We start from the raw sequence: 57,450 nt of genomic DNA on the forward strand, positions 1-57,450 counted from the left end.
GCGAAACCAGTCGCGCAGTTCAGCTTCGCTCTTCAGCTGGAGATCATGGGGATCGCCGCCGATCTTGAGATAGAACCGCCCGTCCGGATAGCGGATCGGCGGCAGCATGTAGATGGCGTCTTGCGGATCGTGCGGCGCGGTGATCAGTGACGGCATCGCCGCCAGCCGGGCCGCTTCCGCGGCATCCACCTCCATGAAGACGATGGTGCGGGCATAAACCGTCAGATCGACCGGCTGCGGCAAGAGGCTGTCGGCAATCGTGAATCCGCCCGCCGCCGCCAGAACCTTTTCGGCTGTGTAGCGCTCGCCCTCGGCGGTCATCACTTCGATGCCGTCGGCGCCGGGAAGAAGACGCACCGCCGTCTCGCGGATCAGCCGCGCGCCCGCCTTCTCCACCAGCCGCGACTGCGCCGCCACCAGGCGACGCGGGCTGATATGCCCGGCGCCTGCCGGCTCGAATACGCCTTCGCTGCCGGCTTCGACCGAGAAGAACGGAAACCGCTCCTTCAATCCCCCGTCGTCCAGCAGCATGGTCTCGACATCCAGAGACCCGGCGGCGGACAGCACATTGGCGATATAGTCATCGCCGTTCGCCCGCGCCGCACCGGCGACAAGGCAACCGACCTCGGAAAAGAAACCGATGCCGCTCTCCGCCTCGATATCGCGATACCGGGCGATGGAACGGTTGGCCAGCCGCGCCCAGACCGGGTTCGGATCGATGGTGCGGGTAATGCGGCCCTCGTCGTAATGGCTGGCGAAAACGCCGTCATGCGAACGCTTGTCCGCCGGCTCATCCGGACCGATGACGCCGACGCCATCGATCTCGCACGCCAGATATTTCGCCGCCGCGGCCCCCATCAGGCCGCGGCCGATCACCAGAACCTTGAAATCCGTCATCCTGACCTCCTTTCACACCCCGAAGCGCGGCAAGGCGGTGAGCAGCCGGTGCAGCGTGTCGATGGTCGAGACATCGGCGATGCCATCCACGCGCGCGGCGCGGAAGTGGCGTTGGAAGGCTTCGACGCAACCCGCCGTCTTCGCATCGTATTCGCCTGAAATTTCGACGCCGTAGCCATAAAGCGACAGCATGGATTGCAGCGCCTCGACCGGCTGGCCGCTATCGCCCTGCTGGAAGAAGCGCCCGCCGCCAAGCGCTGCCGGCTCCACCCAATGGCCGACGCCCTGCGCCGCCAGCCGATCCCATGGAAACTTTTCGCCCGGATCGACCTTTCGCACCGGCGCGACGTCGGAATGGCCAAGGATGCGCTCCGGTGCGATCCCCCGCCGCACCGCGATATCGCGGCAGAGCGCTATGACCGCAGCGATCTGCGCCTCCGGAAAATCCGGCAGGCCGCCGGGATGCCCGGCATTGGCGATCTCGATGCCGATGGAGAGCGAATTGATATCCACTTCGCCTGCCCAGAAACTCTTGCCGGCATGCCAGGCGCGGCGCGCCTCCGGCACCAACTGCAGCACGCGCCCGTCCTCATGCACGAAATAATGGCTGGAGACCTGGCTTTCGTCGCGACACAGCCAGTCGAGCGCGCCATCCGCCGTGCCCATGCCGGTATAATGGAGAAGGATCATGTCCGGCAGGCGGCCATCCGCCCGCTCGCCATGATTGGGGGACGGCTGCACCATGGTCGCCGCATAATCGGGCAGGAATGCGGATGTCATGCGGCGCGGCGCTCTTTCTCGATAGCCTCATAGGCCGCATTCAGCGTCGCCATGCGATTGTTGGCGATGGCGTGGAATTCCTCCGGCATGCCGCGCGCCGTCAGCATGTCGGGATGGTGCTCGGTGACCAGCACGCGGTATCGCTTGCGGATGGTGGCAAAATCGTCGGAACGATTGACGCCGAGCACCACATAGGGATCGATACCGTCGCGATGTACATGCCGCGCCGTTATCGTCTCGAAATGGCTTTCGCTGATGCCGAAGATTTCAGCGACGCGCCAGATGAAGGCCAGTTCCTTCTCGTGGATCGCACCATCTGCCTTGGCAATGTGGAACAGTCCGTCGACCACATCTTCCAGTACGGGGCAATTGGCCGCGCAGGTGCTGCACAGGCCGGCGAGTTTTTCGGCATAGGCCTCGTATCCCGCCACATCCTGGCGGGCGAGGTTATAGAGTCGGGCGACGTTCTTGGCCTGGTCGGGCGGATAGTCGAAGATCTCGCGGAAGGCATCGACCTCCGCTTCGGACACCACGCCGTCCGCCTTGGCCATCTTGGCCGAGAGCGCGATGACGGCAACCGAGAACGCCACCTTGCGGCGCGTTTCCGGATCGCCCTCGAACACCGTGCGGATTGCTTCGATAACGGCTGACAAGGCATTGCTGGCGGTGTCAGCGACCGCGCCCAGCAGTTTTTCCCAAAATGACATCTTGAGTCCGCGGATACAACAGAAGTGCAAGCTCACCAAAAACCACGCGGAAAAGCAAGTCAGCCTATGGACGCAGACCGTGTCACAGGTCACAGCGTCCCGATCGGCGACGGGATCCCGCGCCTTCCATCCGCAGTTTCGATCATCCTCTGTAGACGAAAATTTCGACGGAAACACGGCCAAGTCGCAGTCCGTGCCGCAGGTTTTCCCCCATGCCGTTTTTGCCGGCCGGCGCACCTGACCCGGTTAGCAGCCGGACGGCGCGCAAACCACGTGAAAAGGTCGAGGATTTCCACAAAACTTCACTTTACACCGAGGTCCGGCTGTCGCATCCATGCCTTGACGGAATGACGGCGCGACAGGCGCCGAAGGAGGAACCGATGGTGAAACACAAAGTTGCAATGCTGACCGCCGGCGGTCTCGCCCCCTGCCTGTCCTCGGCGGTCGGCGGACTGATCGAGCGCTACAGCGACATCGCCCCCGAAATCGACCTGATCGCCTATCGCTCCGGCTACCAGGGCGTGCTGCTCGGCGACAGCATCGCCATCACCCGGCAGATGCGCGAAAAGGCGCCATTGTTGCATCGTTACGGCGGCTCGCCGATCGGAAACAGCCGCGTCAAGCTGACCAATGCCGCCGACTGCGCCAAGCGTGGCCTCGTCAAGGACGGCGAAAACCCGCTGAAGGTGGCCGCCGAGCGGCTGGCCGCCGACGGCGTCACCATTCTCCACACCATCGGCGGTGACGACACCAACACCACCGCCGCCGATCTCGCCGCCTATCTCGGCGCCAACGGCTACGAGCTGACGGTTGTCGGCCTGCCGAAGACGGTCGACAACGACGTCGTGCCGATCCGCCAGTCGCTCGGCGCCTGGACCGCCGCCGAATACGGCGCGGCGTTTTTCGACAATGTTTCCAACGAGCAGAGTGCTGCACCCCGCACCCTCGTCGTGCATGAAGTCATGGGCCGCCATTCCGGCTGGCTGACGGCGGCGACCGCCAGGGCCTATGTCGATCGTATCAGCCACAACGAATACGTCGACGGCATGCTGATGGACCGCACGCTGAAGACCATCCAGGGCGTCTACCTGCCGGAAATGGCCTTCGACCTGCAGGCCGAGGCCGCCCGGCTGAAGGAGAAGATGGACCGCAACGGCTTCGTCTCGATCTTCGTTTCGGAAGGCGCCTGCCTCGACGCCATCGTTTCCGAGCGGGAAGCGGCCGGCGAAACCGTCAAGCGCGATGCTTTCGGCCATGTGAAGATCGACACGATCAATGTCGGCAACTGGTTCTCCAAGCAGTTCGCCGCCCTCCTCGGCGCCGAGCGCGCCATGGTGCAGAAATCCGGCTATTACGCCCGCTCCGCCCCGGCCAATGCCGACGACCTGCGCCTGATCCACAGCATGGTCGATCTCGCCGTCGAAAGCGCGCTCGCTGGCGTTTCCGGCGTGACCGGCCATGACGAGGGACAGGGCGGCAAGCTGCGCTGCATCGAATTCCCGCGCATCAAGGGCGGCAAGCACTTCGATCTCTCGGCGAAATGGTTCGGCGCGCTGATGGATGGAATCGGCCAGAAATATCAGGCCGCCTGATTGACGAAGCGCGGCGGCCGTGGCTTCCTTGAAAGCATGTCCGGAAAGGGTTGAAACCGGTTTTTTCCATTCGGAAATCGGATACACTCTGAAAGGACCACCGGGAGGAATCGATGCCGATTGAATTCTGGGTGATGTTCGCCTTGGGCGCCGCCATTCTCCAGCTTCTGCCGGGGGCGGGAAAACGTTGCCTGCTCTCCTATGCCCGCAGCGGCCGGCCGCTGCGCACGCTCGCCGCTGCCATTGCCGTCACGTTGTCGGCGACGGCGGTCATGGGCGTAATGCTGGTCGTCATCGGTTTCGTCATGTCGTCCTCGGCGCTGCTGGCCGCCGTCATCGGCGGCTTCGGTCTTTCCGTTCTGCTCGTCGGCGCGATGATCGCATGGCGCGTCAAGGGCATGACCGGGCTGATCGCCGACAACGACAACCTCTCCGAAACCAAGCCATTGCAAACATTCGGAAAAATCGCGTTCGACAACGCAACCGACCGTTGGCAGGCCCTGCTTTCGGCAGCCCTTGCCAGCCAGTTTGTATCGTCCAATGGAACGATTTTTTCTCAAGCCCTTGTTTTAACTATGACTTTTTTTGCGATCTCGCTCGCTTTGTCGTTCTTGTACGTTTTGGCGCCAAACTGGATGCTGATGCGGCTACGCCGTCTGGAATCGCGGAAAATCAAAGGCCGCGCGCGGGGTTGTCTGCGCGTTAGCACCGGCATCGTCACCGTCGGCTATCGCCGGCTGGCAGCCTGAGTGGCTTGCTCCAAACTTGCGGCTCGCTCACGAATACGTTAATGGGTGCAAAAAGGCGTTAACAGTGTCCCCTGATTTTTTGCGTGGCGGGCGCCAGAACTCACGAGAGTGACTCTATGGTAGCGATCGGATATTCCACCCTGAAACGCAATTCGGCCTTCGGCGTCGTCATGACGGTCGCACTCGCCGGATGCACCAGCGTCGAATACACTCCGCAGCATCAACTGACCGCCGCGCATGGTGCCGTTCCGGCCGCCAAGCCGCAGGCAACGCAGGTCGGTTACGCTGCATCCCATACCCAGGCCGCCGGTACGGTAGCGACCGCCCAGGCCGCCTCCGGCACCGCCGCGCAGGCCATGCCGACGACGGTGGCGGCTAAGACCTCGCGCGTCGTGCCGCAGGCGGAGACGGCCCAGGCCCGCATGATGCAGACCGCCGAAGGCCAGACGGCGCTTGCCCCCACCACGAACGCCGCCCCGGCGGCAAGTGCGGCCATTGCCGCTGTCGCGCCGCAGAGCGGCGCCCAGGCGATGTCCGTCGCCTATGCGGAAATGCCGCTGACCGACGAAGTCACCGCCATTCAGTCGGTCGTCCCGACCAAGCGCCCGGATCGCCCCTTTGGCGCCGATGCCGGCCCGCAACTCGCCTATGCCGCCATGCCGTCGCGCACGCAGGCGCGCGCCGCCACATCGCTGGCGATGATGGATTTCGACACCCGGCCGATGAGCGAGATCGAAAGCCGCATGGCGCCGACCGATGACGAAGCGGAAGCCCCCAAGGGCGGCCCGCGCGTCAACGACAGCATGATGAAGAAGCTGATTTCCAAATACGCTTCCCTCTACCAGGTGCCGGAAGCGCTGGTTCACCGCGTCGTGCGCCGCGAAAGCACCTACAATCCCCGCGCCTATGCCCATGGCAATTACGGCCTGATGCAGATCCGCTACAACACCGCAAAGTCGATGGGCTACAGCGGCCCGGCCTCCGGCCTGTTCGACGCCGAGACCAACCTGAAATACGCGGTCAAGTACCTGCGCGGCGCCTGGATTACCGCCGACAACAATCATGACAATGCCGTGCGCCTCTATGCCAGCGGTTATTATTACACCGCCAAGCGCAAGGGTCTGCTGAACCAGGTCCAGTAAAAACGCGCAATTCCATACGCAGCACGTCTCCAGGCCGGCCGCAAGCGCCGGCCTTTTTCGTGGGCTGTCGTGCAGGCTGTCACGAAGCCGGCGGGAACGACGCCGGAACCCCTGTTTCCTTGGCTTTCCCGTCATCCCCCGCCGGCGTCATCGCTCTGTAGCAGAAGCAGTTTACAGGCAGGCTGACCTATACGGAGGCCCGATCCCCATGAGCGAATTCGCCCACGATGCCGGTTTCAACACCAATCACCGCCTGAAGGATGCCCTGCTGCAACATCGCACGCTTTCAAGGGAAGGCCTGTCGGAACGGTTGTTCGGACTGCTGTTCTCCGGCCTCGTCTACCCGCAGATCTGGGAGGATCCCGACGTGGACATGGCGGCGATGGAACTCGGTGCCGGCCACCGCATGGTCACCATCGCGTCCGGCGGCTGCAATATGCTCGCCTATCTCAGCCGCCACCCGGCCCGCATCGATGTCGTCGACCTCAATCCGCATCACGTCGCGCTCAACCGGCTAAAACTCGCCGCCTTCCGTTTCCTCCCGACCCACGGCGATGTCGTGCGTCAGTTCGGCATGGAAAACATCGCCAGCAACAGCCGCGCCTATGATACCTTCATCGCGCCGAAGCTCGACGTCGCCACCCGCCGCTACTGGAATGGCCGCACCAACGCCTTCGGCCGTCGCCGCATCGACGTCTTCGACCGCAACATCTACAAGACCGGCCTGCTCGGCCGCTTCATCGGCGCCGGCCATCTCGTCGCCCGCCTCTATGGCGTGCGCCTCTCGGAGATGATCGAGACGCGCTCGCTGCGCGAGCAGCGCCATTTCTTCGAGACCCGTGTCGCGCCGCTGTTCGACAAGCCGGCGATCCGCTGGCTCACCAGCCGCAAGAGCTCGCTGTTCGGTCTTGGTATTCCGCCGCAGCAGTTCGACGAGCTCGCCTCGCTCTCGGATGGCAAATCCCTTGCCCCGGTGCTGAAGGCCCGGCTTGAGAAGCTGAGCTGCCATTTTCCGCTGCGCGACAATTACTTCGCCTGGCAGGCCTATGCGCGGCGCTACCCGACCGGCGCGGAAGGCGCTCTGCCGACCTATCTCAAGCTCGAGCATTACGACGCCATCCGCGCCAATGCCGAGCGCGTCGAGGTGCACCATGCCGGCTTCACCGAGCTTCTGGCGCAAAAGCCTGCCGAGAGCGTCGACCGTTTCGTACTGCTCGACGCCCAGGACTGGATGACGGACGGGCAGATCAACGCCCTGTGGAGCGAGATCAGCCGCGCTGCCGCTCCCGGCGCGCGCGTCATTTTCCGCACCGCCGCCGAAAAGAGCGTCATCGAAGGCCGCCTGTCGCAGGCGCTACGCGAGCGCTGGACCTATCTCGCCGAGCGTTCGGCCGAGCTGAACCTGCGCGACCGCTCCGCCATCTATGGCGGCTTCCATATCTACGAGAAGACCGCCTGATGACGCGCACGGACGCCCATGCGCTGAACATGGACCGGATGTATCGCTACCAGCGCCACATCTACGACCTGACCCGCAAATATTACCTGCTCGGCCGCGACGGCACGATCCGCCGCCTGGCGCCGCCGGCCGGGGGTACGGTGCTGGAAGTCGGCTGCGGCACTGGCCGCAACCTGCTTCTGGCCGCCCGTGCCTTCCCGCAGGCGCGGCTGTTCGGCCTCGATATTTCCGCACAGATGCTGGCGACCGCACGGCGCAATTTTTCCGGCAGCGTAACGACGCCGGACCTGCGTGTCGCGGATGCCTGCGACTTCCGCGCCACAGATTTCGGGCAAGACGGTTTCGACCGGGTGCTGATCTCCTATGCCCTGTCGATGATCCCCGACTGGCCGTCGGCGATCGACTGCGCGCTGGCTGCGCTGAAACCCGGCGGCTCGCTGCATGTGGTCGATTTCGGCCAGCAGGAAGGCCTGCCTGGCTGGTTTGGCGCCGGCCTCAAGGCGTGGCTCAGGCGCTTCCATGTCACGCCGCGGGCCGACCTCAACGCTGTGCTGGCCGAGCGCGCCCGCTGCTGGAACGGCCGGCTGGAAATCGAAAGCATCGGCGGCGGTTACGCCTGGCGGGCCATAATTCGCCTTCCGGCGGCTTATGGGCCTTGCAACTAACCGAATTTTTACGTTGTTATGGTGAAGAAGAGGTTCACGCCTCTGGGGACATCGAATCACGGAACCGTTCAGTGGGCGCCAACCATCATGCCATGCTCTGTGGGATGCTCATGCGACGGCTTGTTCTAGCGTTTTTCCCCCTCGCCCTCCTGCTTGCCGGCTGCACGTCGTCGAGCTACGACCTCATCGAAACAGCGGCGATCTCGCCGAAATTCCAGGACAAGGATCCGCAGGATTTCGGCCCGAAGCATCCTCACAAGCACCCCATACACGGTATCGACGTCTCCAAATGGCAGGGCGATATCGAATGGGAAAAGGTGAAGGCATCGGGCGTCTCCTTCGCCTTCATCAAGGCGACCGAAGGCAAGGACCGGCTCGACCCGAAGTTTCATGAGTACTGGCAGCGCGCAGGCGCTGTCGGCATTCCTTATGCGCCCTATCACTTCTATTATTTCTGTTCCACGGCCGACGAGCAGGCCGACTGGTTCATCCGCAACGTGCCCAAGGCGGCGACGCGCCTGCCGCCGGTGCTGGACGTCGAATGGAACGGCGAGTCCAAGACCTGCACCACCCGTCCCGACCCTTCGACGGTGCGCAGCGAAATCAAGCGCTTCATGGATCGGCTGGAGGCCTATTACGGCAAGCGGCCGATCATCTACACCTCGGTCGACTTCCACCGCGACAATCTCGTCGGTTATTTCAGCGATTATTACTTCTGGGTTCGTTCCGTCGCAGCCCACCCGGAAAAAACCTATGCCGATCGCCGCTGGGCCTTCTGGCAATATACCTCGACGGCGGAGGTGCCCGGAATCAAGGGCAATACCGACATCAACGTCTTCGTCGGCTCGGTGAAGAACTGGAAGAAGTGGCTGGCCTCGGTCACCGCCTCCTGACCGGTTTTCCGTCCGCACCACGTTAAAACACCGCCATCGCCGGCCGGTTTCTTGCTTCCGTCACAATGTTCTGAAAAGCCGGCACACGAAAACAACAAAAGGATTGTCGCATGAATTCTCGTCTCGTCCGCCGTTTCGGTCTCGCGCTCGCTCTCGGAACGCTTCTGGCCTCGACAGCCTCGGCCGAACAATGCGGCGGCGATCTCTCCGCCTTCCTGGCCGGCGTCAAGGCGGAAGCCATCGCCAAGGGCCTGTCCGCCGAAGCCGCCGACAAGGCGCTGGCCGGCGCACAGATCGACCAGAAGGTCTTGTCGCGCGACCGCGCCCAGGGCGTCTTTCGCCAGACCTTCACCGAATTCTCCCAGCGTACAGTCTCCAAGGCGCGCCTTGATCTCGGCGCCAAGAAGATCAAGGAATATGCCTCGGTCTTTAAGCGCGCCGAGGACGAATTCGGCGTACCCGCCGGCGTCATCACCGCCTTCTGGGCGATGGAAACCGATTTCGGCGCCGTGCAGGGCGATTTCAACACCCGCAACGCGCTGGTGACCCTTTCGCATGATTGCCGCCGCCCGGAACTGTTCCGGCCGCAGCTCATCGCCCTGATCGAGATGGTGCAGCGCGGCGACCTCGACCCGCAGACCAATACCGGCGCCTGGGCCGGCGAGATCGGCCAGGTGCAGATGCTGCCCAAGGACATCATCGCCTTCGGCGTCGATGGCGACGGTGACGGCCACGAGAGCCTGAAGACCAGCGCGCCGGACGCGATCATGACCGCCGCCAAGTTCATCCAGCATCTCGGCTTCAAGCGCGGCGAGCCGTGGATCCAGGAAGTGACGCTGCCGAAGGAATTGCCCTTCGAGAAATCCGGCCTCGGCGGCACGATGACCGCAGGCGAATGGTTCGCGCTCGGCGTCAAGCCGCGCGACGGCAATACCCGTTTCTCGTCTCTGGCCGCCTCGCTGGTGCTGCCGCAAGGCCGCAACGGCCCGGCCTTCATCGCCTATCCGAACTTCAACATCTATCTGGAATGGAACAAGTCGTTCATCTACACGACCTCCGCAGCCTATTTCGCCACGCGCCTGATGGGCGCCGAGCCCTATCTCAAGGGAAGCCCGGAGCAGGGCCTCAGCGCCGACGACATGAAGGGCCTACAGACCAAGCTGCAGCAGCGCGGCCATGATGTCGGTGAAATCGACGGAATCCTCGGGTCCGGCACACGCGTCGCCATCCAGAAGGAACAGCAACGCCTCGGCATGGCCGCCGACGGCTGGGCGACACCGGCGCTGCTCAACGCGCTTTGAACGGCGCAGCCGCGTAATCCGAAGTGGGGGCAATCACATTTGCCCTCATCCGGCCTGCCACCTTCTCCTTGGCTGCGGGGCGAAGGGCTATGCTGTGCCGTTCTCACAAATCGGTGACCCATTGCGGGGCAAATCCCGACTGCCCCGCCAAAGCTGGACAAAGCTTTGTCTCCATAACAAGAATCGGGTGGCTCTCCATCGGCCGACATCCTAAGCACGATTCCGTTCAGGAGGAATCGCCATGGCCGCCGTCACCGCCCCCCGCATGAATGCCATGACATGGGGCCTGCTGTTGCTGCTCGGCTTCATCTGGGGCGGCTCGTTCTTTTTCGCCCGAGTGGCCGTTCAGCATATCCCGCCGTTCACGCTTGTCTTCCTGCGCCTGTTTCTCGCCGCTCTTGCCCTGCATGTCTATCTGCACGGCGCCCATGACCTTTATGGCTGCCTGCGCCGCCGCTGGCGCGAATTCGCCATCCTCGGCCTGATCAACAATGCCCTGCCGCATGTGCTGATCTTCACCGGCCAGACACAGATCGGCGCCGGCCTCGCCTCGATCCTCAATGCCACCACGCCGATCTGGACGGTGCTGGTCGCCAATAGCTTTACCTCGGATGAAAAGCTGACAGGCCAGAAGCTTGCCGGCTGTGTGCTGGGCCTGTTGGGCACGGCGGTGCTGATCGGCCCCGGCGCGCTCGCCCGGAGCGACATTCCCTTCTGGGCGCTGGCGCTGCCGGTTCTCGCCGCCATTTCCTATGGCGTCGCCGCGACCTATGGCAAGCGTTTCCGTGGACTGCCCGCCCCGGTCACCGCAACCGGGCAACTGACCTTTTCCTCGTTGATGATGCTGCCAGCCTGCCTCGTCATCGACAGCCCCTGGACCCTGCCGATGCCGCCACTCGACGTCATCATGGCGGTACTTGGCCTGGCGCTGCTTTCCACCGCCTTCGCCTATATCCTGTTCTTCCGCATCATGAGCCTTGCGGGCGCCACCAATGCGTCGCTGGTGACGCTGGTGGTGCCGCCCGGCGCCATCCTCCTCGGCGCCGTCTTCCTCGACGAGCGGCTGGGATGGGGAGACATCGCCGGCATGGCGCTGATCGGCGCCGGCCTGATCGTGCTCGATGGCCGACTCGCCGGTGGGTTGCGCCGCGCCTGAACAAAAAGCTTGCGGCCGCAACTCAGCTCCCAAACATAAGCTTTTGATTCCAATTGAAAATTCAATGCGTCGCCCTGTGGATAACCAGATGATTCAGGGACGTTTCGCCGCCTTCACCAAGTGTAAATCAATCCAAATAAAGCGTGAATTTTTTTCGTCTTAAATTCCATGGACTTACTCGACAATTGCTGCGGGAATCCCGGATTCCTTTCGCAATGCAGCATGGAAAAGGCTTTTCGCCCGACATATTTCAGACATATGTTTTAACGGTCAACGCAAGGAGGCACACAAATGGGACTTACGTACTCTTTCAATGTCCTTCTGGTAGGTGCAGCGATTGCATTCATCGGGGCCATGCTTTTCATCTGAAAGGCCCGCATTGTCGGGTCATGGCTGTCGTTAATGACTTTGGACCCATTCGTACCACTCTAAGCACGACAAACGCATGGCGAACCTCGCCATGCGTTTCACTTTATCAGGCGGCTGCACCGGCAGCAGTGCTGGCCGGGCGCAGGCCGAGCATGCGCAGGGCGCGGTTCGTCAGCGGCGCACGGTTCATCGTATAGATATGGAATTCATGGATGCCGCGGCGATAGAGATCGGCCATCTGCTCGGCCGCCAGTTCCGCGGCCACTGTGGCGCGGGCCGCCGGGTCAGCGTCGAGATGCGCCAGGCGGGCGTCGATTGCAGCGGGAATGCCTGCCCCGCAGGCGCCGGCGAAACGCTTGAGCTGCTGCAGGTTCTGGATCGGCATGATGCCGGGCACCACCGGAATACGGATGCCGGCGGCGCGCACCTTCTCCAGGTAACGCTCGAACTGGTCGTTGTCGAAAAAGAACTGGGTCAGCGCCCGTGTCGCACCGGCATCGACCTTACGCTTCAACATATCGATATCGGCGGCGACATCGGCGCTTTCCGGATGCTTTTCCGGATAGGCAGAGACGGAGATCTCGAAATCGTCGATCGCCCGCAGACCGGCCACCAGCTCTGCGGCATTGGCATAACCGCCGGGATGCGGCCGGTAGGCGGCGCCGGCGCCATCCGGTGGGTCGCCGCGCAGGGCCACGAAATGACGCACGCCGATGCGGCGGAAATCATCCACCACTTGCGCCACCTCCTCGCGCGTCGCGCCGACGCAAGTGAGATGCGAAGCGGTGCTGAGCGACGTGTGACGTAGCAGGCGCTCGACGGTGCTGCGCGTCGGCTCGCGGGTCGAGCCGCCCGCCCCATATGTCACGGAGACGAATTCCGGCTGCCATGCGGCCAGTTCATCGACGGTGGACCACAATTGCCCCGCCATTTCCTCGGATTTCGGCGGAAAGAATTCGAACGACAGTCGAATTCGGGCAGCGTCAGACGAAGAAAGAAGGGGCTGGGACATGTTAGCTCCTGTCAGGACTGGAAGAGACGGAATGCGACGGCCGGCGATCCTGCGCCAGCCAGATGGTGACGGTGAGCCCGCCCTGCCCGCCCGAAGGCAGGTCGACGGCGCGCACCAGGTCGAGACCGGCCCGCTTCAGCCAGTCGGCCATGGTCTGGTGCGAGAAGCCGAGGCGGACATGGGCATGCTCGTCGCGCAGATGGTCGAGCGTGTGCGGCGCGAGGTCGATGATGACAAGCCGGCCACCGGGTTTCAGCATCCGCGCCGCTTCAGCCACCGCCAGTTCGGGCTGATCGAGGAAATGCAGCACCTGATGGACGGTTACCAGGTCGTATTCATTGCCGTCATAGGCGAGATTGAGAATATCGCCATGGCGCACCGCCGCCTTGCTGACGCCGGCACGGTCGAGATTGGCGCGCGCCACCGACAGCATGTCGCGGCTGGTGTCGATGCCGAGCGCCCGGTCGTAATAGGGCTCCAGCAGTTCGAGGATACGGCCCGTGCCGGTGCCGAGATCGAGCAGCGCGCCGACCGGGCGCTTTCCGATCTGTTCGACCAGCGCCGCATCGATGTCGGCGTCGCTGACATGCAGGCGGCGCAGTTCGTCCCATTCGGAGGCGTTGCGGCTGAAATAGGCCTGCGCCCGCTCCGAACGCTGGCGCTTGACCGCCGCCAGTCGCTCGCCGTCCCGTTGCAGCACGCTGTCGTCAGGCGCAGTGGCAGCGAGGATGGTGCGGGCCAGCGCTGCGGCGCTGGCATCGCGGCGGAAGCCGAAATAGGCCCAGGCGCCCTCCTGGTAACGGTCGACGATGCCCGCTTCCGCCAGAAGCTTCAGGTGACGGGAAATGCGCGGCTGCGACTGGCCGAGGATCTCGGTGAGATCGGAGACGGTGAGGTCGCCCTCGGCGAGCAGCGCCAGCAGGCGCAGCCGCGTCGGCTCGGCCGCCGCCTTCAGAATATCCACCAGATTGTCCAGCCCGAAGGTCGTCAGCTTCTTCATCTTTCATCCAATCAAGACATAAAGATATCTTTATGTGATTAATTCACGATGCGCAAGAGGGAATTCCCCCGCCTTGCCATGGTGCCCATAACAAAAAACCCCGGCAAGGCCGGGGTTTCGTTTCGCTGCGCTGCAAGCACCGCTTAGCGGGTCAAGCGCTTGTAGGTGACGCGCTTCGGGTTGACGGCGTCGGGGCCGAGGCGGCGGATCTTGTCCTTTTCATAGTCCTCGAAGTTGCCTTCGAACCATTCGACATGGCTGTCGCCTTCGAAAGCGAGGATATGCGTCGCCAGGCGGTCGAGGAACATGCGATCGTGGCTGATGATGACGGCGCAGCCGGCGAAGTTTTCCAGCGCGTCTTCGAGAGCCGCGAGCGTTTCGGTGTCGAGGTCGTTGGTCGGTTCGTCGAGCAGGAGAACGTTGCCGCCGGCCTTCAGCATCTTGGCGAGATGCACGCGGTTGCGCTGACCGCCCGAGAGGTTGGCGACCTTCTGCTGCTGGTCGCCGCCCTTGAAGTTGAAGGCGCCGCAATAGGCGCGCGAATTCATCTCGTGCTTGCCGAGCTTGATGATGTCGTTGCCGCCGGAGATTTCTTCCCAGACGGTCTTGCTGCCGTCGAGCGAGTCGCGGCTCTGGTCGACATAACCGAGATGCACCGTATCGCCGATGCGGATTTCGCCGCTATCGGGCTTCTCCTGGCCAGTGATCAGGCGGAACAGCGTCGTCTTGCCGGCGCCGTTCGGGCCGATGACGCCGACGATGCCGCCGGGCGGCAGCTTCAGGGTTAGGTCTTCGAACAGCACGCGGTCGCCATAGGACTTGGTGAGGTTTTCGGCCTCGATGACCACTTGGCCGAGGCGTTCGCCGACCGGGATGATGATCTGGGCTTCGCCGGGACGACGATCTTCGGCGGCCTTGACCAGTTCGTCATAGGCGCGGATACGGGCCTTGGACTTGGCCTGGCGCGCCTTCGGGCTGGAGGCGATCCATTCCTGCTCGCGCGACAGCGCCTTCTGGCGGGCGCCCTCTTCGCGGTCTTCCTGCGCCATGCGCTTGGCCTTGGCGGTCAGGTAGGCGGAATAGTTGCCCTCGTAGGGGATGCCGCGGCCACGGTCGAGTTCGAGGATCCAGCCGGTAACGTTGTCGAGGAAGTAGCGGTCGTGGGTGACCATCAGGATGGCGCCCGGATATTCGCGCAGGTGCTTTTCCAGCCAGGCGATTGTCTCGGCGTCGAGATGGTTGGTCGGTTCGTCGAGCAGCAGCAGGTCGGGCTGGCGCAGCAGCAGCTGGCAGAGCGCGACGCGGCGCTTTTCACCGCCGGATAGATTGTCGATGGTCGCATCGCCCGGCGGGCAGCGCAGCGCGTCCATGGCCATTTCGACCTGGCTTTCCAGATCCCACAGGTTCTGGCTGTCGATGATGTCCTGGAGCTTGGCGCCCTCTTCCGCCGTCTCGTCTGAATAGTTCATCATCAGCTCGTTGTAGCGGTCGAGGATCGCCTTCTTGTCGGCCACCCCTTCCATGACGTTGCCGAGCACGTTCAGCGACTCGTCGAGCTGCGGCTCCTGCGCCAGATAGCCAAGGGTGGCGCCATCGGCGAGCCAGGCTTCGCCCGTCCATTCCTTGTCGAGGCCGGCCATGATCTTGAGCACGGTCGACTTACCGGCGCCGTTCGGGCCGAGGATGCCGATCTTGGCATCCGGGTAGAAGGACAGGTGGATGTTTTCGAGGATCTTCTTCGGGCCGTAAGCCTTGTTCAGACCGGCCATGTGATAGATGAACTGGCGTGCCATCGGGACAATCACTCCGCAGGAGGGGAAAAGGGGATTTGCCGCTATGTAGGCGAAATGCGCCACGCGGGCAATCACCAAACGTCCTCGCCCCTATTGGAAACCCGCCGCGTCCACCTCGCCTTCGGGACAACCGAACTTGGTGGTGCCGGCCGCGGCGATCCGTTCGGCAAGCCCGGCATCCCCCTTCAGCTCGCCCCCGAGGCCGATGGTCAGCTCCACCACCAGCCTCCGGCCGCCATCCTCGCGGCAGCTCATGCGCACCCGCTCGCCGGCACCAGCGCCAAACGCCTGCGCGAAGGCAGCCTTCACCTCGGCTTCGCGGACCAGCTTGCCGATCCTGTCCCGGAACAGTTGGCCGACCGCGGAGGCATTCAGCTCCTCCATCAACGAAACGGACAGGCCGAAATAGCTGCTCTGGTCGAGGTTCGAGCAGGTGCCGTGCTTGAGCCATTCATGGCGGTCGAGGCCGGACTGGGCGCCGGGCATCAGCCTGGCCAGTCTTCCGGCGAGCGCCTCCGGCAGGGCGACAGGCGGCAGCGCCAGCCATCCACGTTGCTTGTCGCGCGCCTTGTCCGCTTCGGCCACGCCGCAATAGGATTGCCGCATGCGCCAAAGGCCATGCAGGGAAAAGCGCGAGGCATCGTCGCGGTCCGCCGTCTGCGAGCGGCATTCCGGCAACGTATTGCGCCCTTCGCAGAAAGCCGGTTGCCAGCTTGCTGCGAGGATGAATGTCGTGCGCCCGTCCCTGGCCAGCGAGGAGCGGCAAGACAGGCACAGAAAGGCGATGCCGCAAAGCGCCAGCCATACGATCCGCATGAACATCTCCATGAAGAACAAAACAGGATCAAATAATCACATGGCGCGTCCATGCGCAACCGAAATTCGCGCCTGACGCGAACCATTTCCGCCACATGCCTTGCCTTTGCCGGCAGAATGCTTTTCCCTCGCGCACGGCAAGGGGAGGAAACGCATGTTCGCCGAGACACGCCGCCTATGGCGGCCGGATGGCGCCGCCATCGCCTGGCATCACGAAGCGGCCGCAGGCGCGGCCCGCGGCATCCTCCTCATCTGCCATGGCCTGGCCGAACATGCGCGCCGCTACGCGCGCTTTGCGGCGACGATGGCTGCCGCCGGGTATCATGTCTATGCCCACGACCATCGTGGCCACGGCGAAACCACCGCGCCGGGCGCGCCGCTGGGACGCTTTGCCCAGCATGGCGGCGCGGATATCGTCATCGCCGATGTGCTGGCGATCCGCGAACTGGCATGGGAACGACATGGCGATCTACCGGTCATCCTCTTCGGCCATTCCATGGGTGGATTGATCGCGCTGGATGCCGCGCTGGCCCATCCACATGCATTCGCCGCACTGGCCGTCTGGAATGCGGATGCGCGCGGCGGCTTGCGGGTGCCGGCGGCGACATTCATTCTGAAGCTCGAGCGCATGTTCAAGGGCTCGGATGTCCCCAGCGACATGCTGCCGCGCCTGACCTTCCAGGCCTGGGCAAAGGCGATCGAAAACGCGAAAACGCCCTTCGACTGGCTATCGCGCGACGATGCCGAAGTAGCCGCCTATATCGCCGATCCGCTATGCGGCTTCGATGCCAGCGTCTCGCTGTGGCTCGATATATTCGCCCTGATCGGCCGCCTGCCCGCGCGGCTGCGTGCAGCGCCGCAAGCCCGCGATCTTCCGGTGCATCTGCTCGGCGGCGACGCCGATCCGGCCACCGATGGCGGCGCCAGCATGATCTGGCTCGGGAATCGATTGAAAATGCACGCAATCTCGAATATCAGCTCTCACATCCTGTCCGGCATGCGCCACGAGACGCTGAACGAGATCGGATGGGAGACCGCGGTGTCGGACTTCGCGGCCTGGTGCAATCAGGTCTGCGGCCGACAGGGAGGAAAAGGCGGGACGGAGGCATGACGGTCCAGACGGACACGGAGCGGGCGGCATCGCTGAACGGCGGTGTGATGACCGGCATGGCGCTGATGCTCGCCGGTGTGCTGATCGCACCGCTGATCGACATCTTCTCCAAGCTCGCGACCGCGCATCTGTCGTCGACGGCGGTCGCCTTCGTGCGTTTTGTCCTGCAATCGAGCTTCATGCTGCCTTTCATGCTGTGGCGCGGAAGCTGGCGCGAAATTCGCCTGAGCCAGGCCGGCTTTCACGCCATTCGCGGCGGGGTGCTGGCGCTCTCTATGATTTCCTTCGTCACAACGTTGCGCCATATGGAAGTGGCCGATGCCATCGCCATCTTTTTTGTCGAACCGATGATTTTGACCATCCTTTCCAGTATCTTTCTCGGGGAAACGATCGGCTGGCGGCGGTATACGGCCTGCGGCGTCGGCTTTCTCGGTGCGCTGCTGATCATCCAGCCAAGTTTCGGCGAGGTCGGGCCGGTGGCGCTGCTTCCGGTGGTGACGGCCTTCTGCGTGGCGATCTTCGCGATCATGACGCGATTGCGGGCGCATCGGGAAGACCCCTGGGCAATGCAATTCCAGACCGGCATCTGGGGCGGCCTCTTCTGCGCGCTGGCGCTTCTCGTCCTCGATCCGCAGGGTACGGCCGATATCGCGAACCTGCCGGGCAACATGTCCGCGATCGGGCTCTTGTTCGGCGTCAGCCTCGCCGCCACCACCTCAGGCATTCTTTCGGTCTATGCCTATCGCCACGCGCCGGCCTCGACGCTGGCGCCGCTGCAATATTTCGAAATCGTCTCGGCGACGGTTCTCGGCTGGTATGTGTTTGGCAAATTCCCCGATGCCTTGAAATGGCTCGGCATCGCCATCATCATCGCGTCCGGCCTTTATATTCTCTGGCGCGAGCGCAAGATCATGTCGCTGCTTCCCCCAACCGGCGAGCCGACGCCCAATCCCTGACGAACATCTGGAGTTTTTCCATGCCTGCCATGCCCCTCCGCAAGCCGCCACTTTCTGGCATACGCGTCATCGAGCTGGCCCGCGTGCTGGCCGGCCCCTGGGCGGGGCAGATGCTGGCGGATATGGGCGCCGACGTCATCAAGGTGGAAAATCCGAACGGCGGTGACGATACCCGCGCCTGGGGCCCACCCTTCGTCGAGGGCGCGGATGGCAAAAACCTGTCCGCTGCCTATTACCACTCGACCAATCGCGGCAAGCGCTCCATCGGCGTCGATTTCTCGACGCCAGAGGGGCAGGAAACCATCAAGCGGCTGGTGCGCCACAGCGACGTTCTGATCGAGAACTTCAAGGTCGGCGGCCTCAGGAAATACGGGCTGGATTATGAGAGCCTGCGGGCGATCAACCCGAAGCTTGTGTATTGCTCGATCACCGGCTTCGGCCAGACCGGCCCCTATGCCGGCTTTGCGGGGTACGATTACATCGTGCAGGGCATGTCCGGCTTCATGTCGATCACCGGCGAAGCAGACGGGCAGCCGATGAAGGCGGGCGTCGCCATCGCCGATATCTTCACCGGCATCTATGCGGTTTCGGCCATCGAAGCGGCGCTGATCCATGCGTTGAAGACCGATGAAGGCCAGCATGTCGACATGGCGCTGCTCGACGTCCAGGCCGGCATCCTCGCCAACCAGAACATGAACTACCTGATTTCCGGCAACTCTCCGGCGCGCATGGGCAATGCCCATCCCAATATCGCGCCCTATGAGGTGGTGCCGGCTGCAGACGGCCACCTGATCCTCGCGGTCGGCAATGACGGCCAGTTCCGCAAGCTCTGCGGCATTCTCGGCCTCGATACCCTGCCCGACGACGAGCGTTTTTCGACCAACCGCGCCCGCGTCGCGCACCGCGCCGAATTGCGGCCGCTGGTCATCGGCCAGACGGCGCGCTTTGCCAAACGCGAACTGCTGAACGCCTGCGAGAGCAACGGCGTGCCGGCCGGCGCGATCAACACCATCGGCGAAATGTTCGAGGATCCCCAGGTCAAGGCGCGCGGTTTGCGCATCGATTTGCAGGATCGCGATGGCAACACCATTCCGGGCGTGCGCACGCCGGTGGTGCTGTCGGAAACACCGCTGGTCTACGAACGGCCGAGCCCGCGCGTCGGCGAACATACGGACGAAGTCCTGGCGGAATTGAAGGAGTGGGAAAACCATGCGTGAGACGAAGAAAACCGGCGGCGAGCTGATCGTCGAGGCGCTCAAGGCCAATGGCGTGCGTCGCGTCGCCTGTGTGCCGGGCGAAAGCTACCTGGCGGTGCTGGATGCGCTGCACGATACCGATATCGAGGTGCTGGTTTGCCGCCAGGAAGGCGGCGCGGCGATGATGGCCGATGCCTGGGGCCGGCTGACCGGCGAGCCCGGCATCTGCATGGTCACCCGTGGCCCGGGCGCCACCAATGCCTCCGCCGGCCTGCATGTCGCCATGCAGGATTCCATTCCGATGATCCTGTTCATCGGCCAGGTGCAGCGCGATGCGCGCGAGCGCGAGGCCTTCCAGGAGGTGGAATTCCGCCGGGCCTTCACCGAATTCGCCAAATGGGTCGGCGAGATCGACGATGCCCGGCGCATTCCCGAATTCGTCACCCGCGCCTTCGCCGTCGCCACCTCCGGCCGCCCCGGCCCGGTCGTGCTGACCCTGCCCGAGGACATGCTGCGCGACGAAGTCGAAGCCCCCGACGCCCGCCCGTTCACGCCGGTCGAAAGCCATCCCGGCCCGGCGCCGGTCAAGGCATTCGAGGAACTGCTCGCCAAGGCCGAGCGCCCGCTGGTTATCCTCGGCGGCACGCGCTGGACGGAAAAGGCGGTCGCCGATTTCCAGAGTTTCGCCAGCCGCTACAAGCTGCCGGTCGGCTGCTCCTTCCGCCGCCAGATGCTGTTCGACCACACGCATCCGAACTATGCCGGCGATGTCGGCATCGGCATCAATCCGGCGCTGGCCAAAGAAGTGCGCGAGGCCGACCTGATCGTGCTGCTCGGCGGGCGTTTCTCGGAAATGCCCTCCTCCGGCTATACGCTGATGGATATCCCCTATCCGAAGCAGAAGCTCGTCCATGTCTATCCCGACCCGGACGAACTCGGCCGCGTCTATCGCCCCGATCTGGCCATCGCGGCCGCGCCCGCCGATTTCGTTGCAGCCCTTGCCGGTCTGTCGCCGGTCGGGGAACCCGTCTGGGCCGCGCGCACCGAGGCGATGCATGCCGCTTATCTTGCCTGGTCGACGCCGCCGGCCACCGGTCCCGGCTCGGTGCAGATGGGGCCGATCATGGAATGGCTGGAGGCCAACACCGCCGCCGATGCCATCTTCACCAATGGCGCCGGCAATTACGCCACCTGGGTGCATCGCTTCCACCGCTTCCGCCGTTTCGCCACGCAGGCGGCCCCGGCCTCCGGCTCGATGGGCTACGGCCTGCCGGCGGCGGTCGCGGCCAAGCAGCTTTTCCCGGATCGTGAGGTTATCTGCTTTGCCGGCGACGGCTGCTTTATGATGCATGGGCAGGAATTCGCCACTGCCATCCGCTACAACCTGCCGATCATCACCGTCGTCGTCAACAACGGCATCTACGGCACGATCCGCATGCATCAGGAGCGGGAATATCCCGGCCGCGTCAGCGCCACCGGCCTGACCAACCCGGATTTTGCCCAGCTTGCCCGCGCCTATGGCGGTTATGGCGAGACGGTGGAAAAGACCGAAGATTTCGCCGGCGCCTTCAAACGGGCGCGCGCCAGCGGTAAGCCGGCGATCATCGAGATCAAGCTCGACCCGGAAGCGATCACACCAACCCGCACTTTGTCGCAAATCCGCGATAAAGCCTAAAACCATGAAGGCCGGTGGAGCGATCCACCGGCCTTCATCATTTCGGGTCTGCCGCAGGACTTAGAGAGCGGCGACAACCGTGAACTCGACCTTGTAATCCGGCGTGGCAAGTGCTGCCTGGCTGGTGGCGCGAGCCGGCGTGTTGGCCGGATCGACCCAGGATTCCCAGACGGCGTTCATCTCGCCGAAGGTCGACATATCAGAGAGATAGATCAGCGTTTGCAGGATCTTCGACTTGTCGGTGCCGGCGGCGGCGAGCAGGCGGTCGACTTCGGCCAGCGCCGACTTCGACTGTTCGGTGACGGTTGCACCCTGGCCGACCTGGCCCGAGAGGTAGACGGTGTTGCCGTGAACGACGGCACCGCTCATACGGGGACCGGGCTCGATGCGCTTGATGCTCATGGGTATCTCCTCATGCGGTTGAAAAAGCAAAGGCCGCGCCCCGGAAAGCCAGGGAGCGGCTGGTGAAAAACTGCGCGGCTCTCAGCCGCGGATATGCAGCGTCTGCTGGTAAATCGCGGTCGAGCGTGCGCCGGAGCGGCAATAGCCGAGCATCGGCTTGGGCAAGGTGTCGAGCGCATCCACCATGGCGGTGACGGCGTCCGCCGTGACGCCCATCGGTCCCACTGGAATATGCACCATCTCCAGGCCCAGTTCCTTGGCGCGTGCGGCGATGTCCTCGAAACGCGGCTGGTCCGGGGATTCGAAATCCGGTCGGTTGCAAACCAGCGATTTGTAGCCCAGCGCCTTGATCTCATCGAGATCCCCGGCGGCGATCTGGCCGCTGACTGCGTATTCGTCGTTGATCTCTCGGATATCCATGACGACCCCTCTGTCCATGATGCTGGCAACTCTTAAGCACCCGGCGCGCCGGCGTCAATCAAAGCCATTCCAAACTTCTTATTGGAAAGAGAAACGTAAACCATAGCTTCGCGTCTCACCGGGCGCGATTTCGGTGAGGTCGCCCGCTTGCTTCAATTCGGCGCGGCTGGCGAGGCGATGTGAGCAGGGTTCGATGCCGAGCACATGCGCGGGCGCCGCCTGGTTGCGCCACATCTGCAGGAAGGGCAGCGTATCGGTGCGAAAGGCGACGGTCAGCGACAGTCCGCTGAGCGAGGCCATCGGCCCGAGCCTGATCTCGGCCCACGTCTCCCCGCCTGCGGGAACGCAGAAGACGCCGCCGGGATCCTTGCCGAAGGTCCAGGGAAAACCGCCACCCTCCAGCATCCGGCCGGAAAGACGCACATCACCGTCAAACAGTCGCGCGCCGATGTTCATGTGATACATCAGCATCGGCGCGAACGGCTTGTCGCCGGTGTTGACGAGGCGATCGGAAAGTTCGACCACGCCGCTCTCCGCATCGATATGCCAGCGCCGCTCCAGCCGTGCCGGCGCGCCGTCTGTCATGGTGACGTCGACCAGCGCCGCGCATTCGGCCGCCTCCTCGCCGGTGGTAAAGCTCAGCACCTGCGCCGGATGAGCGGAAAAGGCGCCGTGCAACGGATAACGCCGCCCCTGCGGATCGCCCTCCACCACATCCGGGTGACGAATATGGTCCGGCCCGCAGGTGAACAGAAAGCCTTCGAGCGAATGATCGATTCGTGGATCGCCGTCGTCGGGAATAGCGCGGCCGGGGGCGAGGTTTTCACCATTGACGATGCAGGCGCCGATATCGAGGACCGATGTCGGGTCGAGCATCAGGCGCGGGCCCTTGGCGGCCGAAAATTCGATCATGTCAGTTCCTCCAATATCTTATGGACATAGGCTATCACTTCACGATCTCGTGCTGGACTGTCAACGCCCAAAGTCTTGACGTGGCGGCTGAGAAATTTATGGAACATTCACCACGGATTCATGATTTTCACACTAGCGTCAAATTTGCAGTGTCTGAGAGCGAAAGAACACAGTATTCGGGGAAGTTCAGAGGTGACCAACGTGTTGAAAACCCGCCTTGCCATGACGGCGCTCATATCGGCGATTGCGCTGATGGCGACGCAGGCCGGCGCGCAGCAGGGAATCAGAGGCTATGACGGCCACACCGTGCTGGTGACGCCGGAGGGCGAGGTTCTCGATTACATGCCGGAAACCAGCGAGGTCATCGTGCGCACCGACAGCCGCGGCCGACGTGTGCTGATCGACCATTACGGCAACCTGATCGCCACGGAAATGCCGGCCGATTCCTATTTCGGCCGCAACCAGCAGGCACGCAATTACGACGACCCCTATGCCGCGCAGGATCCTTACGCATCCGAAGATCCCTATCGCGGCGGCTTCGATGCCCGCGATCCCGGCCGCGTGACCGGCACCGTCCGGCGCAACGACGGCATCACCCGCATGCCGCTCGACCCGCAAGACGATCTCGACACCGCCTCGATCGACCCCCGGGGCAATGATTTCCCCCCGGCACCGGCGCCGATGACCGAACCGCAAGGCCAGCCGGCTTCCCCGCGCGACGAGCCGGTCATCCAGCTCAAGAACAAGTCGCAGGCCGAAATCACCGCGCTACAGGTGTTTCTGGATCGCGAAGGCGCATCGCCCGGCGTCATCGACGGCAAGATGGGCTCGAACGTCACCAAGGCGCTGAAGGCCTGGGAGCAGATCTCCGGCGAGACCCTCGATCCCAACGACACCGAATCGGTCCTGGAGCGCCTGCGCATGTCCGGCGGCATGCCGGTCGTCAGCTACACGATCACGCCCGCCGACGCCGCCGGCCCATATGTCGCCGAGATTCCTGAGGATTACGCCCATAAGGCGCTGCTACCGCGCCTGTCTTTCACCTCGACTACCGAAATGCTGGCCGAGCGTTTCCACATGGATGAGGGTTACCTCAAGGCCCTCAATCCCGGTGCCGATTTCACCATTCCCGGCACCATCGTGAAGGTCGTCGATCCCGGCCAGCCGAAGACCGGCGTTGTCGCCCGCATCATCGCCGACAAGGCCCGCAAGCAGGTCTTCGCCTATGGCGCCGACGGCGCGCTGATTTCGGCCTATCCGGCCAGCATCGGCTCTTCCGACACGCCCTCGCCGTCCGGCACGGTGACGGTCGAGCGCGTCGCGCTCGATCCCGGCTATACCTACAATCCGAAGATCAATTTCCAGCAGGGCGCCAACGACAAGGTCCTAGCGATCCCGCCCGGCCCCAACGGCCCGGTCGGCACCGTCTGGATCGCGCTTTCCAAGCCGACCTACGGCATCCATGGCACGCCCGAACCCTCCAAGATCGGCCGCACCCAGAGCCATGGCTGCATCCGCCTGACCAACTGGGACGCCACCGAGCTTGCCAAGATGGTCAAGCCCGGCGTCACCGTCGAATTCATCGACTGACAATATAAAAACCCCGGAAAGCGAACGCCTTCCGGGGTTTTCTACGCGCTACAGAAAAAGATATCAGGCGGCGCGGCGGCGGGCGCCCATACGCAACGGCACGTAGCGCATCATTTCGTCGGCGAACTGGCGGGCGTTTTCCTGCGCCTTGTCGAGATTGGAGACCCGGTGCGGATCCATGCTGTAGAGCGTGCCGCCGCAATCGAAGATATCGCGGAAGGCGGAGCGCTCGACGATCGGCGTTCCCAGCACATGCACCTGCTTTTCGGCGAGCAGCATCTTCACCGAGAGCAGCGCGCGGGTGGTGACCAGCGAATTGACGCGGGTCAGAACCACCGAATGCGGAATGTCGATCTTCGCCTTTTCCGAGAGATATTGCAGAAGTTCCAGCACCTGCGCGCCGCCGCGCGCATCCATGGCGCAGCCCTGGATCGGGATCAGCACATGGTCGGACAGGCCGAGCGCGGTGGCGAGCAGCGGGTTACGGGCGCCGGGCAGGTCGATGATGAAACAGTCGGTGCGGGCGCGGTTTTCCTCGATATGCTGCTGGATCGAGGCCATGGTGACGTAGGAAATCACGGAAATGTTCGGCACGTCGCCGGAAAGTTCGTGCCAGCGCGAAATCCAGTGCTGCGGATCGGCATCGAGAATGGTGATGCGATAGCCCTGGCGGGCCAGTTCGCCCGCAAGGATGAGCACCGCCGTGGTCTTGCCGGCGCCGCCCTTGGTATTGGCAAATGTAATGACAGGCATGGTCTGTTCCTGAAGTGTGGCTGAGCCGTCCATCGCTCGAAAGCCGCACCTTCGAAGAAGCATGGTGCGCGTAGGACCATCCTTTCCAAATATGGTTAACGAAATGGAAATTTTCATCCCAAATTTGTACAGGATTTTGTTGGGTATGCCCTGCCCCGGATAAAAATTCGGCCCGGAAACCAAAGGCTTCCGGGCCGATGTTCCGCAACTGGCGGATGCTGCGCTCAATAGCAGTCGAGCAGCAGCGTCTTCATGCTTTCCAGCGTCATCTTGACCGGATTGCCGCCGGTCGAGGGGTCTTCGAGAGCCGCCGCCGTCAGTTCGTCGATCTGCTCCTTCGGCACGCCCATGGCCGTCAGGTTTTCCGGCACGCCGAGTTCGGCGCGCAGCGTCAGCACGAAATCGAAGAAGCCGTCGAAACCGCCGGCAATGCCGAGATAGGCGGCGGCGCGCTCGATGCGCTCCTCGATGGCTTCCCGGTTGAAGCGCAGCACCGGCGGCATCACCACGGCATTGGTCATGCCGTGATGGGTGTTGAAGACGGCGCCCAGCGGATGCGACAGCGAGTGGATTGCGCCGAGCCCCTTCTGGAAGGCGACGGCGCCCATGGAGGCAGCGGCCATCATGTTGGTGCGCGCCTCGATATCGTTGCCGTCACGGTAAGCGCGCGGCAGATATTCCTTGACCAGGCGCATGCCTTCCAGCGCGATGCCCTGGCTCATCGGATGATAGAAGGGCGAGCAATAGGCTTCCAGGCAATGGGCGAAGGCATCCATGCCGGTACCGGCGGTGATGACCTTGGGCATGCCGACCGTCAGTTCCGGATCGGCGATGACGACGCCGGGCAGGATCTTCGGGTGGAAGATGATCTTCTTCACATGTGTCTGCGAGTTGGTGATGATGCTGGCGCGGCCGACTTCCGAGCCGGTGCCGGCCGTGGTCGGCACGGCGACGATCGGCGCGATGCCGGCCGGGTCGGCGCGTGTCCACCAGTCGCCGATATCCTCGAAATCCCAGACCGGCCGCGTCTGGCCCGACATGAAGGCGACGCATTTGCCGAGGTCGAGGCCAGAGCCGCCGCCGAAGGCGACGACGCCGTCATGGCCGCCGTCGCGATAGGCCTTCAGGCCAGCTTCGAGGTTCTTCTCGTTCGGGTTGGGATCGACCTCGGAAAACATCGCGCGCCCGAGGCCGGCGGCGTCGAGGATGTCGAGCGCGCGCTTGGTGATCTCCATCGAGGCGAGGCCCCTGTCGGTGACCAGCAGCGGCTTGGTCATGCCGAGGCTCTTGCAGGCGTCGGCCAGTTCCTTGATGCGGCCCGCGCCGAGCTTGTAGGCGGTCGGGTAGCTCCAGTTTGCGGAAATCGTCGCGGTCATGCCGTTACTTTCTTCAGGTGATAGGATTTCGGTCGGGTCAGGTTGTGGAAACCGATCACCGACAGCGAGCCGCCGCGGCCGGTATCCTTGCAGCCGGTCCAGACCAGCGCCGGATCGAGATAGTCGGCGCGGTTCATGAACACGGTGCCGGTCTCGATCTCGCGGCCGATGCGGGCGGCGCGCTCGGGATCCTGCGTCCACAGCGAGGCGGTCAGGCCGTATTTGCTGTCGTTCATCAGCGCGAGCGCTTCCTCGTCGGATTTCACCTTCATGATGCCGACGGCCGGGCCAAACGTTTCCTCGCGCATGAATTCCATCGAATGGTCGACATCGACCAGCACCTGCGGGGCGAGATAGGCGCCGCCGTCATCGGTCGGGAACAGTTTAGGGTCGACCAGCGCCTTGGCGCCCTTGGCAACCGCATCGGCGATCTGCTCGCGCACCACCTTGGCGAAACGCTTGTTGGCCATCGGCCCCAGCGTCGTCTGCGGGTCGAGCGGGTTGCCAAGCTTGTAGTTCGACACCCAGGCGACGGATTTTTCGACGAAGGCGTCGTAGAGCTTCTCGTTGACATAGATGCGCTCGATGCCGCAGCAGCACTGCCCGGAATTGAAGGTCGCGCCATCCATCAGCGTGTCGACGGCGGCGTCGAGATCGGCATCCTCCATCACATAGCCCGGATCCTTGCCGCCGAGCTCGAGGCCGAGGCCGGAGAAGGTGCCGGCCGCCGCCCGCTCGATCGAGCGTCCGCCCTCCACCGAGCCGGTGAAGTTGATAAAGTTGAAGTTGCCGGCGGCGATCAGCGCAGAGGTCGTCTGGTGGTCGAGGAACAGGTTGGCGAACACGTCGTCCGGCACGCCGGCCTCGACGAAGGCGCGCACCATGCGCTCGCCGACCAACAGCGTCTGGCTGGCATGCTTGATGATGACGGTATTGCCGGCCATCAGCGCCGGTGCGATCGTGTTGATCGCCGTCATGTAGGGATAGTTCCAGGGTGCGATGACGAAGACGACGCCATGCGGCTCACGCTCGATGCGGCGCTCGAAACGCTCGCTATCCTCGATGCGGATCGGCGCTAGCGCATCGGCGGCAATCGTCGCCACATAGTTGGAGCGCTCGTTGAAGCCACGGAATTCGCCGCCATACTTGATCGGCCGGCCCATCTGCCAGGCGATTTCCGGCACGATCTCATCGGCCATCTCGTTGAGGCGGGCGACGCCCTTGAGCACGAGCTGCACGCGCTCTTCCAGCGGGCGGCGCGCCCAGGCCTTCTGCGCCTTGCGCACCCGGTCGACCACGGCCTGCGCCGCTTCCAGCGACATGGCCTCGCGCTCGGCATAGACCGAGCCGTCGACCGGCGAAATGCATTGGATCATCGTCATGATCTGTTCCTGTTCTTGCATCGGAATGTCGTGCAGGCGCCGGAAAATAGGCTGCGACGCCCCCACGTTCCTCCGCCTTCGGGCGGAGAGAAAAGGTCGGGCGTTCTTACGCCCTTTCGAAACCGCGCGCCACTTCCCAATCGGTGATGCGACGATCATACTCCTCCTGCTCCCATTGGGCTGCCCGGGTGTAGTGATCGATCACGGCATCGCCGAAAGCGGCGCGCAGCATCTTCGATTCGGTCATCGCGGCAGTGGCATCGCGCAGCGTGTGCGGGATTTCACGAATGTCCTTGCCGCCGTAAGCATCGCCCTCGAAGGCCGGTTCCAGCGCCAGCTTGTTTTCGATGCCGTCGATCCCGGCGGCGATCAAAGCGGCCATGGCGAGATAGGGATTGAGATCGGAGCCGCCGACGCGGCATTCGACGCGGATGCCCTTGGAGCCCTCGCCGCACAGGCGATAGCCGGCGGTGCGGTTGTCCATGCTCCACACGGCCTTGGTCGGCGCGAAGGTGCCGGCCATGAAGCGCTTGTAGGAATTGATGTAGGGGGCGAGGAAATAGGTGATCTCGCTGGCATGGGCGAGCAGACCGGCCATGTAATGGCGCATCAGCTCCGACATGCCGTGCTTGGCCTCGCGGTCGTAGAACAGCGGCGTCTTGCCGTCGGCCGACCACAGCGACTGGTGGATATGCGAGGAGCTGCCGGCAGCGGTATAGCTCCACTTGGCGAGAAAGGTGATGGCCTTGCCCTTGAGGAAGGCGATTTCCTTGCAGCCGTTCTTGATGATCGCATGGCGGTCGGCCATGGAAAGCGCATCGGCGTAGCGGACGTTGATTTCCTCCTGGCCGGCGGAAGCCTCGCCCTTGGAGTTCTCGACCGGAATGCCGGCGCCCTGCAGCCCCTTGCGGATCGCCCGCATCACATCCTCTTCCTTGGTGGTCTGGAAGATGTGGTAATCCTCATTATAGGGGCTGGCGAGCTTCATGTCGCGATAACCGGCCTGATGCAGCGCATCATAGCTCTGGTCGAACAGGAAGAATTCCAGCTCGGTGGCCATGAAGGCCTTCATGCCCATGGCTTCCAGCCGCTTGACCTGCTTCTTGAGGATGGCGCGCGGCGAATGCGGCACTTCCTCATGCGTATGATGGTCGAGCATGTCGCAGAGCACGAGTGCCGTGCCTTCCAGCCAGGGAATGCGGCGCAGCGTCGAAAGGTCCGGCTTCATGGTATAGTCGCCATAACCCTTTTCCCAGCTCGTCGCCTTGTAGCCGGAAACGGTTTCCATCTCCATGTCGGTGGCGAGCAGGTAGTTGCAGCTATGGGTTTCCTCATAGGCGCTCTCGACGAAATATTCGGCCTGGAACCGCTTGCCCATCAGGCGGCCCTGCATATCGACCTGGCAGGCGAGAACGGTATCGATGCGCCCCTCGGCGACATCCTTCTTCAGGTCTTCAAACGTGTAGCTCATGCTCACCCTCATTTATCCATCGGCGGCGGGGTCCGGCCCCACGCCTTTCGTTTCTTGCCGCGCCGTATGGCGCAGAATGGTGTGGAGCGGGAAGGCCGTGGAAAAGCACGGCCCTCCCTGAAGTCATCAGCCTTGGCCCACGGCCTTTTCGGCAGCTGCAATTTCCGCCTGGCGGCGCGCCACTTCGTCGCCGATCGGCGGACCGCGGAAGCGGCGGCTTTCAAAGCCGAACCAGATGACGCCCGAAAGCACCAGGAAGCCGACCGTGATGTACAGCGCCCATTCGTTCGGCGGCTGGATGCCAAGCACGAAGATCAGGATCATCGCCAGGATCGTCAGCACGGCAAACAGCTTGAACATGCCCTCGCCCAAATTCCACGGACCCATCTTGTCCCACTTCTTCGTGCCCCAGGCGAACAGGCCGAGTCCAATCGGGATCGCGAAGGAGAAGAACAGGAAGATGACCGTGCAGGACACGACGATTGTATAGACCGGCGTCTCGCCGATCGAGACCAGCGACGAGCCCCAGACGAAGAGGACGGCGAGGATCGAGCCGGTCCAGATCGCCGCCACCGGTGTGCGATAGGTCGGGCTGACCTTGGCGAGCGCCCGCGAGGCCGGCAGGCCGCCATCACGCGAGAAGGCGAAGATCATGCGCGACACCGAGGTGACGGTCGCCAGACCGCACAGCCACTGGCACACCAGGATCGCCAGATACAGGATGTCCTTGATCGTGGAGTTCACTTGGGTGTCCATCGCCCAGAAGAACACGTTCCAGCCCTGCTTGGCGGCATCGTCCATGTTCGGCAACATCAGCACGAAAGAGCTGAGCATGATATAGCCGAAGATCGCCGACCACAGCACCGACATCACCATGCCGCGCGGCACCGAATGCGCCGCCTTGATGGTTTCTTCCGAGGTATGCGCCGAGGCGTCGTAGCCGGTGATCGTATAGATCGGCAGCAGAAGGCCGAGCAGGAACACCCAGGTGCCCGAAGTCTGCGGCCAGACATTGCCGCCCGCCTCGCCGGAATAATTGGCGAAGGTGAACAGGCGGGAGATTTCGTAGGACGGCGCCGACGCCAGGCAGACGATGGCCAGCGCAATCGAGGTGACGAAGATCAGGTAGCCGGAAATATCCGTCAGCTTCGCCGTCAGGCCGATGCCCATATGGTTGACCAGCGCCTGCGCGCCGGTGATCGCCACCAGGAAGACGATGCGCACGACCGTCGTGTCGGCCCAGCCGAAATAGGGCGTGCCGAAGGCGCCCATGAAGAAATAATAGGTGCCGACATTGATGGCGCCGAGCACGGTGACGAGGCCGAGCAGGTTGAACCAGGCGGTCAGCCAGCCGGTGAAGCGGTTTCCGAGGATCGAGCCCCAGTGATAGAGGCCGCCGGCCGTCGGATAGGCCGAGCTGATCTGCGCCATGGCGATGGCGAAGACCGCCGACACGAAGCAGCCGAGCGGCCAGCCGATGCCGATCGCGGCCCCGCCGGCGCCGGACGTCGCCTGCGCCAGCGAATTGATGCCGCCCGAAAGAATGCAGATGATCGAGAAGGAAACGGCGAAGTTCGAGAACGAACTCATTCGCCGTTCGAGTTCCTGGGCGTAGCCCATGGCATGAAGGACGCTGACATCGTCCTTCTTGTCGGTATCGCTATAGTCTGACATCGTGCCCCTGCTCCTCGCAGCCGGTCGCGAAATTGCGCCGGCCGTCTCCAGTTACCGTTGCGATCCGCAGGCTTTGCCCTTGGCGGATCGGCGCAGTCACTCCAACTGCTCCCCTTTGTTTTGGTCTTTTGCGGGCGCCCCGTGCGGATCGTTGCCGAACCACGAAAGGCGCCGCGACGCCTTTTTCATGCATTCCTTCAGGACAGGGCCGACAGGCTTTCCTGCAGCAGTCCCGTCAGAAAATCGGCTGCGACGTCCTGCCCGGTTTCGTCCGAAATCAGGTCGTTGCGCACCTCGATCATCACATTCGGCAGGCCGTGTCTCAGGCCGTGCAATTGCAGCGTATGGGTCACACCATCCGCCGGGCCGTAGGGCTCGTTGCGGGCAATGCGGTAGAGGCTGGTGTCGGCGGCGCGCATCAGCATGGCGTCGGCCAGCCGGCTGTCGGCATCGTGCAGCACGCCGATTTCAACCGCCCGTTTCACCCCGTGATAGACGGGCGTGAAGCTGTGCATGGTCAAAAGCGCTGTCTGCTGACCGCGCGCCTGCCGCACGGCGACGATTTCCTCGATGCGGGCGTGGAACGGCCGGTAGAGCGCTTTCGTCCGCTCGTCACGGTCTTGCGGGCTCAGGTCACGATTTCCGGGAATTTCGTAGATTTCGCTGACGTCGGGCATGGCGCCCGGCGCCTCCGGCGGCCGATTGCAATCATAGGCGAGGCGCGAAAAACGCTGATGCACCAGCGTCGCGTCGAGGCTGCGCGACAGCCGCTCCGCGACCGCCAGCGCGCCTGGATCCCAGGCGATATGGCTCGCCAGCGCCTCCTCGGACAGGCCGAGCGTGCCAAGCCGCTCCGGCAGGGCGCGCGAGGCATGTTCGCAGACGATCAGCACCGATCCCCGGGCATCGGGATTGAGAACGGCAACGGGATCGCCTTCGGCTTGCGTCAGCATCGCAACTCCACGAAAAATGAACAAGAGGCACTGGTCTTTCAAGCCGCATGGCGCCTGCGTCAGGACCGCACGCGGCCTCGCCTGCCATGGACGGGCGGCGCACCACCCTTCGATAGAGAAGAGAATTCTTCAGAGTTCGGCCAGTGTCAACCGGAATCTGAAAGCTTCTTTTCAAAAATCGCATTGACTCGCCGCCACACCCATGCGTTTATTTTCGCAACAATCCGGCAAAGACCGGAGCAGGGGAAATCGGCCGTTGCCAAGCATTCGAAAAACCGTCTCGGACGTGATCCGCGCGCGCTACGATGATCTGACACGCGCCGAAAAGCAGCTCGCAGACAGCCTGCTGGACAATTATCCCGTGTCGGGGCTCGGCAGCATCACCACGGTCGCGGAAAATGCCGGCGTCTCGACGCCGACCGTGGCGCGCATGGTGCAGAAGCTCGGCTTCAAGGGCTATCCCGAATTCCAGGCGCATCTGCATGCCGAACTGGAGGCGACGCTCTCCAGCCCGATCGCCAAGCACGACCGCTGGGCCGCCAAGGCGCCTGATGGCCATGTGCTCAACCGGTTCGCCGACGTCGTCATGGCCAACATGCGCCAGACGCTGGCCGATCTGGATACGGCGAGCTTCGATGCCGTCGCCACCCTGCTCTCGGAACGACAACGCAGCCTCTATTTCGTCGGTGGACGCATCACCAGCGCACTCGCCGATTATCTCTTCACCCATATGCAGGTCATCCGTCCGAACGTGACGCTGATGGCCTCGCGCACCGGCACCTGGCCGCAATACGTGCTGAACATGCGCGCCGGCGACGTCCTCGTCATCTTCGACATCCGCCGCTACGAGACGGAACTGGCGCGGCTGGCCGAAATGGCCCGTGCGCAGGGCGTCGCCATCATCCTGTTCACCGATGCCTGGGCCTCGCCGGTCGCCAAGTTCGCCGAGCACTGTTTTCGAATCGAGATCGAGGCGCCCTCTGCCTGGGATTCCTCCGTTGTCATCCTGTTCGTCGTCGAGGCGCTGATCGAGGCCGTGCAAAGCAAGAGCTGGGAAGAGACGAGCGCACGCATGAAAACGCTGGAAAACCTGTTTGAGCAGACACGCCTGTTTCGCAAGCCGTCGGAGTGAAAGGAGATGACAGCCGCTCAAGCGAAGAAAAAAGAAAAAAAGAGAAAGGGAAACGCGCACAGCCTGACTTGACCGATCCCCCGCTTGTTGCTTGGATAGGGCGGCAAGCCGGCGAGAGCGGCGAGCCCGGGATTTGAGGAAACCCCGGATGGAGTGAGCGAAATTCCCACATGCGACGCCTTGATGACGCGGTCCCCGGCCCTGCCGCCGTTTGCGGATCGCGCGGGCGGGGTCGTCACACGAGCTTCATATAACATCATTAACAGCGTCGCCGGACGCAGAAACCCAAAGGAGAACACAAGTGATCTCGACCATGACCCGCCTGCTCTCGCTGTCGACGGCGATGATGATCGCCATGTCGGCCGTTGCTTCGGCCGAACCCAGCCAGGAACTGATCGACGCCGCCAAGAAGGAAGGCACCCTGACCACCATCGCCCTTCCGCATAACTGGTGCGGCTATGGCGACGTGATCGCCGGCTTCAAGACCAAGTACGGCATCGAAGTCAATGAACTGAACCCGGACGCCGGTTCGGGCGACGAAATCGAAGCGATCAAGGCCAACAAGGGCAATTCCGGCCCGCAGGCTCCTGACGTCATCGACGTCGGTCTGTCCTTCGGGCCCTCCGCCAAGGCCGACGGCCTGATCCAGCCCTACAAGGTCTCGACCTGGGATTCGATCCCCGACAGCGCCAAGGATGCCGACGGCTACTGGTATGGCGATTATTACGGCGTTCTCTCCTTCATCGTGAACACCGACATCGTCAAGAACGTGCCGAAGGACTGGTCCGATCTCTCCAAGTCCGACTACGCCAACTCGGTCGCGCTCGCCGGCGATCCGCGCGCCTCGAACCAGGCTGTGCAGGCCGTCTACGCCGCCGGCCTCGCCGCCGGCGAGAAGGACGCCGCCAAGGCTGGCGAAGCCGGCCTGAAGTTCTTCGGCGAAGTCAACAAGGCCGGCAATTTCGTACCGGTCATCGGCAAATCCGCCTCGCTGGCGCAGGGCTCCACGCCGATCGTCGTCGCTTGGGACTATAACGGTCTCTCCTGGCGCGACAGCCTGAACGGCAACCCGCCGCTCGAAGTCGTCGTCCCGGCTTCCGGCGTCGTCGCCGGCGTCTATGTCCAGGCGATCTCGGCCTTCGCTCCGCATCCGAACGCCGCAAAGCTGTGGATGGAATACCTCTATTCCGACGAAGGTCAGCTCGGCTGGCTGAAGGGCTATTGCCACCCGATCCGCTTCAACGATCTCGCCAAGAACGGCAAGATCCCGCAGGACGTGCTCGACAAGCTGCCGCCGGCCGCCTCTTACGAAAAGGCCGTGTTCCCGACGCTCGAAGAACAGGCCGCCGGCAAGGAAGCCATCACCAAGAACTGGGATTCGGTCGTCGGCGCCAACGTCCAGTAATCGCCTCACACCCCTTCGCCTTTCGCAGGCGAAGGGGTATTCTGTTTTGCCTTTCGCCGCGCGGGCTTCATCGATGAGCACAGTTTCCACACCAATCGCCGCCACCAATCCGGCCCTGGACAAGGACCGGGTGGTCGACTGGCTGGGCATTGCGCCCTTCATGATCTTCGCCGTGCTCTTCCTGATTGCGCCGACCCTCTACCTGGTGGTCGGCGCCTTCTTCACGCCGGACGGCGCGCTGACCTTCAGGAACATCGCCGACCTCTTCACCCCCGGCATCCTCAGCGCCTACTGGATCAGCATCCGCGTTTCTGTCGCCTCGGCGCTCGGCGGCGCATTGATCGGCTTCTTCCTTGCCTGGGCCGTGGTGCTCGGCGGTTTGCCCACCTGGGTGCGCTCCGGCCTGCTCACCTTTTCCGGCGTTGCCTCGAATTTCGCCGGCGTGCCGCTCGCCTTCGCCTTTCTGGCGACGCTCGGCCGCACCGGCCTCGTCACCGTGCTGCTGCGCGATATCTTCGGCTTCAATCTCTACGGCACCGGCTTCAACCTCCTGTCCTTCTTCGGCCTGACCATCACCTACATGTATTTCCAGATCCCGCTGATGGTGCTGATCCTGACGCCGGCGCTGGACGGCATGAAGAAGGAATGGCGCGAGGCCGCCGAAGTTCTCGGCGCCAGCAACCGCCAATACTGGACGATGGTCGCCCTGCCGATCCTGTGGCCGAGCCTGCTCGGCACCGCGCTCTTGCTGTTTGCCAATGCCTTCGGCGCCATCGCCACCGCCTTCGCGCTCACCGGCTCGTCGCTGAACATCGTTCCGATCCTGCTCTATGCGCAGATTCGTGGCGACGTACTGCACAATGCCAATCTCGGCTATGCCATCGCGCTCGGCATGATCGTCATCACCGGCGTCTCCAATATCCTTTATCTTATGCTGCGCATGCGCGCCGAACGGTGGCAGAAATGAATTTGCAACGCTTCGGCGCCTGGGGCGCCATCCTCGTCGGCGCCGTCTATTTTCTCGTGCCGCTGATCGGCACGCTGGAATTCTCGCTGCGCATGCGCCGCGACGGCTACAGCCTCGATGCCTACCGGTCGGTGTTTTCCGACAGCCAGTTCCACCAGACCTTCGGTTATTCCATGCTGATGGCCTTGCTGACTATCGTCTTCGGCATGCTGCTCGTCGTGCCGACCGCCTATTGGGTGCGGTTGCGCCTGCCGCAGATGCGCCAGGTGGTGGAGTTCATCACGCTGCTGCCGCTGGTCATCCCGGCGATCGTCATCGTCTTCGGCTATCTGCGCATGTACAATTCATCCTCGATCCTGCCGCTGACCGGCTCGGTGACGGGCACGAACATACTGCTGGTGCTCTCCTACATCACCCTTTCGCTGCCCTACATGTACCGCGCCGTCGACACCGCCATGCGCGCCATCGACGTGCGCACGCTAACGGAAGCGGCCGAAAGCCTCGGCGCCGGCTGGGGAACGATCCTGTTTCGCTGCATCTTCCCGAACGTCATGAGCGGCGTGCTCTCCGGCGCCTTCATCACGCTCGCCATCGTCATGGGCGAATTCACCATGGCGGCCCTGCTCAACCGCCCGGCCTTCGGTCCCTACCTGCAGCTCGTCGGCGCCAACAAGGCCTATGAGCCTTCGGCGCTGGCGGTGATCGCCTTCGCCATCACCTGGCTCAGCATGGGCCTGCTCAATCTTGCCACCCGTTTCTCGAAAATCGCCCCCGCCAGGGCGTGAAGTGAAGGCCAATGTCGTTTCTGACCCTGCAAAACATCCAGAAATCCTTCGGCCCAGTCCAGGTCGTGCATAATTTCGATATGGCGATCGAGAAGGGCGAGTTCGTCTCCTTCCTCGGTCCGTCCGGCTGCGGAAAGACGACGATCCTGCGCATGATCGCCGGCTTCGAGAAGCCGAGCGGCGGCACGCTGACCATCGCCGGCAAGGACCAGCGGCCGCTGAAGCCCAACCAGCGCAATATCGGCATGGTCTTCCAGGCCTATGCGCTGTTTCCGAACATGACGGTGCATGACAACGTCGCCTTCGGCCTCAAGGTCGCCGGCAAGGCCAAGGCCGAGATCGATGCCCGCGTCAAGGAAATGCTGGCGCTGATCCGCCTCGATCATCTCGCCGACCGTTTCCCCTACCAGATGTCCGGCGGCCAGCAGCAGCGCGTGGCGCTGGCTCGCGCGCTCGCCGTCAAGCCGCAACTGCTGCTGCTCGACGAGCCGCTTTCGGCCCTCGATGCCAAGATCCGCGTCTCGCTGCGCGAGGAAATCCGCCTCATCCAGCAAAAACTCGGCATCACCACCGTCTTCGTCACCCACGACCAGGAAGAGGCGCTGTCGATCTCCGACCGCATCGTCGTCATGAATGCCGGCAAGGCCGACCAGATCGGCACGCCCTTCGAGATCTACAATGCCCCGGCCACCCGCTTCGTCGCCTCCTTCGTCGGCACGCTGAACATCATCGAGGCCAAGGTCGTCGATCCCGCCGCCAACCGCGTCTCCATCGGCGACCAGGCGGTGACGCTCAAGCAGCCGCTCGGCGGCCTCAAGGGCGGCGATACCGTGTCGCTGGCGCTCCGGCCGGAAGCCGGCTCGCTGGCGCAGAGCGCGCCCGGCGATACGGCACTGAGCGGCAAGGTCGTCTCGGCGCACTTCCTCGGCTCGGTCATCCGCACCCGCATGGATGTCGGCGGCGTCACCATCTCCTTCGACATGTTCAACAGCCCCGGCACCACCCCGCCGCAGGCCGGCGACATCGTCACCCTGCGCTTCGCCGCCGCCGACCTGCTGGTCATCCGCGACTGACGCGGGCCATTCACGGTTGATCTCCTGTCCGGGCTTTGGCATGACAAGGCCCGACAGGAGAGTTCCATGGCGCAAAACATCTACGACAACCCCGATTTCTTTGCCGGCTACAGCCAGTTGCCGCGGCAGGTCCACGGCCTCTCAGGCGCGCCGGAATGGCCGGCGATCCAGGCGCTGCTGCCCGACCTCCGGGGGCGACGCGTCGTCGATCTCGGCTGCGGTTTCGGCTGGTTCGCCCGTTATGCGGTCGAGCACGGCGCGGAAAGCGTGCTCGGCCTCGATATCTCCGAAAAGATGATCGCCCGCGCCAGGGCCGATACACCAGGCGACCGGATCGCCTACGAAATCGCCGATCTCGACCAATTGGAACTGCCGGCGGACCGTTTCGACCTCGCCTATAGCGCGCTGGCCTTCCATTATGTCAGCGATTTCGCCCGGCTGGTCCAAACCGTCCACCGGTCGCTCCGCCCCGGCGGCCATTTCGTCTTCACCATCGAGCATCCGATCTTCATGGCGGCGGCGCATCCGCACTGGATAGCCGATGAGGACGGCAGCAAAACCTGGCCGGTCAACAATTATGCCCGCGAAGGCGAGCGGCGCACCGACTGGTTCGCCAAGGGCGTTCTGAAATACCATCGCCGCCTGTCCACGACGCTGAACACGCTGATCGATGCCGGTTTTGCGCTCAACCGGCTGGAGGAATTCGCCCCGATGCCCGAGCAGATCGCCGCCTTCCCCGCCCTCGAAGAGGAACTGGAACGGCCGATGATGGCGCTGATCGCCGCCGAGCGTCGCTGAGACGGCCCTGTCGCAGCCGGTGAGGACAATGCCGTTTTGGCTTTGATTTTCCGGCGGAAGTCACGCTATAGTCACCTCGTTCTCAGGGCGGGGTGAAACTCCCCACCGGCGGTATCGGGGAAACCCCGGAGCCCGCGAGCGCTTTTGTCGGCAATGCCGGACAAGAGGTCAGCAGATCCGGTGAGAGGCCGGAGCCGACGGTTACAGTCCGGATGAAAGAGAGCAGGCTGGCTTACTCCGTGCTTTGGCGGAAGGAAAGTGCATGCATGTTCGCCCAAGGGACGCTTGGGATTCCAGGGTTCTTCCGAACCTTAGGGATCCGAAACGGAAACCATTGCACTGCGCCACCGCAGGCAACCCTTGAAAGGCTGGAAACAATGACAACTACCCCCTCGCGCATCGCCGTCATCCGTGGCCGCTGGCATTCGGATATCGTCGATCAATGCGTCAATTCCTTCGTCGCCGAATGGGAAAATCTTGGCGGCAAGGCGTCGGATGTCGAAATCTTCGACGTTCCCGGCGCGCTGGAAATTCCACTGCATGCCCAGACGCTGATCAAGACCGGCCGCTTCGCCGCCGTGCTCGGCACCGCCTTCGTCGTCGACGGCGGCATCTACCGCCATGATTTCGTTGCCGGCACGGTGCTCGACGCCATGATGCGCGTCAGCCTCGACAGCGGCGTGCCGGTGCTTTCCGCCGTGCTGACGCCCCACAATTTCCAGGAATCGGACGCCCATATCGCCTTCTTCCGCGACCACTTCGTCATCAAGGGCCGCGAAGCCGCCAATGCGGCGAAGAATATTCTGGCCGAACGCGCCAAGATCGCCTGATAGCATCGGGGCCGCGACACGCGGCCCTACCCCTGCAGCCTTTTTCGCGTCTCCGAAGCGCTTTCGCGAAACTGCGCCTTGTAAGCCCGCGCAAAAGCCGAGGCGGAGTTGAAGCCGGTGGTCAGCGCGATGTCGGCGAAGGGCAGCTTGCTTTCGATGACCTTGCGCCGCGCCGCATTCAGCCGGATCGCCATGTAATGCACATGCGGCGGCACGCCGATGCCGTCGCGAAACAATTCCTGCAGATGCCTGGCGCTGACGCCGACGCGCCGCGCCAGCCGCGCCAGCAGCAGCGGCTCCTCCACCGTTTCCTCCATGATCGTAACCGCCTGCGCCACGCGCTGGTCGACGACGCGCATGCTGCCGGTCGAGGGCATGCCGGTTTCCTCCGAGCGGCGCCCGTCCTGCTCGTAGATGAACTGCCGCGACACTTCCAGCGCCAGCGAATAGCCCTGCCGGCGGCGGATAATTTCCAGCATCAGGTCGACGGTCGGCAGCGAGCCGCCGGTGGTGATGCGCTTGCCGTCGATGACGAATCGCTCGCGCACCATGTCGATCTCCGGATAGGCGCGGGTGAAATCGTCGAAATCCTCCCAGTGGGTGGTGGCGCGCACCGAGGCGAGCAGACCGACCTCCGCCAGCAGCCAGCCGCCCGCCTCGATGCCGGCCACCATGCTGCGATGCCGCGCCGTCTTCGACAGCACCCTCTTCAAGGCCGGCGTCGTGTAGCGATCCCAGTTGTGGCTGGAGAGGATGAACAGCGGATGGCTCTCCTTGTCCGGCCGGAATGCGCCAGCGGCCGGGATGGAAATGCCGCTGCGCGTCTCGGCCGGGCGGCCGTCCGGGCTGAAGATCGTCCAGCGGTAGAGGTCGCGCCCGACGATGCGGTTAACGACGCGCAAGGGCTCGATGACCGAGGCGAACAGGATGAGGTTCGTCTCCGGCAGTACGAGAAGGTCGAGGTCGAGGGTTTCGGGAACGGGCTGGAACATGGCTGGGAACTCTCCGTCGCTCTTCCGATAATGTCAAGGATGGTTCCGATTTTGCAAAGCATGCGTAAGCACTTCAGCGCCTAATGCCGGGCAAAGAACGGAGGAACACCATGCCACTCGCCATGAATCGCGACGTCTTCATCACCTGCGCCGTCACCGGCTCGGGCGACACCGTATCCAAATCCCCGCATGTGCCGATCACCCCGAAGCAGATCGCCGATTCGGCCATCGACGCCGCCAAGGCGGGTGCGGCCGTCGTGCATTGCCATGTGCGCGATCCCGATACCGGCGCACCGAGCCGCCGCAACGACCTCTACAGGGAAGTGACCGACCGCATCCGCTCGGCCGAGGTCGACGTGGTGTTGAACCTGACCGCCGGCATGGGCGGCGACCTGATTTTCGGCGATGTCGAAAGCCCGCTGCCGTTGAACCCGAAGGGCACCGACATGGCCGGCGCCACCGAGCGCGTTTCCCATGTCGCCGAATGCCTGCCGGAAATCTGCACGCTCGATTGCGGCACGATGAACTTCAATCTCGGCGATTACGTCATGACCAACACGCCGTCGATGCTGCGCGCCATGGGCGCTAAGATGACGGAACTCGGCGTGCGCCCGGAAATCGAAGCCTTCGACACCGGCCATCTCTGGTTCGCCAAGCAGCTCGCCGAGGAAGGCGTGATCGAGGATCCGGTCCTCATCCAGCTGTGCATGGGTATTCCGTGGGGGGCGCCGGACGATCTCAACACCTTCATGGCGATGGTCAACAACGTGCCGTCGCACTGGACCTTCTCGGCCTTCTCCATCGGCCGCAACGCCATGGCCTACCCGGCCGCGGCGGTGCTTGCCGGCGGCAATATCCGCGTCGGGCTTGAGGACAATCTCTATATCGGCAAGGGCCAGCTCGCCACCAATGCGCAGCTCGTCGAAAAGGCGGCCAGCATCGTCGAAAACATGGGCGCCCGCATCATCGGACCGGAAGAGGTCCGCAAGAAGCTGAAGCTGACCAAGCGCTGAGGATCGGCGCACCTGCCCCTCGTCCGCTGACCGGCACGCTCTCCCCGCTCGCGGGGAGAGCGTCAGGGGCAACGCTGAATGCGCGATATCGACCCGTCAACCGACAAGACATTTCCAGAATTCGAGGCAACGAACATGACCAAGATCCACAAGGCCGCCTGCATCGGCGGCGGCGTCATCGGCGGGGCCTGGGCGGCCCGCTTCCTGCTCGCCGGCATCGATGTCGCCATGTGCGACCCGCATCCGGAAGCCGAGCGCATCGTCGGCGAAGTACTCGCCAATGCCGAGCGCGCCTATGCGATGATGACCATGGCGCCGCTGCCGCCCAAGGGCAAGCTCACCTTCGTCAAGAGCATCGAGGAAGCCGTGCAAGGCGCTGACTGGATTCAGGAAAGCGTGCCGGAGCGCATCGACCTGAAGCGCGGCGTCATCACCCAGATCGACGCCGCCGCCGACCCGAAGGCGCTGATCGGCTCCTCCACGTCAGGCATCCTGCCGACCGACCTGCAGCGCGACATGAAGCATCCCGAGCGCATGTTCGTCGCCCATCCCTATAACCCCGTTTACCTGCTGCCGCTCGCCGAACTCGTCGGCGGCGAGAAGACGGCGCCGGCAACGCTTGAGGAAGCCAAGGCCAAGCTCGCCACCATCGGCATGAAGGGCGTCGTCCTCAAGAAGGAAATCGAAGCCTTCGTCGGCGACCGTCTGCTGGAAGCTGTCTGGCGCGAAGGTCTGTGGCTGATTAACGACGACATCTGCGACACCGAGACGCTGGACGACATCATCCGTTATTCCTTCGGCATGCGCTGGGCGCAGATGGGCATGTTCGAAACCTATCGCATCGCCGGCGGCGAAGCGGGCATGCGCCATTTCATCGCACAATTCGGCCCCTGCCTTGCCTGGCCGTGGACCAAACTGACGGATGTTGTCGACCTGACCGACGAACTTGTCGACAAGATCGCCGACCAGTCCGACGCGCAATCCGGCGCCCGCTCGATCCGCGAGCTGGAGCGGATACGCGACGAGAACCTTGTCGGCATCATGCATGCGCTGAAAGCCTCCGACGACGGTCGCGGCTGGGGCGCGGGAAAGCTGCTCGCCGAATTCGAGGATCATCTCTGGGCCAATGCGAAAAAGGTCGAGACCGATCTTGGCGGCGCGCAGGCTATCCGCATCGTCGACACCAAGGTCAGCGCCGCCTGGGTGGATTACAACAACCACATGACCGAGCATCGCTATCTGCAGGTCTTCGGCGATACCTCGGACGGCATCCTGCGCCTGATCGGCGTCGATCTGGACTATGTCCGCGACGGCCACAGCTACTACACGGTCGAGACGCATATCCGCAATCTCGGCGAGGCCAAGCTCGGCGACGGGCTCTATTCGACCTGCCAAATCCTTGGCAGCGACGAGAAGCGGCTGCATGTTTTCTCGACGATCTACAACAAGGAAAGCGGCGAAGCGGTTGCCACCGCCGAGCAGATGATGCTGCATGTCGACTCCAAGGCTGGCAAGGCCGTGGCCGCCCCGGAAAGCGTGCTGTCGAAGCTGCGCGCCATCACCGAGGCCCATGCAACGCTGCCGCGCCCGGAAGGCGTCGGCCGCGCGGTCGGCCAGAAGCGCTGAGAACCGGCGCGAGCATCGAAGACAACACCCTCCTCCTGCTGGTCGGGAGGAGGGAAATTCCATTGAAAATACCCGGGTGCGCGAAGCGAAAAAGTGCCGCTGCAGCCGTGAAGGAGGGAGAATACCCATGAATTTCGGATTGACCGACGAACAGGAAATGATCGTCAAGACCGTGCGCGATTTCGTCGAAACCGAAATCTATCCGCATGAGGACGAAGTCGAGCGCACCGGCATCGTGCGCCCGGAAATCGGCGCGGAAATCGCCCGCAAGAGCAAGGAACTCGGCTTCTTCGGCTGCGCCTTTCCTGAGGACGTCGGCGGCGGCGGCCTCGATCACGTCACCTTCACGCTGGTCGAGCGCGAGCTTGGCCGCGGCTCGCTCGCCCTCTCCGCCTATTTCGGCCGCCCCTCCGGCATCCTGATGGGCTGCAATGACGAGCAGCGCGAGCGCTACCTGCTGCCGGCCGTGCGCGGAGACAAGTTCGATGCGCTGGCCATGACCGAGCCGGACGCCGGCTCCGACGTGCGCGGCATGAAATGCTTTGCGAAGAAGGACGGCGACGACTGGATCGTCAACGGCACCAAGCACTTCATTTCTCACGCCAACATCGCCGATTTCGTCATCGTCTTCATCGCCACCGGCGAGGAAGACACGCCGCGCGGCCCCAAGAAGCTGATCACCTGCTTCCTCGTCGACCGCGGCACGCCGGGCTTCGAAATCCGCGAAGGCTACAATTCTGTCTCGCATCGCGGTTACCACAACTGCATCCTGAACTTCGACAATTGCCGCCTGCCGTCGTCGCAGATCCTCGGCGAGCTGCACAAGGGCTTCGACCTCGCCAACGACTGGCTCTATGCGACGCGCATCACCGTTGCCGCCACCTGCGTCGGCCGCGCGCGCCGCGCCTTCGAGCTGGCCCTGCCCTATGCGGCCGAGCGCAAGCAGTTCGGCAAGCCGATCGGCGCCAACCAGGGCGTCTCCTTCAAGCTCGCCGACATGATCACCTCGATCGACGCCGCCGACTACCTGACGCTGGCCGCCGCCTGGCGCCTCGACCAGGGCCTGCCGGCCAACCGCGAAATCGCCTCGGCAAAAGTGTTCGCCTCGGAAATGCTCGGCCGCGTCACCGACGAGGCCATCCAGATTTTCGGCGGCATGGGCCTGATGGACGATCTGCCGCTCGCCCGCCTGTGGCGCGATGCCCGCGTCGAGCGCATCTGGGACGGCACCTCGGAAATCCAGCGCCACATCATCAGCCGCGACCTGCTGCGTCCCTACGGAGCGTAACGATATGGTCAAACAACTGGCACAAGGCTCGCTCGACCGTCTCATCCGCCCGAAATCCATCGCCGTCTTCGGCGGCAAGGAAGCGGGCCGCGTCATCGAGCAATCCAGGAAGATGGGCTTCAAGGGCGATATATGGCCCGTGCATCCCACCCGCGAAGAGGTTCACGGCTATAAATGCTACCGTTCGGTCGCGGATCTGCCCGCGGCCCCGGACGCCGCCTTCATCGGCGTCAATCGCTTGGCTGCCATCGAGATCATCGGGCAGTTGGCGGCGCGCGGCGCGGGCGGCGCGATCTGCTATGCCTCCGGTTTTTCCGAAGCCGTGAAGGAATTGCCCGATGGCCCCGCGCTTCAGGCGAAACTGGTCGAGGCCGCCGGCGACATGGCCGTCGTCGGCCCGAACTGCTACGGCTTCATCAACATGCTGGACGGCGCCCTGCTCTGGCCCGACCAGCACGGCATGATCCGCGTCGAGCGCGGCGTCGCCGTGCTGACGCAATCCTCCAACATCGCCTGCAACGTCTCCAACCAGGCGCGCGGCCTGCCGGTCGCCTATCTGATGACGGCCGGCAACCAAGCCCAGACCGGCATTTCGGCGCTGGCCGTGGCGGCGCTGGAAGATCCGCGCGTCACCGCCGTCGGCCTGCATATCGAAGGCTTCGACGATATCGAGACGCTGGAGCTGCTCGGCCGCCGTGCCCGCGAACTCGGCAAGGGCGTCGTCGCCCTGAAAATGGGCAAGTCGGAAGCCGCCCAACGCGCCACCGTCTCGCACACCGCCTCGCTCGCCGGCAACGACAAGGTTTCCGGCGCGGTGCTGGAACGCCTCGGCATCGGCCGCGTCAGCTCGCTGCCGGAGTTGCTGGAAACCCTGAAGCTGCTGCACGTTTTCGGCCCGCTCGCCTCGAACGCGATCTCCTCGATGAGCTGCTCCGGTGGCGAGGCGTCGCTGATCGCCGACTCGGCTGTCGGCCGCGACGTCGATTTCCGCGACCTCAAGCCGGAACAGCTCGGGCCGTTGCGCGAAACGCTGGGCGAGATGGTGACGCTGTCAAACCCGCTCGACTACCACACCTTCGTCTGGAGCAATCGCGAGAAGCTGACGCAGGCCTTCTCGACGATGATGCAGGGCGACTACGCCCTCAACCTCGTGCTGCTCGACTTCCCGCGTCTCGACCGCTGCGACCCGGTCGACTGGATGACGACGGTGGATGCGCTGGTCGACGCTGCCAAGGCGACCGGCGCCAATGCCGGCATCATCGCCTCCATGGGTGAAAACCTGCCGGAAGCCATGGCCGACCGCCTGTCACAAAACGGCCTCGTGCCCTTCATCGGCATCGACGAAGCGCTGGTGGCTGTGGAAACCGCTGCCCGCATCGGCCGCAACTGGAAGCGTCCGGTGGCTGCGCCACTGGTCAAGGCCGAGCTGATCGACGGCGACAGCGAAACCGTCACCGAGGCTGACGCCAAGGCGGAACTGGCCGCCGCCGGCGTGCCGGTGCCGCAGGGCAAGGTCGCCGCGACCCCGCAGGAAATCGCCAAGGCGGCCGAAGCGCTCGGCTTTCCCGTGGCCCTGAAGGGCCTCGGCGTCGCCCACAAGACCGAGGCCGGCGCCGTGAAGCTCAACCTGCAGTCGGTAGCCGAAGTCGAGGCGGCGGCGATCGCCATGGCCGGCGTCGCCACCGGTTACCTTGTGGAAAAGATGGTGGCGAAGCCCGTCGCAGAGATCATCGTCGGCGCCATGCGCGACCCGGTCGCGGGCCCGGTTCTCTCGGTCGGCGCCGGCGGCATTCTGGTGGAATTGCTGGAGGACGCCGTCGTTCTTCCGCTGCCGACGACGCATGAGGCAATCCGTGAGGCTATCGCCGGCCTGAAGGTCGCCAAGCTCTTGAACGGCTATCGCGGTCAGCCGAAGGGCGATGTCGAGGCGCTGGTCGCCGCTGTCGCTGCGACAGCAGATTATGTCGTTTCAAACGCTTCAAATGTCGAGGAAGTCGATATCAATCCTATAATGGTATTGCCGGCCGGCATGGGAGTGGTCGCCGCCGATGCCCTGATCAGGCGCAGGAGGAGAGCATGAGCGAACCTGTTCGCACCCGGCGCGTCGGCGGCATTCTCGAGGTGACGATGGATCGGCCCAAGGCCAATGCCATCACGCTGGAATACAGCCAGGCCATGGGCGAGGTGTTCCGGAACTTTCGCGACGATCCCGACATGCGGGTTGCAATCCTTACGGGCGCGGGAGAGAAGTTCTTCAGCGCCGGCTGGGATCTGAAGGCCGCCGCCGACGGCGCCTCCGTCGAGGGCAATTACGGTGTCGGCGGCTTCGGCGGCATCCAGGAGTTGCGCGACCTCAACAAGCCGGTCATCGCCGCCATCAACGGTATCTGTTGCGGCGGCGGTTTCGAAATCGCGCTGTCGGCCGACCTGATCATCGCAGCCACGCACGCCACCTTCTCGCTGCCGGAGATCCGCTCGGGCACGGTCGCCGACGCCGCCTCGATCAAGCTGCCGAAGCGCATCCCCTATCATATCGCCATGGATATGCTTCTGACCGGCCGCTGGCTGGATGCCGAGGAAGGCCATCGGTGGGGCTTCGTCAATGAGATCGTGCCGGCCGAGAAGCTGATGGAACGCGCCTGGGAGCTGGCGCGCTTGCTCGAAAGCGGGCCGCCGCTGGTCTATGCCGCGATCAAGGAAGTTGTGCGCGAGGCGGAAGCCTCCGATTTCCAGACGATGATGAACCGCATCGCCAGGAAACAATTGCGGACCGTCGATATGCTCTATGGCAGCGAAGACCAGCTCGAAGGCGCGCGCGCCTTCGCTGAAAAACGCGACCCGATCTGGAAGGGAAAATAAACAACCGCTTGACCGGACACGGGTTTTCGAACCTAATCACGAACAGGTCCCTTTACCGGCCAGGGGAAAGGCCGGGAGGGAAAACGCATTGCCAGGAAAAGTGGAATCCGGTTTTCCGCTCGGAAATGCGCCATTCAGATGAGAAAATGACCCTGAACGAAAAAAGAGAGGAACTAGGGGAATGAAGGACTATACCAATTATCTCGCCTCGCGCGTCACCGCCGGCGGCCTGAGCCGCCGCGAATTCATGGGCCGCGCCATGGCCGCCGGCCTGACGCTGACCGCGGCCTCGCATCTCTTCGCCACCAGCGCCCAGGCGCAGGAACCGAAACGCGGCGGCACGCTGCGCCTCGGCCTCGAAGGCGCCGCCGCCACCGATTCCAAGGATCCGGCCAAGGCGCTGTCGCAGTTCATGTTCGTGGTTGGCCGCTGCTGGGGCGACATGCTGGTCGAATCCGAGCCGCTGACCGGCGCGCCGGTGCCGGCTCTTGCCGAATCCTGGGAGCCCTCGGCCGATGCCGTGACCTGGACCTTCAAGATCCGCAAGGGCGTGAAGTTCCACAACGGCAAGGAGCTGACGGTCGATGACGTCATCGCCACGCTGAAGCGCCACACCGACGAAAAATCGGAATCGGGCGCGCTCGGCGTCATGAAGTCGATCAAGGAGATCAAGGCCGACGGCGACAAGCTGGTCCTGACGCTCACCGAAGGCAACGCAGACATGCCGTTGCTTCTGACCGACTATCACCTCGTCATCCAGCCCAATGGCGGCCTTGACGATCCGAACGCCCAGATCGGGACCGGCCCCTACAAGGTGGTGAACTTCGAAGCCGGCGTGCGCGCCACCCTGGCCCGCAATGCCGACGACTGGCGCACCGACCGCGGCTATGTCGACACCGTCGAAATCATCGCCATGAACGACGCCACGGCCCGAATCGCTGCGCTCTCCTCCGGCCAGGTGCATTACATCAACCGCGTCGACCCGAAGACCGTCAATCTGCTGAAGCGCGCGCCCAACGTCGAGATCCTCAACACCTCCGGCCGCGGCCATTACGTCTTCATCATGCATTGCGACAAGGCGCCGTTCGACAACAACGACCTGCGTCTCGCCTTGAAATACGCCATGGACCGCGAGACCATGGTGCAGAAGATCCTCGGCGGCTACGGCAAGGTCGGCAACGACTTCCCGATCAACGAGACCTATGCCCTCTTCCCCGAAGGCATCGAGCAACGCGCCTACGATCCCGACAAGGCCTCCTTCCACTACAAGAAGTCCGGCCACAGCGGCTCGGTGCTGCTGCGCACCTCCGAAGTCGCCTTCCCCGGCGCCGTCGATGCCGCCGTCCTCTATCAGCAGAGCGCCAAGAAGGCCGGCATCAACATCGAGGTCAAGCGCGAGCCCGGCGACGGCTACTGGACCAACGTCTGGAACGTGCAACCCTTCTCGACCTCCTACTGGGGCGGACGCCCGACCCAGGACCAGATGTATTCCACCGCCTATCTCTCGACGGCGGACTGGAACGACACTCGCTTCAAGCGCCCGGACTTCGACAAGATCCTGCTCGAGGCCCGCGCCGAGCTCGACGAGGCCAAGCGCAAGGACATGTATCGCCACATGGCGATGATGGTCCGCGACGAAGGCGGCCTCATCCTTCCGATGTTCAACGACTTCGTCAACGCCGCCACCAAGAACGTCAAGGGTTACGTGCACGACATCGGCAACGACATGTCGAACGGCTTCGTCGCTACCCGCGTCTGGCTGGAAGGCTGACCCCCGCTTGCGGCTCTTGCGGGCCGCCCTTTCCGAAACGCGTCTGCGGAAGCCGCCAGGTTTCCGCAGTGCGCTTTCTTTTTCCTCTTGAGCCACGAGGAGTCCCATGGCAATCACCTCAGAGCCTTCGGGCGCACCGCCGCGCCGGTGGCGGGAAAGATTCCCCCTCCTTGCCCTCATCCTTCAACGCCTGGGCCTCAGCGCCCTCCTGCTTCTCGCCGTCTCGGTGCTGATCTTCGCCGGCGTCGAAGCGCTGCCGGGGGATTTCGCCACCACCTATCTCGGCCAGTCGGCCACGCCGCAGGCCGTTGCCAACATCCGCAGCGAACTCGGCCTCGACCGGCCGGTGACCACCCGCTATTTCGAATGGCTGGGCAACGCGCTGCAGGGCGATTTCGGCACCTCCTGGGCGAGCCGGAATTCGGTGAGCGAGCAGATCGGCAACCGGCTCGGCAATTCGCTGTTCCTCGCCTTCTTCGCGGCGCTGATCTCCGTGCCGCTGGCCATCCTTCTCGGGCTGCTGGCGGTGCATTATCGTAACCGCCTCCCGGACAAGATCATCAATGTCATCTCGTTGGCGGCGATCTCGCTGCCGGAATTCTTCATCGGCTACCTGCTGATCCTTTATTTCGCCGTCAATTTCGGCATTGCCACCTTCCCGGCCACCGTCTTCGAAGGCATGGGCTTCGTCGAGCGGCTGAAGGCCATCGCCCTGCCGACCGCGACGCTGGTGCTCGTGGTGCTGGCGCATATGATGCGCATGACGCGCGCCGCCATTCTCTCGGTGATGTCGTCGGCCTATATGGAAACCGCCGAACTGAAGGGCCTCGGCGCCTTCCGCGCCATCGTCAAGCATGCCGCGCCGAACGCCATCGCCCCGATCGTCAACGTCGTTGCCCTCAACCTCGCTTATCTGGTGGTCGGCGTCGTCGTGGTCGAGGTCGTCTTCGTCTATCCCGGCATGGGCCAGTACATGGTCGACGCCGTGACGGTGCGCGATATGCCGGTGGTGCAGGCCTGCGGCCTCATCTTCGCCGCCATCTACATCCTGCTCAACATGGCGGCCGATATCCTCGCGATCGTCGCCAACCCGAGACTGAGGCATCCGAGATGAGATTGCGCGATATCCCCATCAGTGCCTGGATCGGCATCGTCGGCATTGCGCTGGCTTTCATCTGCGCCCTCTTCGCGCCCCTGCTCGCGCCGCACGGCGAGAGCGAAATCGTCGCCGGCGTCTGGGAGCCGATGGGCGATGCCTATCTGCTCGGCACCGACAATCTCGGCCGCGACCTGCTGTCGCGCGTCATCTACGGCGCCCGCACCACCCTGTTCGTGGCGCTGGCGGCCACCGTGATCTCCTTCTCGCTCGGCATCATCCTGTCGTTTACCGCTGCGGTGTCGCGCGGGCTGATCGACATGGGCCTGTCGCGCTTCAACGACCTGATGATGTCGATCCCGACGCTGATCTTCGCGCTGGTGGTGCTGGCCGTGTTGCCGCAGAACCTTTTCGTGCTGATCCTGGTCATGGCGATCCTCGATTCCACCCGCGTCTACCGTCTCGGCCGCGCCGTGGCGCTGGATGTGGCGGTCATGGAATTCGTCGAGGCGGCGCGGCTGCGTGGCGAAGGACGGCTGTGGATCATCTTCCGTGAGATCCTGCCCAACACGCTGTCGCCGCTGCTGGCCGAATTCGGCCTGCGCTTCGCCTTCTCCATCCTGTTCCTCTCCACCCTCTCCTTCCTCGGCCTCGGCATCCAGCCGCCGGCCGCCGACTGGGGCGGCATGGTCAAGGACAACAAGGACGGCATCATCTTCGGCATTCCTGCCGCCCTGATCCCGGGCGGAGCGATCGCGGCCCTCGCCATCTGCGTCAACCTCGTCGTCGACTGGCTTCTGAAACGCACATCCAGCCTCAAGGGAGGACGCGGCGATGCCTGAGCTTCTTTCGATCCGCAATCTCAAGATCGAGGCCACCAGCTATCCGCCCGGCGAGCCGCCGAAGCGCGTCACCATCGTCGACGGCGTGTCGCTCGACCTGCAGAAGGGCAAGGTTCTCGGCCTGATCGGCGAGTCCGGCGCCGGCAAATCCACCATCGGCCTGTCGGCGCTGGCCTATGGCCGCGGCGGCGCGGAAATCACCGGCGGCGAAGTCCTGCTCGATGGCAAGGACATCCTCAAACTCGGCAGGGGCGGCATCCGCACCGTGCGCGGCGCCCGCGTCTGCTATGTGGCGCAATCGGCCGCCGCCGCCTTCAACCCGGCCCATCGCCTCGGCGACCAGGTGATCGAAGCCTGCCTGCAGCACGGGTTGATGAGCAAGGAAGAAGCGCGCCAGCGCGCCCTCTATCTGTTCCGCGTCCTGGGCCTGCCCAACCCGGAAACCTTCGGCGACCGCTATCCCCACCAGGTTTCCGGCGGTCAGCTGCAGCGCGCCATGACCGCCATGGCGCTTTGCCCCAATCCGTCGCTGATCGTCTTCGACGAGCCGACGACGGCGCTCGACGTCACCACCCAGATCGACGTGCTCGCCGCCATCAAGCACGCTATCGAGGAAACTCACACCGCCGCGCTCTACATCACCCACGATCTCGCCGTCGTCGCCCAGATCTCCGACGACATCATGGTGCTGCGCCATGGCAAGACCGTGGAATACGGCACGGCCCAGCAGATCATCGAGGAGCCGCGACAGGATTATACCCGCGCCCTCGTCAACGTCCGCCAGAGCGGCAAGGAGGAGGCGCAGGACCAGAGCGGCACGCTGCTGAAGGTCGACAACATCACGGCCGGATACCCGAATGGTTTCCGTGTTCTGCATGACGTGTCGCTGCATCTGCCCAAGGGGCAGACGCTGGCGGTGGTCGGCGAATCCGGCTCTGGCAAGTCGACGCTGGCGCGCGTCATCACCGGGCTGCTGCCGCCGCTCTCCGGCTCGATTTCCTTTGACGGCAAGCCGCTGACGCCGACGCTCTCCGGCCGCTCGCGCGACGAGTTGCGCCGCATCCAGCTCATCTATCAGATGGCCGATACTGCCATGAATCCGCGCCAGACGGTGCGCGACATCATCGGCCGCCCCCTGACCTTCTATTACGGCTTACGAGGCGCGGCGAAGACGGCGCGTGTCAAGGAACTGCTGGAACAGATCGAGATGGGCGCCGGCTTCGCCGACCGCTATCCGGCCGAGCTTTCCGGCGGTCAGAAGCAGCGCGTGGCCATCGCCCGCGCGCTGGCCGCCAAGCCGGAGCTGATCCTCTGCGACGAACCGACCTCGGCGCTCGACCCGCTGGTCGCCGAAGGCATCCTCAAGCTCCTGATGCGGCTGCAGGCGGAAAGCCAGCTCTCCTATATCTTCATCACCCACGACATCGCTATCGTCCGGGCGATCGCCGATTCCGTCGCCGTCATGCATCGCGGCAAGCTCGTCCGCTTCGGCCCGAAGCGCGTCGCCTTGTCGCCACCCTTCGACGACTACACCGACCTGCTGTTGAAATCCGTGCCGGAAATGGAAATCGGCTGGCTCGAAAAAGCTCTCGCAAGCCGCCGCATGGCCAGCGCCGGGAATTGATCGGTGACTGGGAAGCCTTGAGGAATAGGGCGATATTGCGGGAATGGATCTTGGGCGCACCCCCTGATCCATTTCGTTTATTTAAGAATGACGTTGGCCAGCCCTACAACCTAGGTTGCATTCAGGCTTGAAGCGCAGATGAAACATCCTTATATTGCAGGAGTGGATCAGGGGCCGTTCCCCCTGATCCGTTTCGCTTATGTTAGGAAACTGACCCGCACGCTAGCCGACCAGCTCGTGCGGGTTTTCCGTATCGTAAGCGTGATGCTGAATGGTTTCAACCACATCGCGATCACTCCTGTTCGAGAGCAGAGCCACTGCCTCGGCCGGTGCGGCTCATCCTCACCGGTCGGCGCCGGCTGGCGCGGCGCCTGCTGCTTCGCTGTCGAAGTCTACAAGCCTAGCACAACCTTGAGGACATGTCTTTAAGCGAGAATGCGCAAAGAGGAATGCAACCTCAATATTCCGTCGGCACCGTCAGAAGCTCCGCCGAGGGACTGTCCAGAAAAGCACGCACGGTGGGCGGCAATTGCCTCGATGCCAGCGGCAGCACGCCGCAACGCCGCAGGAGCGCGCGCAGATCCGGCTTTGCGCCCATATGCCGCCAGATCGTGCGTGTCGCATAGGGCAGGTTTCCCTTGCGCCAGGAAACGCCGGTCGTCACGCCGCGCAGATAGACGCGTTGGTGCGCCATCTCGAAGGGAATGAGGATTGCCTGTGACAGCATCGGGTTCATGCCCAAGCTGCGCTCGGTAATGAAGATGCGGTTGCGCCAATATGCCGCCAGCCCGACATATTTCGAATCCTGGCGGATTTCGTTGACCGTGTCGCGGATACGCTCGATGGATTTCACCCGCATCTCGCCGTTTTCCTCATACAGCCGGCTGCAAGAGCACACGACCAGCCCCGGCCAGGAAGGCGTGCAATGATAGGTCTGGAAATAGCCGGCGTGGCGACGCAATGCGGCGAGATCGCCCGGGAAGCCGTCAAGCAACGGCAGCCCTTCGCCGCCGCTGCGGCCGCGGTGTTCCAGCCGTTGGCGGAAAGCGGCCGGCGCCAATGCAAAATCTCCAGCCTGCAAGCCGAAAAACCCGGCAATCCGTGCTAGATTATGTGCGGAAGGTCGCGTTTCGCCATTGATGTAACGATTGAACTGTTGCCGGTTGAGGCCAATTTCCCGACAGACATGGGAAATCGATCGCACAGTGGCGCAGGCAGCTTTCAGATTTTCGGCAAGAGCGCTCATGGATGGATCTTTTCAACGAAACGATCGAAACCCTATAGCGTAAATTCGCATAAGATCGCGTCAGAATGCGAAATTGCACGACGCATTCTCCCCGTTAGGCTCGCCGTCAACACCAAAGGACAAGGGGTTCTGGAATGAGCGATTTCTCCAAGACGATACAGGACATGCTTTCGAACACCGGCCTCAGCCGCCGTGGCTTTCTCGGGGGCGCTGCCGCCCTTGGCGCGATGAGCGTCACCGCCGGCGGCCTGCTGGTGCCGGCAACGGCGCATGCCGCCGACGAGCCGAAGCGCGGCGGCCACCTGAAGCTCGGTCTCAAGGGCGGCGCGACCAGCGACACGCTCGACCCCGCCACCTACAGCGCATCCGTCCTGTTCGTCGTCGGCCGCCTGTGGGGCGATACGCTGATCGAATCGGACCCGAAGACCGGCGCCGCCCTGCCCTCGATCGCCACCGCCTGGGAACCCTCCGCCGACGCTTCCGTCTGGACCTTCAAGCTGCGCAACGACGTCGCTTTCCATGACGGCACCAAGATGACCCCCGCCGATATCGTCGCGACGCTGAAGCGCCATGCCGACGCCAATTCGAAGTCCGGCGCGCTTGGCCTGCTCTCCTCCCTCAAGACCATCGAGGAAAAGGCCGGCGATCTCGTACTCACCCTGACCGAAGGCAATGCCGACCTGCCGCTGGTGCTTTCCGATTATCACCTGATCATCCAGCCGAAGGGCGGCGTCGACAATCCGGCGGCGGCCATCGGCACCGGCCCTTACAAGCTTGCCAAGTTCGAGCCCGGCGTGCGCGCCACCTTTGAGAAGAACCCCAATGACTGGCGCTCGGATCGCGGCTATGTCGAATCCGTCGAAATCATCGTCATGAACGATACGACCGCCCGCGTCGCCGCCCTCTCTTCGGGCCAGGTGCATTTCGTCAACAATATCGACCCGAAGACTGTGCCGCTGCTCAAGCGCGCGCCGAAGGTCGAGATCGTGCGCAATGCCGGCAAGGGCTTCTATGCCTTCCTGATGCACTGCGACACTGCGCCCTTCGACAACAACGACCTGCGTCTGGCGCTGAAATACGCCATCGACCGGCAGGCGATCCTCGACAAGGTGCTGGGCGGCTACGGCACGCTCGGCAACGATTATCCGGTCAACGGCAATTATGCGCTCGCCCCCGACGATATCGAGCAGCGCGCCTACGATCCGGACAAGGCAGCCTTCCATTTCAAGAAATCCGGCGTCGATCGGCCGGTCCTGCTGCGCACCTCGGATGCGGCGTTCGCGGGCGCCGTCGATGCCGCCATCCTGTTCCAGGAAAGCGCCAAGAAGGCCGGTATCCAGATCGAGGTCAAGCGCGAGCCTGAAGACGGATACTGGACCAATGTCTGGAACGCTCAGCCCTTCTGCGCCACCTATTGGGGCGGCCGACCGACACAGGATTCGCGCTATTCCACCTCCTATCTCTCAACGGCGGAATGGAACGACACCCGTTTCAAGCGCCCGGATTTCGACAAGCTGCTGCTGCAGGCGCGCTCGGAGTTGGACGAGACCAAGCGCAAGGCGATTTATCGCACCATGGCGCTGATGGTCCGGGACGAAGGCGGCCTCATCCTGCCCGTGTTCAATGACTATGTCATGGCCCAGTCGAAGAGCGTCAAGGGTTATGTCGACGACATCGGCAACGACCTGTCGAACGGCTATATCGGCAGCCGCGTCTGGCTTGACGCCTAAAATCCGGGAGTTTTGAGAGAACATGTCAGGCAAACGCCCCTTCACCATCATCGAAAACGAGTGGATCACGCTCAGGGACGGCACCCGTCTGGCGGCGCGCATCTGGATGCCGGACAATGCCGAGGCCGATCCGGTCCCGACCGTGTTCGAGTTCCTGCCGTATCGCAAGCATGACGGCACCTGCCTGCGCGACGATTCCACCTATCCCGAATTCGCCGCCGCCGGCATTGCCGGCGTGCGCGTCGACATCAGGGGCTCGGGCGAATCCGACGGCGTCATCGACGGCGAATACACGGAACTCGAACTCGCAAACGCCTGCGAACTGATCGGCTGGATCGCCGAACAGCCCTGGTCGAACGGTTCGGTCGGCATGATGGGCATCTCCTGGGGCGGCTTCAACTGCCTGCAGACGGCCGCACTGCGCCCGCCGGCGTTGAAGGCGGTGATATCCATCGCCTCCACCGTCGACCGCTACAATGACGACATCCACTATAAGAACGGCACGCATCTCTCCGCCCAGCTTTCCTGGGCGGCGACGATGCTCGGCTACCAGTCGCGGTCGCCCGATCCGGCTCTCGTCGGCGAGCGCTGGCGCGAGATGTGGATGGAGCGGCTGGAGAAGGAACCCTATTTCATGGAGGAGTGGCTGTCGCACCAGCGCCGCGACGCCTTCTGGAAACACGGCTCCATCGGCGAGAATTTCGACGACGTGCAGATCCCGGCGATCGTCATCGCCGGCTGGGCGGACGGCTATCGCAACACACCGCTCAAGGCCGTCGAAGGACTGGGCGGCAAGGCCAAGGCCCTGATCGGCCCCTGGGTGCATAAATATCCGCACTTCGCCTGGCCGAAGCCGCGCGCCGATTTCATCGGCGAAGCCATCGCCTGGTGGAACCGCTGGCTGCGCGGCGAGGAAAACGGCATCGAGAACCTGCCGCAGGTGCGCGCCTATATCACCGAAGACCTCCGTCCGCCGGCGCCGCGCCGCGATTTCGATCCCGGCTTCTGGATCGGCAAGCAGGCCTGGGCGGAGCCGGAAACGGCAAGCTATTATGCCGACCAGTTCGGCGTGCTCACCGCCGGCAGCCCGATTCCCGGCGCGAAAGGGCATGACCGCTACATCCGCTCGCCGCTCGACACCGGCACGGCCTCCGGCGAATATTTCACCCTGAAGCCGGATGCGGAAATGGCGCTGGACCAGCGCGGCGACGATGCTGGTTCGCTGGTCATCGAAACCGCCGTGCTGGAAGAAGATGTCGATATTCTCGGCCGTCCGGTCGTCGCCGTCGAACTCGCCTGTGACGCCGATTGGGCTAACCTTTGCGCCCGCCTGGTCGATGTGCATCCCGATGGCACCGCCACCCGCATCGCCTTCGGCGTGCTCAACCTCTCCCATCGCGACGGCGACGAAAACCCGAAGGCGATGCCCAAGGGCGAGAAGGTCGCGATCCGGCTGGTGCTCGATGCCTGCGGCTATCGTTTCCGTCGGGGGCACCGCATTCGCCTGGCGATCTCGACTGCCTATTGGCCGATGATCCTGCCCGCGCCCACCGATCCCGGCGTGACGCTCGACCTGGCGACGCTTGGTCTTGCCCTGCCGAAGCTTGGCGATCACGAGAAGATCACGGTCAGGCAGCCGGACAATCCCGACCCGTTGCCCAAATATATCGAGCATGCGCCGGGCACGACGCACCGTTCGGTCAACCGCGATCTCACCGCCAACCGCACCGAATACCGTATCTACGAGGATACCGGCCTTTCCGAACGCCCCGGCACCGGTCTATCGACCCGGCAGGTGCGCGAGGAATTGTGGACGATCCGCCCGAACGATCCGCTGTCGATGACCGGCCAATCCACCTGGATCTGCGACATGCAGCGCGACGGCTGGTCGGTGCGCACGGTCTCGACGGCAAAACTGTCCTGCACCGCGACGGAATGGGTCACCGAAGCCGAACTGACCGGTTATGAGGGCGAGACCCAGGTCTTCCACAAGACCTTCGAAAAAAGAATCCCGCGCGATTTCATGTAAATCGCGAGGGAAGCCCGTGGCGGCAGCCCCACTGCCACGGGCGATTTCTTAGCTGCTCCCCGCAAAATGGCTGATCGCCGTCACCAGCGCGCGAAAACCGGCGGCGGCGCCTTCGCTCATGTGCCGGGCGCGCAGCCAGGCA

General features: G+C 63.6%; 50 protein-coding genes and 1 riboswitch (2 of these 51 only partly in view). Of the genes, 31 read left to right on the forward strand and 19 right to left on the reverse strand.

The window, feature by feature from the left end; all coding sequences use genetic code 11:
• The 3 genes in view from P7F60_RS05840 to P7F60_RS05850 are tightly spaced (at most 12 nt apart) and all read right to left on the reverse strand, a layout consistent with a single transcriptional unit that may run on beyond the window.
• Positions 1-897, reverse strand: the 5' portion of a protein-coding gene (locus P7F60_RS05840; RefSeq protein ID WP_277916775.1) for an FAD-dependent oxidoreductase. 294 nt of this gene lie to the left of the window's left edge; 897 of the gene's 1,191 nt are visible here — the first part of the coding sequence; the start codon lies at positions 895-897; its stop codon lies off the left edge, out of view.
• Between the two features lie 12 nt (positions 898-909).
• Complete coding sequence (locus P7F60_RS05845; RefSeq protein ID WP_277916776.1) at positions 910-1,677, reverse strand: N-acetylmuramoyl-L-alanine amidase; 768 nt, start codon at positions 1,675-1,677, stop codon at positions 910-912.
• Positions 1,674-2,384: a DnaJ family molecular chaperone gene (locus tag P7F60_RS05850; protein WP_277916777.1), complete on the reverse strand. Its 711-nt coding sequence runs from the start codon at positions 2,382-2,384 to the stop codon at positions 1,674-1,676. Before P7F60_RS05850 ends, P7F60_RS05845 begins: the two co-directional genes overlap by 4 nt.
• A 380-nt stretch (positions 2,385-2,764) precedes the next feature.
• On the opposite strand from P7F60_RS05850, the gene P7F60_RS05855 reads away from it, so the two are divergent.
• The 8 genes from P7F60_RS05855 (at position 2,765) to P7F60_RS05890 (ending at position 11,341) form a co-directional block, all read left to right on the forward strand.
• On the forward strand, positions 2,765-3,976 hold the full coding sequence (locus P7F60_RS05855) for a pyrophosphate--fructose-6-phosphate 1-phosphotransferase (protein ID WP_277916778.1): 1,212 nt from the start codon (positions 2,765-2,767) through the stop codon (positions 3,974-3,976).
• A gap of 113 nt (positions 3,977-4,089) precedes the next feature.
• A complete protein-coding gene (locus P7F60_RS05860) occupies positions 4,090-4,725 on the forward strand; it encodes a hypothetical protein (protein ID WP_277916779.1) in 636 nt (211 codons plus the stop codon).
• 116 nt (positions 4,726-4,841) lie between these two features.
• Positions 4,842-5,867, forward strand: coding sequence for a lytic transglycosylase domain-containing protein (locus P7F60_RS05865; RefSeq protein ID WP_277916780.1), 1,026 nt, complete (start codon positions 4,842-4,844; stop codon positions 5,865-5,867).
• 208 nt (positions 5,868-6,075) lie between these two features.
• Complete coding sequence (locus tag P7F60_RS05870) at positions 6,076-7,326, forward strand: DUF3419 family protein (RefSeq protein WP_277916781.1); 1,251 nt, start codon at positions 6,076-6,078, stop codon at positions 7,324-7,326.
• Complete coding sequence (locus P7F60_RS05875) at positions 7,326-7,991, forward strand: class I SAM-dependent methyltransferase (RefSeq protein ID WP_277916782.1); 666 nt, start codon at positions 7,326-7,328, stop codon at positions 7,989-7,991. Before P7F60_RS05870 ends, P7F60_RS05875 begins: the two co-directional genes overlap by 1 nt.
• Before the next feature lie 110 nt (positions 7,992-8,101).
• Positions 8,102-8,884: a GH25 family lysozyme gene (locus tag P7F60_RS05880; RefSeq protein WP_277916783.1), complete on the forward strand. Its 783-nt coding sequence runs from the start codon at positions 8,102-8,104 to the stop codon at positions 8,882-8,884.
• Positions 8,885-8,994: 110 nt separating this feature from the next.
• A complete protein-coding gene (locus tag P7F60_RS05885) occupies positions 8,995-10,185 on the forward strand; it encodes a lytic murein transglycosylase (protein ID WP_347276854.1) in 1,191 nt (396 codons plus the stop codon).
• A gap of 241 nt (positions 10,186-10,426) precedes the next feature.
• Entirely contained in the window at positions 10,427-11,341 is a 915-nt protein-coding gene (locus P7F60_RS05890; RefSeq protein ID WP_277916784.1) for a DMT family transporter, read from the forward strand.
• 475 nt (positions 11,342-11,816) lie between these two features.
• Here the strand turns inward: P7F60_RS05890 and metF are convergent, their stop codons facing one another.
• The 4 genes from metF to P7F60_RS05910 all read right to left on the reverse strand — a co-directional run bounded on the left by metF (position 11,817) and on the right by P7F60_RS05910 (position 16,331).
• A complete protein-coding gene (gene metF / locus P7F60_RS05895; protein WP_277916785.1) occupies positions 11,817-12,722 on the reverse strand; it encodes a methylenetetrahydrofolate reductase [NAD(P)H] in 906 nt (301 codons plus the stop codon).
• Position 12,723: 1 nt separating this feature from the next.
• On the reverse strand, positions 12,724-13,722 hold the full coding sequence (locus P7F60_RS05900; RefSeq protein WP_277916786.1) for a metalloregulator ArsR/SmtB family transcription factor: 999 nt from the start codon (positions 13,720-13,722) through the stop codon (positions 12,724-12,726).
• A gap of 143 nt (positions 13,723-13,865) precedes the next feature.
• Entirely contained in the window at positions 13,866-15,515 is a 1,650-nt protein-coding gene (gene ettA, locus P7F60_RS05905) for an energy-dependent translational throttle protein EttA (protein ID WP_277916787.1), read from the reverse strand.
• Between the two features lie 90 nt (positions 15,516-15,605).
• Positions 15,606-16,331, reverse strand: coding sequence for a ribonuclease (locus P7F60_RS05910; RefSeq protein WP_277916788.1), 726 nt, complete (start codon positions 16,329-16,331; stop codon positions 15,606-15,608).
• Positions 16,332-16,485: 154 nt separating this feature from the next.
• Between P7F60_RS05910 and P7F60_RS05915 the strand changes: the two genes are divergently transcribed.
• From P7F60_RS05915 to P7F60_RS05930, 4 genes are read left to right on the forward strand one after another with little or no spacing between them, the layout of a single operon-like run.
• On the forward strand, positions 16,486-17,442 hold the full coding sequence (locus P7F60_RS05915; RefSeq protein WP_277916789.1) for an alpha/beta hydrolase: 957 nt from the start codon (positions 16,486-16,488) through the stop codon (positions 17,440-17,442).
• Positions 17,439-18,398, forward strand: coding sequence for a DMT family transporter (locus P7F60_RS05920; RefSeq protein WP_277916790.1), 960 nt, complete (start codon positions 17,439-17,441; stop codon positions 18,396-18,398). Before P7F60_RS05915 ends, P7F60_RS05920 begins: the two co-directional genes overlap by 4 nt.
• Positions 18,399-18,418: 20 nt before the next feature.
• Positions 18,419-19,615, forward strand: a complete 1,197-nt coding sequence (locus P7F60_RS05925; protein ID WP_277916791.1) for a CaiB/BaiF CoA-transferase family protein — start codon at positions 18,419-18,421, stop codon at positions 19,613-19,615.
• On the forward strand, positions 19,608-21,269 hold the full coding sequence (locus P7F60_RS05930) for a thiamine pyrophosphate-binding protein (protein ID WP_277916792.1): 1,662 nt from the start codon (positions 19,608-19,610) through the stop codon (positions 21,267-21,269). Before P7F60_RS05925 ends, P7F60_RS05930 begins: the two co-directional genes overlap by 8 nt.
• A 60-nt stretch (positions 21,270-21,329) precedes the next feature.
• Here the strand turns inward: P7F60_RS05930 and P7F60_RS05935 are convergent, their stop codons facing one another.
• The 3 genes from P7F60_RS05935 to P7F60_RS05945 all read right to left on the reverse strand — a co-directional run bounded on the left by P7F60_RS05935 (position 21,330) and on the right by P7F60_RS05945 (position 23,003).
• Positions 21,330-21,671: a RidA family protein gene (locus P7F60_RS05935; protein ID WP_277916793.1), complete on the reverse strand. Its 342-nt coding sequence runs from the start codon at positions 21,669-21,671 to the stop codon at positions 21,330-21,332.
• An 81-nt stretch (positions 21,672-21,752) separates the two neighbouring features.
• A complete protein-coding gene (locus P7F60_RS05940) occupies positions 21,753-22,091 on the reverse strand; it encodes a TIGR01244 family sulfur transferase (protein ID WP_277917187.1) in 339 nt (112 codons plus the stop codon).
• Between the two features lie 78 nt (positions 22,092-22,169).
• On the reverse strand, positions 22,170-23,003 hold the full coding sequence (locus P7F60_RS05945; RefSeq protein ID WP_277916794.1) for a DUF4432 family protein: 834 nt from the start codon (positions 23,001-23,003) through the stop codon (positions 22,170-22,172).
• 252 nt (positions 23,004-23,255) lie between these two features.
• Here P7F60_RS05945 and P7F60_RS05950 point away from each other — a divergent pair, with 252 nt between their 5' ends.
• Positions 23,256-24,593 carry a L,D-transpeptidase gene (locus P7F60_RS05950; protein ID WP_277917188.1) on the forward strand — a complete coding sequence of 446 codons (1,338 nt, stop codon included), beginning with the start codon at positions 23,256-23,258 and terminating at the stop codon, positions 24,591-24,593.
• 63 nt (positions 24,594-24,656) lie between these two features.
• On the opposite strand, the gene P7F60_RS05955 is transcribed toward P7F60_RS05950, so the two are convergent.
• The 6 genes from P7F60_RS05955 to P7F60_RS05980 form a co-directional block, all read right to left on the reverse strand.
• Positions 24,657-25,346, reverse strand: coding sequence for a ParA family protein (locus P7F60_RS05955; RefSeq protein ID WP_277916795.1), 690 nt, complete (start codon positions 25,344-25,346; stop codon positions 24,657-24,659).
• A gap of 224 nt (positions 25,347-25,570) precedes the next feature.
• The gene (locus tag P7F60_RS05960; protein ID WP_277916796.1) at positions 25,571-26,722 is read right to left on the reverse strand and encodes an iron-containing alcohol dehydrogenase; all 1,152 of its coding nucleotides are present in this window, start codon (positions 26,720-26,722) and stop codon (positions 25,571-25,573) included.
• Entirely contained in the window at positions 26,719-28,104 is a 1,386-nt protein-coding gene (locus P7F60_RS05965; RefSeq protein ID WP_277916797.1) for an aldehyde dehydrogenase family protein, read from the reverse strand. Before P7F60_RS05965 ends, P7F60_RS05960 begins: the two co-directional genes overlap by 4 nt.
• A gap of 106 nt (positions 28,105-28,210) precedes the next feature.
• The gene (locus P7F60_RS05970) at positions 28,211-29,575 is read right to left on the reverse strand and encodes a glutamine synthetase family protein (protein ID WP_277916798.1); all 1,365 of its coding nucleotides are present in this window, start codon (positions 29,573-29,575) and stop codon (positions 28,211-28,213) included.
• A gap of 126 nt (positions 29,576-29,701) precedes the next feature.
• Positions 29,702-31,249: an amino acid permease gene (locus P7F60_RS05975; RefSeq protein ID WP_277916799.1), complete on the reverse strand. Its 1,548-nt coding sequence runs from the start codon at positions 31,247-31,249 to the stop codon at positions 29,702-29,704.
• Positions 31,250-31,446: 197 nt separating this feature from the next.
• Entirely contained in the window at positions 31,447-32,202 is a 756-nt protein-coding gene (locus P7F60_RS05980; protein ID WP_277916800.1) for an N-formylglutamate amidohydrolase, read from the reverse strand.
• A gap of 256 nt (positions 32,203-32,458) precedes the next feature.
• On the opposite strand from P7F60_RS05980, the gene P7F60_RS05985 reads away from it, so the two are divergent.
• From P7F60_RS05985 to P7F60_RS06015, 7 genes are all read left to right on the forward strand, one after another.
• A complete protein-coding gene (locus tag P7F60_RS05985) occupies positions 32,459-33,334 on the forward strand; it encodes a MurR/RpiR family transcriptional regulator (RefSeq protein WP_277916801.1) in 876 nt (291 codons plus the stop codon).
• 301 nt (positions 33,335-33,635) lie between these two features.
• On the forward strand, positions 33,636-34,739 hold the full coding sequence (locus tag P7F60_RS05990) for an ABC transporter substrate-binding protein (protein ID WP_277916802.1): 1,104 nt from the start codon (positions 33,636-33,638) through the stop codon (positions 34,737-34,739).
• Positions 34,740-34,812: 73 nt separating this feature from the next.
• A complete protein-coding gene (locus P7F60_RS05995) occupies positions 34,813-35,706 on the forward strand; it encodes an ABC transporter permease subunit (protein ID WP_277916803.1) in 894 nt (297 codons plus the stop codon).
• On the forward strand, positions 35,703-36,491 hold the full coding sequence (locus tag P7F60_RS06000; RefSeq protein ID WP_277916804.1) for an ABC transporter permease: 789 nt from the start codon (positions 35,703-35,705) through the stop codon (positions 36,489-36,491). Before P7F60_RS05995 ends, P7F60_RS06000 begins: the two co-directional genes overlap by 4 nt.
• Positions 36,492-36,502: 11 nt before the next feature.
• A complete protein-coding gene (locus tag P7F60_RS06005) occupies positions 36,503-37,564 on the forward strand; it encodes an ABC transporter ATP-binding protein (RefSeq protein ID WP_277916805.1) in 1,062 nt (353 codons plus the stop codon).
• 66 nt (positions 37,565-37,630) lie between these two features.
• Complete coding sequence (locus tag P7F60_RS06010; RefSeq protein ID WP_277916806.1) at positions 37,631-38,362, forward strand: class I SAM-dependent methyltransferase; 732 nt, start codon at positions 37,631-37,633, stop codon at positions 38,360-38,362.
• A 74-nt stretch (positions 38,363-38,436) separates the two neighbouring features.
• Positions 38,437-38,590: riboswitch (FMN riboswitch) on the forward strand.
• A gap of 149 nt (positions 38,591-38,739) precedes the next feature.
• Positions 38,740-39,192, forward strand: coding sequence for a 6,7-dimethyl-8-ribityllumazine synthase (locus P7F60_RS06015; RefSeq protein ID WP_277916807.1), 453 nt, complete (start codon positions 38,740-38,742; stop codon positions 39,190-39,192).
• A 26-nt stretch (positions 39,193-39,218) separates the two neighbouring features.
• Here the strand turns inward: P7F60_RS06015 and P7F60_RS06020 are convergent, their stop codons facing one another.
• Complete coding sequence (locus tag P7F60_RS06020) at positions 39,219-40,184, reverse strand: GlxA family transcriptional regulator (RefSeq protein WP_277916808.1); 966 nt, start codon at positions 40,182-40,184, stop codon at positions 39,219-39,221.
• Positions 40,185-40,294: 110 nt separating this feature from the next.
• Here P7F60_RS06020 and P7F60_RS06025 point away from each other — a divergent pair, with 110 nt between their 5' ends.
• The 9 genes from P7F60_RS06025 (at position 40,295) to P7F60_RS06065 (ending at position 52,303) form a co-directional block, all read left to right on the forward strand.
• Positions 40,295-41,197 carry a 3-keto-5-aminohexanoate cleavage protein gene (locus P7F60_RS06025; RefSeq protein WP_277916809.1) on the forward strand — a complete coding sequence of 301 codons (903 nt, stop codon included), beginning with the start codon at positions 40,295-40,297 and terminating at the stop codon, positions 41,195-41,197.
• A gap of 135 nt (positions 41,198-41,332) precedes the next feature.
• Positions 41,333-42,823, forward strand: a complete 1,491-nt coding sequence (locus P7F60_RS06030) for a carnitine 3-dehydrogenase (protein WP_277916810.1) — start codon at positions 41,333-41,335, stop codon at positions 42,821-42,823.
• Positions 42,824-42,950: 127 nt separating this feature from the next.
• Positions 42,951-44,111, forward strand: coding sequence for an acyl-CoA dehydrogenase family protein (locus tag P7F60_RS06035; RefSeq protein WP_277916811.1), 1,161 nt, complete (start codon positions 42,951-42,953; stop codon positions 44,109-44,111).
• A gap of 4 nt (positions 44,112-44,115) precedes the next feature.
• Positions 44,116-46,191 carry an acetate--CoA ligase family protein gene (locus tag P7F60_RS06040; protein ID WP_277916812.1) on the forward strand — a complete coding sequence of 692 codons (2,076 nt, stop codon included), beginning with the start codon at positions 44,116-44,118 and terminating at the stop codon, positions 46,189-46,191.
• Positions 46,188-46,970: a carnitinyl-CoA dehydratase gene (locus P7F60_RS06045; protein WP_277916813.1), complete on the forward strand. Its 783-nt coding sequence runs from the start codon at positions 46,188-46,190 to the stop codon at positions 46,968-46,970. Before P7F60_RS06040 ends, P7F60_RS06045 begins: the two co-directional genes overlap by 4 nt.
• Before the next feature lie 181 nt (positions 46,971-47,151).
• Positions 47,152-48,741 carry an ABC transporter substrate-binding protein gene (locus P7F60_RS06050; protein ID WP_277916814.1) on the forward strand — a complete coding sequence of 530 codons (1,590 nt, stop codon included), beginning with the start codon at positions 47,152-47,154 and terminating at the stop codon, positions 48,739-48,741.
• Between the two features lie 106 nt (positions 48,742-48,847).
• A complete protein-coding gene (locus tag P7F60_RS06055) occupies positions 48,848-49,855 on the forward strand; it encodes an ABC transporter permease (RefSeq protein WP_277916815.1) in 1,008 nt (335 codons plus the stop codon).
• Complete coding sequence (locus P7F60_RS06060; protein WP_277916816.1) at positions 49,852-50,679, forward strand: ABC transporter permease; 828 nt, start codon at positions 49,852-49,854, stop codon at positions 50,677-50,679. The genes P7F60_RS06055 and P7F60_RS06060 overlap by 4 nt, the downstream gene beginning before the upstream one ends.
• Complete coding sequence (locus tag P7F60_RS06065) at positions 50,672-52,303, forward strand: ABC transporter ATP-binding protein (RefSeq protein WP_277916817.1); 1,632 nt, start codon at positions 50,672-50,674, stop codon at positions 52,301-52,303. Before P7F60_RS06060 ends, P7F60_RS06065 begins: the two co-directional genes overlap by 8 nt.
• 457 nt (positions 52,304-52,760) lie before the next feature.
• Here the strand turns inward: P7F60_RS06065 and P7F60_RS06070 are convergent, their stop codons facing one another.
• A complete protein-coding gene (locus P7F60_RS06070; protein WP_277916818.1) occupies positions 52,761-53,549 on the reverse strand; it encodes a helix-turn-helix transcriptional regulator in 789 nt (262 codons plus the stop codon).
• Positions 53,550-53,683: 134 nt separating this feature from the next.
• On the opposite strand from P7F60_RS06070, the gene P7F60_RS06075 reads away from it, so the two are divergent.
• The gene (locus P7F60_RS06075) at positions 53,684-55,279 is read left to right on the forward strand and encodes an ABC transporter substrate-binding protein (protein WP_277916819.1); all 1,596 of its coding nucleotides are present in this window, start codon (positions 53,684-53,686) and stop codon (positions 55,277-55,279) included.
• A gap of 22 nt (positions 55,280-55,301) precedes the next feature.
• The gene (locus P7F60_RS06080; protein WP_277916820.1) at positions 55,302-57,308 is read left to right on the forward strand and encodes a CocE/NonD family hydrolase; all 2,007 of its coding nucleotides are present in this window, start codon (positions 55,302-55,304) and stop codon (positions 57,306-57,308) included.
• A 48-nt stretch (positions 57,309-57,356) separates the two neighbouring features.
• Here P7F60_RS06080 and P7F60_RS06085 read toward each other — a convergent pair whose 3' ends face one another.
• Positions 57,357-57,450: the final stretch of an alpha/beta hydrolase gene (locus tag P7F60_RS06085; RefSeq protein WP_277916821.1), read on the reverse strand. 836 nt of this gene lie beyond the right edge of the window; the window shows 94 of its 930 coding nt (coding positions 837-930); the start codon falls outside the window, past its right edge; the stop codon is at positions 57,357-57,359.

The sequence above is a fragment of the Rhizobium sp. YJ-22 genome (assembly GCF_029601685.1).
Classification (GTDB): Bacteria; Pseudomonadota; Alphaproteobacteria; order Rhizobiales; family Rhizobiaceae; genus Metarhizobium.

Bases quoted from the DNA above. Each gene is read 5' to 3' on its own strand.
- metF (WP_277916785.1), bottom strand. From the start codon at position 12,722: ATGTCCCAGCCCCTTCTTTCTTCGTCTGACGCTGCCCGAATTCGACTG.
- ettA (WP_277916787.1), bottom strand. From the start codon at position 15,515: ATGGCACGCCAGTTCATCTATCACATGGCCGGTCTGAACAAGGCTTAC.
- P7F60_RS06025 (WP_277916809.1), top strand. From the start codon at position 40,295: ATGCCACTCGCCATGAATCGCGACGTCTTCATCACCTGCGCCGTCACC.
- P7F60_RS05970 (WP_277916798.1), bottom strand. From the start codon at position 29,575: ATGAGCTACACGTTTGAAGACCTGAAGAAGGATGTCGCCGAGGGGCGC.
- P7F60_RS05955 (WP_277916795.1), bottom strand. From the start codon at position 25,346: ATGCCTGTCATTACATTTGCCAATACCAAGGGCGGCGCCGGCAAGACC.
- P7F60_RS06065 (WP_277916817.1), top strand. From the start codon at position 50,672: ATGCCTGAGCTTCTTTCGATCCGCAATCTCAAGATCGAGGCCACCAGC.
- P7F60_RS05900 (WP_277916786.1), bottom strand. From the start codon at position 13,722: ATGAAGAAGCTGACGACCTTCGGGCTGGACAATCTGGTGGATATTCTG.
- P7F60_RS05865 (WP_277916780.1), top strand. From the start codon at position 4,842: ATGGTAGCGATCGGATATTCCACCCTGAAACGCAATTCGGCCTTCGGC.
- P7F60_RS05910 (WP_277916788.1), bottom strand. From the start codon at position 16,331: ATGCGGATCGTATGGCTGGCGCTTTGCGGCATCGCCTTTCTGTGCCTG.
- P7F60_RS05860 (WP_277916779.1), top strand. From the start codon at position 4,090: ATGCCGATTGAATTCTGGGTGATGTTCGCCTTGGGCGCCGCCATTCTC.
- P7F60_RS05975 (WP_277916799.1), bottom strand. From the start codon at position 31,249: ATGTCAGACTATAGCGATACCGACAAGAAGGACGATGTCAGCGTCCTT.
- P7F60_RS05950 (WP_277917188.1), top strand. From the start codon at position 23,256: ATGGCGACGCAGGCCGGCGCGCAGCAGGGAATCAGAGGCTATGACGGC.
- P7F60_RS05980 (WP_277916800.1), bottom strand. From the start codon at position 32,202: ATGCTGACGCAAGCCGAAGGCGATCCCGTTGCCGTTCTCAATCCCGAT.
- P7F60_RS05885 (WP_347276854.1), top strand. From the start codon at position 8,995: ATGAATTCTCGTCTCGTCCGCCGTTTCGGTCTCGCGCTCGCTCTCGGA.
- P7F60_RS05855 (WP_277916778.1), top strand. From the start codon at position 2,765: ATGGTGAAACACAAAGTTGCAATGCTGACCGCCGGCGGTCTCGCCCCC.
- P7F60_RS06055 (WP_277916815.1), top strand. From the start codon at position 48,848: ATGGCAATCACCTCAGAGCCTTCGGGCGCACCGCCGCGCCGGTGGCGG.
- P7F60_RS05880 (WP_277916783.1), top strand. From the start codon at position 8,102: ATGCGACGGCTTGTTCTAGCGTTTTTCCCCCTCGCCCTCCTGCTTGCC.
- P7F60_RS05935 (WP_277916793.1), bottom strand. From the start codon at position 21,671: ATGAGCATCAAGCGCATCGAGCCCGGTCCCCGTATGAGCGGTGCCGTC.
- P7F60_RS06045 (WP_277916813.1), top strand. From the start codon at position 46,188: ATGAGCGAACCTGTTCGCACCCGGCGCGTCGGCGGCATTCTCGAGGTG.
- P7F60_RS05965 (WP_277916797.1), bottom strand. From the start codon at position 28,104: ATGACGATGATCCAATGCATTTCGCCGGTCGACGGCTCGGTCTATGCC.
- P7F60_RS06050 (WP_277916814.1), top strand. From the start codon at position 47,152: ATGAAGGACTATACCAATTATCTCGCCTCGCGCGTCACCGCCGGCGGC.
- P7F60_RS05960 (WP_277916796.1), bottom strand. From the start codon at position 26,722: ATGACCGCGACGATTTCCGCAAACTGGAGCTACCCGACCGCCTACAAG.
- P7F60_RS05940 (WP_277917187.1), bottom strand. From the start codon at position 22,091: ATGGATATCCGAGAGATCAACGACGAATACGCAGTCAGCGGCCAGATC.
- P7F60_RS05875 (WP_277916782.1), top strand. From the start codon at position 7,326: ATGACGCGCACGGACGCCCATGCGCTGAACATGGACCGGATGTATCGC.
- P7F60_RS05945 (WP_277916794.1), bottom strand. From the start codon at position 23,003: ATGATCGAATTTTCGGCCGCCAAGGGCCCGCGCCTGATGCTCGACCCG.
- P7F60_RS06010 (WP_277916806.1), top strand. From the start codon at position 37,631: ATGGCGCAAAACATCTACGACAACCCCGATTTCTTTGCCGGCTACAGC.
- P7F60_RS06020 (WP_277916808.1), bottom strand. From the start codon at position 40,184: ATGTTCCAGCCCGTTCCCGAAACCCTCGACCTCGACCTTCTCGTACTG.
- P7F60_RS06070 (WP_277916818.1), bottom strand. From the start codon at position 53,549: ATGAGCGCTCTTGCCGAAAATCTGAAAGCTGCCTGCGCCACTGTGCGA.
- P7F60_RS06075 (WP_277916819.1), top strand. From the start codon at position 53,684: ATGAGCGATTTCTCCAAGACGATACAGGACATGCTTTCGAACACCGGC.
- P7F60_RS05920 (WP_277916790.1), top strand. From the start codon at position 17,439: ATGACGGTCCAGACGGACACGGAGCGGGCGGCATCGCTGAACGGCGGT.
- P7F60_RS06015 (WP_277916807.1), top strand. From the start codon at position 38,740: ATGACAACTACCCCCTCGCGCATCGCCGTCATCCGTGGCCGCTGGCAT.
- P7F60_RS05850 (WP_277916777.1), bottom strand. From the start codon at position 2,384: ATGTCATTTTGGGAAAAACTGCTGGGCGCGGTCGCTGACACCGCCAGC.
- P7F60_RS05870 (WP_277916781.1), top strand. From the start codon at position 6,076: ATGAGCGAATTCGCCCACGATGCCGGTTTCAACACCAATCACCGCCTG.
- P7F60_RS05845 (WP_277916776.1), bottom strand. From the start codon at position 1,677: ATGACATCCGCATTCCTGCCCGATTATGCGGCGACCATGGTGCAGCCG.
- P7F60_RS06000 (WP_277916804.1), top strand. From the start codon at position 35,703: ATGAATTTGCAACGCTTCGGCGCCTGGGGCGCCATCCTCGTCGGCGCC.
- P7F60_RS05915 (WP_277916789.1), top strand. From the start codon at position 16,486: ATGTTCGCCGAGACACGCCGCCTATGGCGGCCGGATGGCGCCGCCATC.
- P7F60_RS06035 (WP_277916811.1), top strand. From the start codon at position 42,951: ATGAATTTCGGATTGACCGACGAACAGGAAATGATCGTCAAGACCGTG.
- P7F60_RS05930 (WP_277916792.1), top strand. From the start codon at position 19,608: ATGCGTGAGACGAAGAAAACCGGCGGCGAGCTGATCGTCGAGGCGCTC.
- P7F60_RS06030 (WP_277916810.1), top strand. From the start codon at position 41,333: ATGACCAAGATCCACAAGGCCGCCTGCATCGGCGGCGGCGTCATCGGC.
- P7F60_RS06060 (WP_277916816.1), top strand. From the start codon at position 49,852: ATGAGATTGCGCGATATCCCCATCAGTGCCTGGATCGGCATCGTCGGC.
- P7F60_RS05925 (WP_277916791.1), top strand. From the start codon at position 18,419: ATGCCTGCCATGCCCCTCCGCAAGCCGCCACTTTCTGGCATACGCGTC.
- P7F60_RS05995 (WP_277916803.1), top strand. From the start codon at position 34,813: ATGAGCACAGTTTCCACACCAATCGCCGCCACCAATCCGGCCCTGGAC.
- P7F60_RS05890 (WP_277916784.1), top strand. From the start codon at position 10,427: ATGGCCGCCGTCACCGCCCCCCGCATGAATGCCATGACATGGGGCCTG.
- P7F60_RS06005 (WP_277916805.1), top strand. From the start codon at position 36,503: ATGTCGTTTCTGACCCTGCAAAACATCCAGAAATCCTTCGGCCCAGTC.
- P7F60_RS06080 (WP_277916820.1), top strand. From the start codon at position 55,302: ATGTCAGGCAAACGCCCCTTCACCATCATCGAAAACGAGTGGATCACG.
- P7F60_RS06040 (WP_277916812.1), top strand. From the start codon at position 44,116: ATGGTCAAACAACTGGCACAAGGCTCGCTCGACCGTCTCATCCGCCCG.